General features: G+C 54.3%; 51 protein-coding genes (2 of these 51 running past the window's edge). 20 read left to right on the top strand and 31 right to left on the bottom strand.

Annotated features, from left to right (window positions below):
* The 3 genes from CRO33_RS12645 to hpt all read right to left on the bottom strand — a co-directional run.
* Positions 1-201 carry the 5' portion of an ABC transporter permease gene (locus tag CRO33_RS12645; protein ID WP_034829563.1) on the bottom strand. It extends 570 nt beyond the left edge of the window, so only the first 201 of its 771 coding nucleotides appear in the window; the start codon lies at positions 199-201; its stop codon lies beyond the left edge, outside the window.
* Entirely contained in the window at positions 198-1,121 is a 924-nt protein-coding gene (locus tag CRO33_RS12640) for an ABC transporter ATP-binding protein (RefSeq protein WP_097118370.1), read from the bottom strand. The genes CRO33_RS12645 and CRO33_RS12640 overlap by 4 nt, the downstream gene beginning before the upstream one ends.
* A 245-nt stretch (positions 1,122-1,366) precedes the next feature.
* Positions 1,367-1,903, bottom strand: a complete 537-nt coding sequence (gene hpt, locus CRO33_RS12635; RefSeq protein ID WP_039331277.1) for a hypoxanthine phosphoribosyltransferase — start codon at positions 1,901-1,903, stop codon at positions 1,367-1,369.
* 166 nt (positions 1,904-2,069) lie between these two features.
* Here hpt and CRO33_RS12630 point away from each other — a divergent pair, with 166 nt between their 5' ends.
* Positions 2,070-3,359: a cystathionine gamma-synthase family protein gene (locus CRO33_RS12630; protein ID WP_097118369.1), complete on the top strand. Its 1,290-nt coding sequence runs from the start codon at positions 2,070-2,072 to the stop codon at positions 3,357-3,359.
* A gap of 252 nt (positions 3,360-3,611) precedes the next feature.
* Here the strand turns inward: CRO33_RS12630 and cueO are convergent, their stop codons facing one another.
* Positions 3,612-5,234 carry a multicopper oxidase CueO gene (gene cueO, locus CRO33_RS12625; protein ID WP_097118368.1) on the bottom strand — a complete coding sequence of 541 codons (1,623 nt, stop codon included), beginning with the start codon at positions 5,232-5,234 and terminating at the stop codon, positions 3,612-3,614.
* 177 nt (positions 5,235-5,411) lie between these two features.
* Here cueO and CRO33_RS12620 point away from each other — a divergent pair, with 177 nt between their 5' ends.
* The 3 genes from CRO33_RS12620 (at position 5,412) to speD (ending at position 7,546) form a co-directional block, all read left to right on the top strand.
* On the top strand, positions 5,412-5,759 hold the full coding sequence (locus tag CRO33_RS12620) for a YacC family pilotin-like protein (protein WP_097118367.1): 348 nt from the start codon (positions 5,412-5,414) through the stop codon (positions 5,757-5,759).
* Positions 5,760-5,867: 108 nt separating this feature from the next.
* Positions 5,868-6,731 carry a polyamine aminopropyltransferase gene (gene speE, locus CRO33_RS12615; protein WP_097118366.1) on the top strand — a complete coding sequence of 288 codons (864 nt, stop codon included), beginning with the start codon at positions 5,868-5,870 and terminating at the stop codon, positions 6,729-6,731.
* A 5-nt stretch (positions 6,732-6,736) separates the two neighbouring features.
* The gene (gene speD, locus CRO33_RS12610) at positions 6,737-7,546 is read left to right on the top strand and encodes an adenosylmethionine decarboxylase (protein WP_097118365.1); all 810 of its coding nucleotides are present in this window, start codon (positions 6,737-6,739) and stop codon (positions 7,544-7,546) included.
* A gap of 118 nt (positions 7,547-7,664) precedes the next feature.
* Here the strand turns inward: speD and CRO33_RS12605 are convergent, their stop codons facing one another.
* The 3 genes from CRO33_RS12605 to dtnK are packed head-to-tail and all read right to left on the bottom strand — an operon-like array spanning position 7,665 to position 10,677.
* On the bottom strand, positions 7,665-8,426 hold the full coding sequence (locus CRO33_RS12605) for a DeoR/GlpR family DNA-binding transcription regulator (RefSeq protein ID WP_034829581.1): 762 nt from the start codon (positions 8,424-8,426) through the stop codon (positions 7,665-7,667).
* A 6-nt stretch (positions 8,427-8,432) separates the two neighbouring features.
* Positions 8,433-9,413: a D-threonate 4-phosphate dehydrogenase gene (locus CRO33_RS12600; protein ID WP_034829583.1), complete on the bottom strand. Its 981-nt coding sequence runs from the start codon at positions 9,411-9,413 to the stop codon at positions 8,433-8,435.
* Positions 9,406-10,677 carry a D-threonate kinase gene (gene dtnK, locus CRO33_RS12595; protein ID WP_097118364.1) on the bottom strand — a complete coding sequence of 424 codons (1,272 nt, stop codon included), beginning with the start codon at positions 10,675-10,677 and terminating at the stop codon, positions 9,406-9,408. Before dtnK ends, CRO33_RS12600 begins: the two co-directional genes overlap by 8 nt.
* Positions 10,678-10,866: 189 nt before the next feature.
* Between dtnK and CRO33_RS12590 the strand changes: the two genes are divergently transcribed.
* The 4 genes from CRO33_RS12590 (at position 10,867) to CRO33_RS12575 (ending at position 15,395) form a co-directional block, all read left to right on the top strand.
* Positions 10,867-12,015 (top strand): iron-containing alcohol dehydrogenase, encoded by a 1,149-nt coding sequence (locus tag CRO33_RS12590; protein WP_097118363.1) that lies wholly within the window; start codon positions 10,867-10,869, stop codon positions 12,013-12,015.
* Positions 12,016-12,032: 17 nt separating this feature from the next.
* Positions 12,033-12,917 carry a dihydrodipicolinate synthase family protein gene (locus CRO33_RS12585; RefSeq protein ID WP_097118362.1) on the top strand — a complete coding sequence of 295 codons (885 nt, stop codon included), beginning with the start codon at positions 12,033-12,035 and terminating at the stop codon, positions 12,915-12,917.
* Between the two features lie 54 nt (positions 12,918-12,971).
* Entirely contained in the window at positions 12,972-13,925 is a 954-nt protein-coding gene (locus CRO33_RS12580; RefSeq protein WP_097118361.1) for a phosphoglycerate dehydrogenase, read from the top strand.
* Positions 13,926-14,075: 150 nt separating this feature from the next.
* On the top strand, positions 14,076-15,395 hold the full coding sequence (locus CRO33_RS12575; protein ID WP_034829595.1) for an MFS transporter: 1,320 nt from the start codon (positions 14,076-14,078) through the stop codon (positions 15,393-15,395).
* 169 nt (positions 15,396-15,564) lie between these two features.
* On the opposite strand, the gene yacL is transcribed toward CRO33_RS12575, so the two are convergent.
* The 3 genes from yacL to CRO33_RS12560 form a co-directional block, all read right to left on the bottom strand.
* On the bottom strand, positions 15,565-15,927 hold the full coding sequence (gene yacL / locus CRO33_RS12570) for a protein YacL (protein WP_097118360.1): 363 nt from the start codon (positions 15,925-15,927) through the stop codon (positions 15,565-15,567).
* Between the two features lie 173 nt (positions 15,928-16,100).
* Positions 16,101-18,698 (bottom strand): bifunctional aconitate hydratase 2/2-methylisocitrate dehydratase, encoded by a 2,598-nt coding sequence (gene acnB, locus CRO33_RS12565; protein WP_097118359.1) that lies wholly within the window; start codon positions 18,696-18,698, stop codon positions 16,101-16,103.
* Between the two features lie 237 nt (positions 18,699-18,935).
* On the bottom strand, positions 18,936-19,931 hold the full coding sequence (locus CRO33_RS12560) for an aldo/keto reductase (RefSeq protein ID WP_097118358.1): 996 nt from the start codon (positions 19,929-19,931) through the stop codon (positions 18,936-18,938).
* A gap of 98 nt (positions 19,932-20,029) precedes the next feature.
* Between CRO33_RS12560 and CRO33_RS12555 the strand changes: the two genes are divergently transcribed.
* Both CRO33_RS12555 and CRO33_RS12550 read left to right on the top strand, forming a co-directional pair.
* A complete protein-coding gene (locus CRO33_RS12555) occupies positions 20,030-20,929 on the top strand; it encodes a LysR family transcriptional regulator (RefSeq protein WP_097118357.1) in 900 nt (299 codons plus the stop codon).
* 280 nt (positions 20,930-21,209) lie between these two features.
* Positions 21,210-21,356, top strand: a complete 147-nt coding sequence (locus CRO33_RS12550; protein WP_097118356.1) for a Hok/Gef family protein — start codon at positions 21,210-21,212, stop codon at positions 21,354-21,356.
* Between the two features lie 144 nt (positions 21,357-21,500).
* Here CRO33_RS12550 and lpdA read toward each other — a convergent pair whose 3' ends face one another.
* The 4 genes from lpdA to pdhR form a co-directional block, all read right to left on the bottom strand.
* Positions 21,501-22,925, bottom strand: a complete 1,425-nt coding sequence (lpdA, locus tag CRO33_RS12545; protein WP_034829692.1) for a dihydrolipoyl dehydrogenase — start codon at positions 22,923-22,925, stop codon at positions 21,501-21,503.
* Between the two features lie 174 nt (positions 22,926-23,099).
* Entirely contained in the window at positions 23,100-24,989 is a 1,890-nt protein-coding gene (gene aceF, locus CRO33_RS12540; RefSeq protein WP_097118355.1) for a pyruvate dehydrogenase complex dihydrolipoyllysine-residue acetyltransferase, read from the bottom strand.
* A 14-nt stretch (positions 24,990-25,003) separates the two neighbouring features.
* A complete protein-coding gene (gene aceE / locus CRO33_RS12535; RefSeq protein ID WP_097118354.1) occupies positions 25,004-27,670 on the bottom strand; it encodes a pyruvate dehydrogenase (acetyl-transferring), homodimeric type in 2,667 nt (888 codons plus the stop codon).
* Between the two features lie 128 nt (positions 27,671-27,798).
* The gene (pdhR, locus tag CRO33_RS12530) at positions 27,799-28,563 is read right to left on the bottom strand and encodes a pyruvate dehydrogenase complex transcriptional repressor PdhR (protein WP_034829622.1); all 765 of its coding nucleotides are present in this window, start codon (positions 28,561-28,563) and stop codon (positions 27,799-27,801) included.
* 513 nt (positions 28,564-29,076) lie between these two features.
* Here pdhR and aroP point away from each other — a divergent pair.
* The 3 genes from aroP (at position 29,077) to CRO33_RS12515 (ending at position 32,951) form a co-directional block, all read left to right on the top strand.
* Positions 29,077-30,432, top strand: a complete 1,356-nt coding sequence (aroP, locus tag CRO33_RS12525) for an aromatic amino acid transporter AroP (protein ID WP_097118353.1) — start codon at positions 29,077-29,079, stop codon at positions 30,430-30,432.
* A gap of 162 nt (positions 30,433-30,594) precedes the next feature.
* Positions 30,595-32,001: a glycoside-pentoside-hexuronide (GPH):cation symporter gene (locus CRO33_RS12520; protein WP_097118352.1), complete on the top strand. Its 1,407-nt coding sequence runs from the start codon at positions 30,595-30,597 to the stop codon at positions 31,999-32,001.
* The gene (locus tag CRO33_RS12515) at positions 31,998-32,951 is read left to right on the top strand and encodes a glycoside hydrolase family 43 protein (protein ID WP_097118351.1); all 954 of its coding nucleotides are present in this window, start codon (positions 31,998-32,000) and stop codon (positions 32,949-32,951) included. Before CRO33_RS12520 ends, CRO33_RS12515 begins: the two co-directional genes overlap by 4 nt.
* Here the strand turns inward: CRO33_RS12515 and ampE are convergent.
* Both ampE and ampD read right to left on the bottom strand, forming a co-directional pair.
* On the bottom strand, positions 32,933-33,787 hold the full coding sequence (gene ampE, locus CRO33_RS12510; RefSeq protein WP_034829634.1) for a beta-lactamase regulator AmpE: 855 nt from the start codon (positions 33,785-33,787) through the stop codon (positions 32,933-32,935). The two genes, CRO33_RS12515 and ampE, sit on opposite strands and share 19 nt — an antisense overlap.
* A gap of 16 nt (positions 33,788-33,803) precedes the next feature.
* Positions 33,804-34,355, bottom strand: coding sequence for a 1,6-anhydro-N-acetylmuramyl-L-alanine amidase AmpD (gene ampD, locus CRO33_RS12505; RefSeq protein ID WP_045816802.1), 552 nt, complete (start codon positions 34,353-34,355; stop codon positions 33,804-33,806).
* A gap of 181 nt (positions 34,356-34,536) precedes the next feature.
* On the opposite strand from ampD, the gene nadC reads away from it, so the two are divergent.
* The 4 genes from nadC (at position 34,537) to hofC (ending at position 38,634) form a co-directional block, all read left to right on the top strand.
* Complete coding sequence (gene nadC / locus CRO33_RS12500; protein ID WP_097118350.1) at positions 34,537-35,433, top strand: carboxylating nicotinate-nucleotide diphosphorylase; 897 nt, start codon at positions 34,537-34,539, stop codon at positions 35,431-35,433.
* 177 nt (positions 35,434-35,610) lie between these two features.
* Positions 35,611-36,054, top strand: a complete 444-nt coding sequence (ppdD, locus tag CRO33_RS12495; protein WP_097118349.1) for a prepilin peptidase-dependent pilin — start codon at positions 35,611-35,613, stop codon at positions 36,052-36,054.
* Positions 36,054-37,442: a type II secretion system protein GspE gene (gene gspE, locus CRO33_RS12490; protein ID WP_097118348.1), complete on the top strand. Its 1,389-nt coding sequence runs from the start codon at positions 36,054-36,056 to the stop codon at positions 37,440-37,442. Before ppdD ends, gspE begins: the two co-directional genes overlap by 1 nt.
* Positions 37,435-38,634 carry a protein transport protein HofC gene (hofC, locus tag CRO33_RS12485; RefSeq protein WP_097118347.1) on the top strand — a complete coding sequence of 400 codons (1,200 nt, stop codon included), beginning with the start codon at positions 37,435-37,437 and terminating at the stop codon, positions 38,632-38,634. The genes gspE and hofC overlap by 8 nt, the downstream gene beginning before the upstream one ends.
* A gap of 152 nt (positions 38,635-38,786) precedes the next feature.
* Here the strand turns inward: hofC and CRO33_RS12475 are convergent, their stop codons facing one another.
* On the bottom strand, positions 38,787-39,827 hold the full coding sequence (locus CRO33_RS12475; RefSeq protein WP_097118346.1) for a GMP reductase: 1,041 nt from the start codon (positions 39,825-39,827) through the stop codon (positions 38,787-38,789).
* Positions 39,828-40,046: 219 nt separating this feature from the next.
* Between CRO33_RS12475 and coaE the strand changes: the two genes are divergently transcribed.
* Genes coaE through yacG form a run of 3 tightly spaced genes read left to right on the top strand, consistent with a single transcriptional unit; the run spans position 40,047 to position 41,608 of the window.
* Entirely contained in the window at positions 40,047-40,655 is a 609-nt protein-coding gene (gene coaE / locus CRO33_RS12470) for a dephospho-CoA kinase (RefSeq protein WP_058960895.1), read from the top strand.
* 4 nt (positions 40,656-40,659) lie between these two features.
* Positions 40,660-41,403 carry a cell division protein ZapD gene (gene zapD / locus CRO33_RS12465; RefSeq protein WP_097118345.1) on the top strand — a complete coding sequence of 248 codons (744 nt, stop codon included), beginning with the start codon at positions 40,660-40,662 and terminating at the stop codon, positions 41,401-41,403.
* A gap of 7 nt (positions 41,404-41,410) precedes the next feature.
* The gene (gene yacG, locus CRO33_RS12460) at positions 41,411-41,608 is read left to right on the top strand and encodes a DNA gyrase inhibitor YacG (protein ID WP_097118344.1); all 198 of its coding nucleotides are present in this window, start codon (positions 41,411-41,413) and stop codon (positions 41,606-41,608) included.
* Positions 41,609-41,637: 29 nt separating this feature from the next.
* Here yacG and mutT read toward each other — a convergent pair whose 3' ends face one another.
* The 14 genes from mutT to murF all read right to left on the bottom strand — a co-directional run.
* Entirely contained in the window at positions 41,638-42,033 is a 396-nt protein-coding gene (mutT, locus tag CRO33_RS12455) for an 8-oxo-dGTP diphosphatase MutT (RefSeq protein ID WP_097118343.1), read from the bottom strand.
* A 111-nt stretch (positions 42,034-42,144) separates the two neighbouring features.
* Positions 42,145-44,850 carry a preprotein translocase subunit SecA gene (secA, locus tag CRO33_RS12450; protein ID WP_097118342.1) on the bottom strand — a complete coding sequence of 902 codons (2,706 nt, stop codon included), beginning with the start codon at positions 44,848-44,850 and terminating at the stop codon, positions 42,145-42,147.
* Positions 44,851-44,925: 75 nt separating this feature from the next.
* Positions 44,926-45,426, bottom strand: coding sequence for a secA translation cis-regulator SecM (gene secM / locus CRO33_RS12445; protein WP_176505769.1), 501 nt, complete (start codon positions 45,424-45,426; stop codon positions 44,926-44,928).
* 268 nt (positions 45,427-45,694) lie between these two features.
* Positions 45,695-46,612, bottom strand: coding sequence for a UDP-3-O-acyl-N-acetylglucosamine deacetylase (lpxC, locus tag CRO33_RS12440; protein ID WP_034829665.1), 918 nt, complete (start codon positions 46,610-46,612; stop codon positions 45,695-45,697).
* Positions 46,613-46,713: 101 nt separating this feature from the next.
* Positions 46,714-47,868 (bottom strand): cell division protein FtsZ, encoded by a 1,155-nt coding sequence (ftsZ, locus tag CRO33_RS12435; RefSeq protein WP_034829667.1) that lies wholly within the window; start codon positions 47,866-47,868, stop codon positions 46,714-46,716.
* 71 nt (positions 47,869-47,939) lie between these two features.
* Entirely contained in the window at positions 47,940-49,196 is a 1,257-nt protein-coding gene (ftsA, locus tag CRO33_RS12430; protein ID WP_013507861.1) for a cell division protein FtsA, read from the bottom strand.
* Positions 49,193-50,032, bottom strand: coding sequence for a cell division protein FtsQ (gene ftsQ / locus CRO33_RS12425; protein ID WP_045816937.1), 840 nt, complete (start codon positions 50,030-50,032; stop codon positions 49,193-49,195). The genes ftsA and ftsQ overlap by 4 nt, the downstream gene beginning before the upstream one ends.
* Position 50,033: 1 nt before the next feature.
* Positions 50,034-50,954: a D-alanine--D-alanine ligase gene (locus tag CRO33_RS12420; protein WP_097118340.1), complete on the bottom strand. Its 921-nt coding sequence runs from the start codon at positions 50,952-50,954 to the stop codon at positions 50,034-50,036.
* Positions 50,947-52,422, bottom strand: coding sequence for a UDP-N-acetylmuramate--L-alanine ligase (gene murC, locus CRO33_RS12415; protein WP_097118339.1), 1,476 nt, complete (start codon positions 52,420-52,422; stop codon positions 50,947-50,949). The genes CRO33_RS12420 and murC overlap by 8 nt, the downstream gene beginning before the upstream one ends.
* Before the next feature lie 69 nt (positions 52,423-52,491).
* Positions 52,492-53,550 (bottom strand): undecaprenyldiphospho-muramoylpentapeptide beta-N-acetylglucosaminyltransferase, encoded by a 1,059-nt coding sequence (gene murG / locus CRO33_RS12410; protein ID WP_034829676.1) that lies wholly within the window; start codon positions 53,548-53,550, stop codon positions 52,492-52,494.
* Positions 53,547-54,761 carry a cell division protein FtsW gene (ftsW, locus tag CRO33_RS12405; RefSeq protein ID WP_034829677.1) on the bottom strand — a complete coding sequence of 405 codons (1,215 nt, stop codon included), beginning with the start codon at positions 54,759-54,761 and terminating at the stop codon, positions 53,547-53,549. Before ftsW ends, murG begins: the two co-directional genes overlap by 4 nt.
* Positions 54,761-56,077, bottom strand: coding sequence for a UDP-N-acetylmuramoyl-L-alanine--D-glutamate ligase (murD, locus tag CRO33_RS12400; protein ID WP_097118338.1), 1,317 nt, complete (start codon positions 56,075-56,077; stop codon positions 54,761-54,763). The genes ftsW and murD overlap by 1 nt, the downstream gene beginning before the upstream one ends.
* A gap of 2 nt (positions 56,078-56,079) precedes the next feature.
* Positions 56,080-57,162 (bottom strand): phospho-N-acetylmuramoyl-pentapeptide-transferase, encoded by a 1,083-nt coding sequence (gene mraY, locus CRO33_RS12395; RefSeq protein WP_034829683.1) that lies wholly within the window; start codon positions 57,160-57,162, stop codon positions 56,080-56,082.
* Positions 57,156-57,671: the 3' end of a UDP-N-acetylmuramoyl-tripeptide--D-alanyl-D-alanine ligase gene (gene murF / locus CRO33_RS12390; protein WP_097118337.1), read on the bottom strand. It continues 846 nt past the right edge of the window; the window shows 516 of its 1,362 coding nt (coding positions 847-1,362); the start codon falls outside the window, past its right edge — the gene reads right to left on this strand; it ends in the stop codon at positions 57,156-57,158. Before murF ends, mraY begins: the two co-directional genes overlap by 7 nt.

The following is a 57,671-nucleotide window of genomic DNA, read 5'->3' as shown; positions in this document are numbered from 1 at the left end:
GATCAGACCCGGCACGATGAACTGCATATAGCTGAAGCCATGCATATCGCCGATGCGTGAACCAATCAGATTACCGAAGATGATGAAATAGAGCGTCATGGTGATCACCGGTGGCACCAGCGTCTGAATCCAGATGCGGGCAAAACGGTTGATCTCCTTGGCCCAGATACTCTTGAGCGCCACCCAGTATAAATGTGTCATGCTTTCACTCCTTTACCCTGGGTCAGGCTGACGAACAGCTCTTCAAGGCGGTTCGCTTTGTTACGCATACTCAGCACCTGCACACCCTGCGCACTCAGCTGGCTGAACACGCTGTTGAGCCCCTGCTCACGCATCACTTCCACTTCCAGCGTAGAGGTATCCACCAGGCGATACTGGAAGCCTTCCAGCTGCGGCAGCGGACTACGCGGCGCCAGATCGAGGATGAAGGTTTCCGATTGCAGCTTTGACAGCAGGCCTTTCATCGAGGTGTTTTCCACCAGCTCACCGCTCTGAATAATGCCGATATTGCGGCACAGCATTTCTGCTTCTTCCAGGTAGTGCGTGGTGAGAATAATGGTGGTGCCTTTGATGTTGAGATCTTTCAGGAAGGTCCACATTGAACGACGCAGTTCGATATCGACACCTGCGGTCGGTTCATCCAGAATCAGCAGTTTTGGCTCGTGCATCAGCGCACGTGCGATCATCAAACGGCGTTTCATCCCGCCCGACAGCATGCGTGCACGCTCGTTGCGTTTGCCCCACAGATCGAGTTGGTTAAGGTATTTTTCCGCGCGCTTGTTAGCTTCAGAACGCTCCACGCCGTAGTAACCCGCCTGATTCACCACAATCTGCATCACGGTTTCAAACGGGTTAAAGTTGAACTCCTGCGGAACCAGACCCAGCTGGCGTTTCGCATTGACCACGTCTTTTTCCAGGTCATAGCCAAACACCCGCACGCTGCCGCCGGATTTATTCACCAGCGAACTGATGATGCCGATAGTGGTCGATTTACCCGCGCCGTTTGGCCCGAGCAGTGCGTAAAAATCGCCTGCCTCAACGTTGAGATCAAGCTTCTTCAGCGCCTGAACGCCGCCGGGATAGGTTTTGGTGAGCCCGGAAAGTTCCAGTGCATAAGTCATTGCGAATCCATACCCTGTTGTAGTGACATCAAAGCCCTATGAAATGATAGTGCGCTCACGCCGAGCATGCGGGGTTATTCAGAGATAACGAGTGAAAAATCAAAGATGAAGCGCTGAGCGATAACCCGCGACACTTTACCACTCTGCATGCGGTAGGGGAACGCAAGCGCAGCCCGTCAGTCATTGACTCGCGGGCTGCGCATCTTATCGCAGGCTGGCGGGATTAGCCTTGGAAGATTGTGCGGTTATTCACCGGTCGGGATAACTTTGCCAATATACGGCAGATGACGATAGCGCTGCGCGTAGTCGATACCAAAGCCGACCACGAACTCGTCAGGAATGGTGAAACCAACGTATTCCACGGTCACTTCCACTTCGCGACGCTCTGGTTTATCCAGCAGCGTGCAGATGGCCAGTGACTTTGGCTCGCGCAGGCGCAGGATCTCGCGCACTTTGCTCAGCGTGTTGCCAGAATCGATGATGTCTTCCACGATCAGCACGTCTTTGCCGCGAATGTCCTCATCCAGATCTTTCAGGATTTTCACGTCGCGGGTCGATGACATGCCGCTGCCGTAGCTGGAGGCGGTCATAAAGTCGACTTCATGCGGGACATCGATGGCACGGCAGAGATCGGCCATAAACATAAAGGAGCCACGCAGCAGACCCACCAACACCATTTCGCTGCCGCTGCTACGGTAGTGTTCGCTAATCTGCTTGCCCAGTTCGGCAATACGGGTTGCAATCTCCTGCTCAGAGATCATCACGTCGACGGTGTGTTTCATTGCATTCGCCTGGTTAAGGTTTTCAGAAAGCCACGAAGTCTATCATAGTCGAACCAACCTCTAACGCCGCGCACAGAACGCAAACGATACCGTGGCAAAATTTATTGCGCTGGCCTTAACTACAGAAAACCCACCCGCACTCTCACCGGTATTCTCTGGAGATCCTATGGCCGCTTCATCCAGTAAAAAAACACAGATTGGCACCCACGATCTGCATCCGGAAACGCAGATGCTTAATTACGGTTACGATCCGCGGCTATCGGAGGGCGCAGTCAAACCTCCTGTATTCCTGACTTCGACCTTTGTGTTCAACAGCGCCGAAGAGGGACAGGACTTTTTTGATTTCGTTGCCGGACGTAAGCAGCCACCGGAGGGCAAGAGCGGTGGGCTGGTATACTCACGCTTTAACCATCCCAATAGCGAGATTGTGGAAGATCGGTTGGCCATCTATGAACAGGCAGAAAGTGCCGCGCTGTTCTCCTCCGGAATGTCGGCCATTGCCACCACGCTGCTGGCGTTTGCGCGGCCAGGTGAAGTGATTTTGCATTCGCAGCCGCTGTACGGCGGCACTGAAACGTTGCTAAGCAAAACGCTGCACGATTTAGAGATTAAAGCCGTCGGCTTCAGCGATGGCACCGATGAAGACAAAGTGTATGAAGCAGCCAAACTGGCGTGGCAGCGCGGTCGTGTGGCGCTGATTCTGATTGAGACGCCGGCCAACCCGACCAACAGCCTGGTGGATATTCAGCTGATGAAGCAGGTAGCAGATGTCATCACCCAGCAGCAAGGTTCGCGCCCGATTCTCGCCTGCGATAACACCTTGCTTGGCCCGCTGTTTCAACGCCCTTTGCAGCACGGTGCAGACTTGTCGCTCTACTCGCTCACCAAATATGTCGGCGGCCATTCGGATCTGATTGCCGGTGCGGTGCTGGGCAGCAAAGCGCTGGTGAGCAAGGTGCGATCGCTGCGCAGCGCCATCGGCACCCAACTTGATCCGCACTCCAGCTGGATGATTGGACGATCGCTGGAAACGCTGTCGTTGAGGATGGAGAAAGCCGCCAGCAATGCAGAAAAAGTCGCCGCGTTTTTGCGTGATAACCCGCAGGTAGAAAAATTGCACTGGCTGCCCTATCTCGATGCGGACACCTCTGCGGGTGAAACCTTCCAGCGACAATGCAGCGGCGCAGGTTCCACCTTCTCGTTCGATATCAAAGGCGGCCAGCCAGCAGCATTTCGTTTTCTCAATGCCCTTGCGTTGTTTAAACTGGCCGTGAGCCTGGGCGGTACCGAATCACTCGCCAGCCATCCGGGCAGCACCACCCATTCCGGCGTGCCGCAGGAAGTACGCCAGCGTATTGGCATTACCGATGCCACGGTACGTTTGTCGATTGGTATCGAGCATGCTGATGATTTGATTGAGGATATCCGGCTGGCACTGGAATCGGCTCAGGCATAATCACTTGCCTCGCACGCTCAGAGAGGAGTTAGCGGCGTTGACCAGGCATCGAGCAGCAGGATAAGGCTGTCCGATGTCCACGCTCGTGTGCTGCCGTAAACCAGGCCACTTGTGCCCTGCCCCTGTAACAGGAAATCAGGCCATTGGCGCCCTGATACTGCTGCTGAGCAGTAAAATGCCACGCTTATGCCTTGGTGTTGCTAAACAACCCGCAGCGAAGACGTTTTGGCTTCGCTGCGGTGAGGCAGTCACTTAGCCGACAGTGAAGCCTAGCATCATGCCGGTATCTTCATGCTCCAGCAGATGGCAATGCGCCATGTAGGCGTTATCGGCATTGGCAACGTAGTTAAACCGCACCAGCACCTCACTGCGCCAGCCGTTCACGCTGACCATGTCTTTCCAGCCCGCGCGATGCGGCGCTGGCGGCTTGCCGTTTTCTGACAGGATGCGGAACTGAGTGCCATGAATGTGGAACGGATGCAGCATGGCATCGCCCTCACCGGAAATGGTCCATTTTTCCAGCTTGCCGAGTTCAGCATTGAACATCGGCTTGGTCATGTTAAACGCCTGACCGTTGATTTTATTGCCGTTGTGGAAATCGTAAGCCGCTGTTTTTGCGTGATCCATCGGCATACTGCCATGGTCCATCTTCATGGCACCGCCGCTCATGTCCATGTTGCCATGATCCATCTGCATGGTCCCACCCTTCGAGTCCATGTTGCCATGATCCATTTTCATCCCGGCCATGGCTTGATGACCGTAACGATCCATCAGCGCCTGCATGCCTTGTTGATCCAGTTGCGGATCCATCATCAGTTGCAGCCAGCGGCTTTGCACGCCTTCCACTGATGGTAGCGGCGGCAGATCCACCAGCTTATCCGGCATAGAACCACTTGCCATCACGCGCAGTGGCAGAATTTGCACCAGCGGCAAGGGTTGATCAAAGGGTGCCAGCGTCATGCCCATCTGCGTCACCGGCAGCGTCACCATGTCGAAGGTTTTGCCGTCTGAAGTATCAATCATCACTTCGAAACGCTCGCCAGGCAGCAGCGGCAGGCTATCCACTTTTACCGGCTCGGCCAGCAAACCGCCATCGCTGGCAATCACGTACATTGGGCGCTTATCACTGGTGGCGATATCCAGCGAACGGGCATTGCAGCCGTTCAACAGACGCAAGCGCAGCCAGCCGCGTGGCACCGCTTGCTGCGGATACTGCACGCCGTTGGTTAACATCATGTCACCAAACCAGCCCACCGCCGCGCGCATGATGTCGAGTTGGTAATCGATTTTTGCGCCGTCTTTGGTCAGCTGTTTATCCTGGAAAATCAGCGGCACGTCATCTTCGCCCCACTGCATCGGCAGACGCAATTTACCGGAATCTTCGTCCTCTAACAGCACCAGTCCCGCCAGCCCCTGCGCCACCTGATAGCCGGTTTTGCCATGCTGATGCGGATGGAACCAACAGGTGGCAGCCGGTTGATCGGGCGTAAAGGTCACCTGACGTGAGGCACCGGGCGCAATCAGTGCTTGCGGTCCACCATCAACATCGCCAGGAATTTCCAGACCGTGCCAGTGCAATGTCGTTGCTTCCGCCAGCCGATTATGAATATTCACCGTAACGGCTTTCTCGCGCGGCAACCGCAGCGCCGGGCCGAGCAGACTGCCGTTATAGCCCCACGTCGGGACGGATTTGCCGTTCCATTGGCTGGTGCCACTCATCGCGGTGAGCGTGTACGCTCCGCGTGCATCGGGCTGCAAAATAGAGGGGATCGGTAGCAGCGGGCGCGTCGCCGCCATTAACGAACGGCTCCACAAAGGCAGCGCACCTGCCGCGCTGAGTGCGGCGGTCAACTTTAGAAAATGACGACGTTGCATATTCTTATCCTTGTCGTGAATAAGGGCACAGCGTAAACCTTTACCCTGCGGGAGGGTCAAGCTCCTTAACAGAATGCGCCGATAAAAACCGTGGGAATGCCCCATTTGGGCAAATTTAGCGGAATCCCTGCAATAACTGTGCTAACGTCAATAAATTGTCCCTTGTTGAGAATGATTATGACGAAAAGCATCAAGATCCTGCTGCTGGCGGGACTCCTTGGCTTCTCCTCCACCAGTTTTGCCCTGAGCGAATCCGAAGCTGAAGATCTGGCCGATCTGACCGCGGTGTTTGTTTACCTGAAGAACGATTGTGGCTATCAGGATCTGCCCGATGCGCAAATTCGCAAAGCGCTGGTGTTTTTTGCCCAGCAGAACCGCTGGGATCTGGGCAATTACAGCAACTACAACATGAAGTCGCTCGGCGAAGAGAGTTACAAAGATTTGAGCGGTATCGCCATTACCAATGACAAGAAGTGTAAGTCGCTGGCGCGTGACTCGCTGAGTCTGCTCGCTTACGTCAAATAGCCCGCCATCCCGCTCTGCTGCTGAAGATTTGACCGTGCAACCACGGTCATATTTCGCTATGCTTTTTCCCCTAATTTCATGGCGATGACATTCGAGGAGAGCCCCATCATGGCCCAGAATGAAATGTGGTATGAGACGCTTCATGCCGGATTTGGACAGTATTTCACGGTAGATAAACTGCTTTATCGCGACAAAACGGCGCATCAGGATCTGGTGATCTTTGAAAATGCCGCTTTTGGTCGTGTCATGGCGCTGGACGGTGTGGTGCAAACCACCGAGCGCGATGAGTTCATCTACCACGAAATGATGACCCACGTGCCAATCCTGGCGCACGGCAAGGCGAAACGCGTGCTGATCATTGGCGGTGGCGATGGCGCCATGCTGCGCGAGGTCTTACGTCACCAAACGATTGAACAGATCACTATGGTTGAGATCGATGCCGGCGTGGTGAGTTTTTGCAAGACGTATCTGCCCAATCACAGCGCCGGTGCCTATGACGATCCACGGCTGAATTTGGTGATTGATGATGGTGTGAATTTCGTCACCCAGACGCAAGAGAAGTTCGACGTCATTATTTCCGATTGCACCGATCCCATCGGTCCCGGTGAAAGTCTGTTTACCTCTGAATTCTATGCCGGCTGTAAACAGGCGCTAAATCCCGGCGGAATCTTTGTGGCACAGAACGGCGTCTGTTTCCTGCAGCAGGACGAAGCGATCAACAGCCATCGTAAACTTGGCCATTACTTCTCCGACGTCAGCTTTTATCAGGCGGCGATCCCCACCTATTACGGCGGCATCATGACATTTGCCTGGGCAAGCGACAACGAGATGCTACGCCAGTGGGATGCAGTCACCCTGCAATCACGCTTTGACGACGCGGGCCTACGCTGCCGCTACTACAATCCCGCGATTCATGTCGGTAGCTTTGCCTTACCGCAATATCTGCTGAATGCCTTGTCGTGTGAGGAGTGACGAAATTGCAAAAGCTGAAACTACACGGCTTCAATAATCTGACGAAGAGCCTGAGTTTTTGTATTTACGATATTTGCTACGCCAACAGCGAAGCGGAGCGTGATGGCTACATCGCCTATATTGATGAGCAGTATAATGCGAATCGCCTCACCGAAATCCTGACTGAGACCTGCTCAATCATTGGTGCCAACGTGCTGAACATCGCGCGACAAGATTATGAACCGCAGGGTGCCAGCGTCACCATTCTGGTCAGCGAAGAGCCGATCAATCCGCAGGATATCGATAAATCTGAGCATCCGGGTCCGCTGCCCAATTCGGTGGTGGCGCATCTGGATAAGAGCCATATTTGCGTGCACACCTATCCAGAAAGCCATCCTGAGGGGGGATTGTGCACCTTCCGCGCTGATATCGAAGTCTCCACCTGTGGGGTGATTTCGCCGCTTAAGGCGCTGAATTACCTGATTCACCAACTGGAATCGGACATCGTTACCATTGATTATCGCGTGCGTGGTTTTACCCGTGATGTGAATGGCTTAAAGCACTTTATCGATCACGAGATCAATTCGATTCAGAACTTTATGTCCGAGGATATGAAGTCGATGTACGACATGGTGGATGTGAACGTCTATCAGGAAAATATCTTTCACACCAAGATGTTACTGAAGGAATTTGACCTGAAATATTACCTGTTCAATACCAGGCCTGAAGAACTCAACCCGCAGGAGCACAAGCGCATCACCAATCTGCTGTGGAAAGAGATGCGTGAAATCTACTACGGCCGCAATATTCCGGCGACGGGATTGAAGCTATCGTAGTGGGCTGCGGTTAACGGGTGCGCATCAATGGGCACCTACGCAAGCAAATGTCGGTGCAGGGCTAGCATTGGGTTAACCCTGTTGCTGAAGGGTCGCCTTTGATGGCGACCTTGTTACATCAGGCTGTCAGCTGCAAACCAATGCCACGCTCACGCAACGCGCGACAAACTGCGTCGTCGAGACGCGCATCCGTCACCACATCGGTCAAACTATCAATCGGTGCGGCGCAGTATAGCGACCAGGAACCGTACTTACTGCTGTCAGCCAGCAGGATGCGGCGGCGCGCATTCGCCAGCAGATCCATCTTCAGACCGGCTTTATCTTCCGTCGGCGTCGTAATCCCGCGTTCGATACTCCACGAGTTACAGCTAACGAACGCGATATCCGGATTGATGCTGCGCAGCAGGCGTCGGCCATGCTCCCCAATACAAGACTGACTGGAGTCATCAATACGGCCACCAATAATGGTGGTTTCAATCTGCTTGAATTCAGACAGGAACAGCGCGATATGCAGGTCGGCGGTGATCACTCGCAGTTGCAGATGCGTGAGCTGGCGCGCCAGTTCCAGCATGGTGGTACCGGCATCCAGCACCACGGAGTCGCCCGACTGCACATAGCTGGCGGCAAACTGCGCGATGGCCTGCTTCTCGGCCAGATTACGCTGCATTTTTTCCAGCGTGGTCGGCTGCGCAGGAATAAAACGATTGAGCGTCACTCCGCCATGGCTGCGGCTAATGACGCCTTCCTTGTCGAGCTTGATCAGATCGCGGCGGATCGTCGCCGGTGAAGCCGAGATCGCACTCACCAGCTGTTCTACAGTGACCAGATTATGACTTTTCAGATAGTCCATAATCTGGTCGAGACGGCTTTGTCCCTTCATATTTCCCTATGCTAGCTGCATCGCGAGTTTAATGGATATCGCCATGCTCGCAGAGTTCGCTTTACCTGTCCAGGCGATATCAAACGCCGTGCCGTGGTCCGCAGAAGTACGGATAAACGGCAGGCCAGCGGTGATATTGACGCCATCATAAAAGCCTAACAATTTCAGAGGGATGTGCCCCTGGTCGTGATACATCGCCACCACCATATCGTACTGACCTTGCTGACACTGCAGGAACACGGTATCCGGCGGGCACGGGCCATAAACATCAATGCCCTGCTCTTTCATCACTTTGATTGCCGGTGCTACGGTGGTGATCTCTTCGTCACCAAACAGGCCATTTTCGCCCGCATGCGGATTCACCCCAGCTACGGCAATGCGCGGCTTGTCGAAACCGACGCGGCGCAGGAAGGTATCCGCCATGCCGATCACCGTCTGGATGCGATCGCCATTCAGGGTGTCGAGGAACTTACGCAGCGCGATATGCGTCGTGACGTGAATCACCTTCAGATGATCGGTGTACAGCACCATGGCGTAGTTTTTGGTGTTAGTCAGTTGCGCCAGCAGTTCGGTGTGTCCCGGATAAATATGCCCTGCTGAGTGCAGTGCTTCTTTATTGAGTGGAGCTGTCGCGATTGCGTGCACTTCCCCGGCCAGTGCCAGTTCGGTGGCGCGTTTCACACAACGCCAGGCCAAATCACCGGCTTCTTTCTGCACCACACCCGGTTTTAATGCCTCTGGATTGGCCAGCGGTTCATCGATCACGTTGATGATGCCCGGTGCGAAATGCGCGTCTTTGACGTTATCCAGTACGCGTAATTCTGCCTGCGGCGTAATGTTCAATCCCATCACCCGACGCAGCGTGCTGGCACAGCCGACCACCACTGCCGGGATCCCCGCCAGGTCACCTTCCGCTAACGCTTTAATGATGATCTCCGGGCTGATGCCCGCCGGATCGCCCATGGTCACCGCAATAATTTTATTCACTCGACTTCTCCTCAATGAAACGGATGGCTTCTACCAGGGTGTTTTCGTCACCAAAGCCACCCGCTTTGGTCATCACCGGCAGGTGTAATTCGCTATTTAGCAGAACCCCGTGCGGCACACAGCCCGCCACCAGGCCCTGAATCTGAAAACCACTGGCGCCGAGCGCTTGTGCGACGGCAATTGCCACGTCGCCGCCCGAAAGATACAACCCGGCAGGCAAGGCCTGGCGGCAAACGTTGTGGGTCAATTGGGCGAGAAAGTGGCAGATGCGTTCTCCCAGCTCCTGGCGTGACACCTGATGTTGCTGACACAGCTGTTCAATCTCATGGCGTTGCTCTGCATGCTGTGTGGTGCGCACCACGCAATGTGCGCCGTCGCGTAAAGCCTGTTGCATCGCCTGCTGCCACTCGACAGCCTGCGGCCACGCGGGCTGAGCAAACAACTGACGGATATCAATATCGATAATGCGAATGTCACGTTGGGTCGCGAGGCGGGCGATTTGCTGCTGCGCGATGGCGCTCATCGAACCCACCACGGCCAGCACCGGCCTGGCCGGACGCGTCGCCAGATATTCGCCCAATGCATCACCTAATCCGGAAGCGCCTGCGAGTAAGGGTCGTGCGGGTAAACTCGCCGCCGCCGCCACAATCAGCGCAATATCAGCATCCTGCTCGGCATCCAGCACCACTAAGCCCTTCCTACTGGTAAGCACCTGTGCCAGCTTGCCACTGCGCACCGTCGCCAGGTCCAGAGTTTCACCGGTCAGATCGCTTTGCATGTGCAGGCGGGTTAACACATGGCTACTGGTCACCGGGGTTTTCGGGTCGCTGGCAAATTCGGTGTCCGTCAGACGCTGCTGGTTGATCCAGACTTCACCTTCACGCGTGGTACGGCCCAATTTAGGCACAGCGGGCACCACCAGCGCTAAGGTTTTTCCGCTGGCGTGCAATGCGGCCTCAATCTCTGCGCCCGGATTGCCGCGCAGCGTGGAATCAATCTTTTTAAACAGCCAGCCATCCTGGGCAATCGCCTGATGCTGCTGTAATGCTAGCGTTGTACGATGCGCTGCTTCTGCTGCACTGACTGCACGGCTGTCGGTGCTGATGACCAGCACATCGGCGCTGCTGGCATCGTGGGCAGTACTGCTATCAAACAGCACATGCACCTTTGCGCCTGCTCGCGCCAGTCCGCTACCGGCGTCGTTGGCACCGGTAAAATCATCCGCGATCACTAAGACGGGTGTTTTCCATGGCTGTGAAGTCATTCTCTTTCCTCTGCCGGCAGTTCGCCGTGTTGAGATTGATTATATTCAATCACGATTGATTATATGTGAGCAAGATCAAATTATTTGAAATCAATTTGTCCTATAAATTTAGGCACTGTAGTGACAGAACCCGCACTGAATGAGCAAAGTTAATCATTTAGTACGAAAAAACCGCGATAAGGGTATGAAATGAATATCAACAGCACCGTGATCAGTGGCTTCCAGGCGCTTAATGACCTCAGCTATTTACTGCAGAGTAAAGACAAAGCGCTTCTGGTCACCGACAAGAATATCGAAGGCATTCCAGCGGTTCAGTCGCTGATCGCGCAGCTGAAACAGCAGATCAGCAGTTTGAGCATCGTCAACAGCGTGCCGCCGGAGCCAAGCCAGCACGATGTCGCCGCCATTGTTGCCGCACTACCTTCTACCGACGTCGATCTGGTGATCGGCGTGGGCGGCGGCAGCGTGCTGGATGTCGCCAAACTGCTGTCGATTCTGTGCGTTGATGGCGCGCCAACATTGGATGCCCTGCTGGCCGGAGAGAAACCGCTGGCCCGCACCACGTCACTGTTGATCCCGACTACCGCCGGTACCGGCTCCGAAGCCACGCCAAACGCAATCCTGGCGATCCCAGAGAAAGAGACCAAAGTCGGCATCATCACTCCGGTGATGCTGCCCGATTATGTCGCACTGGTGCCTGAACTGACCACCAGCATGCCGCCACATATCGCCTCTTCGACCGGTATTGATGCACTCTGTCATCTGATCGAGTGCTTTACCGCCACCGTGTCCAATCCGGTGAGTGATAACTATGCGCTGATCGGCATGAAAAAGCTGTTTGCCAGCCTGGAGACCACGATTGCCGAACCGGGCAATCTGGAAGCGCGCCTGAATATGTTGTGGGCTTCTTATTACGGTGGCGCATCGATTGCCCACGCCGGTACCCATCTGGTGCATGCGATGTCCTATCCGCTGGGCGGCAAATATCATCTGCCGCACGGCGTGGCGAACGCCATTCTGCTGGCACCGTGCATGCGCTTTGTACGCCCCGCCGCCGTGAGCAAATTCGCGCAGGCCTACGATCTGCTGCCGGACGCAGATGCCTCACTGGATGAAGAAGCCAAATCGCATGCGCTGGTGGAGTACTTTGCCGCGCTGGTGAAACGTCTCAAACTGCCTGCCAGTCTGGAAGAACTGGGTATCGGCCCGGATCACCTGCCGTATCTGGTTGAAGCCGCGCTCGACGTGCAGCGACTGATGAAGAATGTACCGATGAAAGTGAGCGCCGATGACGTACGAAACGTCTACCTGACACTCTTTCCGGCTTTGAATCACTAAGGATTAATGAGGGCATCATGAGTAAGAAAATTCAGGGCGTATTAACCGCTATCGTCACCACCTTTGACAGTGAAGGTGCGTTTAATCCCGCGGCTCAGCGCCTGCAGGTACAACGTCAGCTCAGCGCGGGTAACGGCATCTTCTGCGGCGGTACCAACGGTGAGTTCTTTGTGCTCAACGAGCAGGAGAAGTTAGCGGTTACCGAAACCTGCGTCGATGAAGTGAACGGCGCTGCCCCGGTTGTGGCGCACATCGGTGAGATCTCTACCCGTGAAACCATCCGCCTCGGCAAACAAGTCGCCAAACTGGGCGTGGATGCGGTTTCGGTGATCACTCCGTATTTCGTGCCGCTGAAGCAGGAAGAGTTGATTGCCCACTACCGCGCGGTGGCAGATGCAATTGAAGTACCGCTGTATCTGTACAACATCCCTGCACGCACCGGCAACACTTTACAGCCGGAAACCGTGCGTGCGCTGGCTTCACATCCCAACATTATCGGCATCAAAGACAGTGCGGGCAGCTATGAGAGCCTGAGCGGTTTCCTGAAGGCCGCTGAAGGCGTGGAAAACTTCAACGTGCTGACCGGCCCAGACTCGCTGATCCACCGTGGCTTTGTTGAAGGTTGTACTGCCTGTATTTCGGGTCTCGCCAACGTGGCGCCGAAAAAGATCAACGCTATCTGGGCACGTTTCCATGCGGGCGATATTGAAGGCTCACGCCAGGCACAAGAGAACATCACGGGCCTGCGCACCGATCTCTACAGCGTTGGTTTCCCACCGGCCACCGTGAAGAAAGCTGTTTCACTGCTGGGTTCAGATGTGGGTAACAGCCGTTATGCGGTGAGCTTCTCTGCCGAAGAAGAGCAGAAGATCCGCCAGATCGTGAATCAGTACCTGCAGTAAAGACCGATTGGGCAGCGGTTGCTGCCCGTTCCAACACCAGGATTGGGAAACGCTATGAAAGTTATCTGTACTTCACCGTCTTTCGCCAAATACGACGCTGCGCCCATTGATGCGCTGGAACAGCAGGGTTTTGAGCTGATCACCCTGCCCGCCGATGCACCGCTTAGCGCGCTGGAGCCGCATCTGGCCGAGACCGTGGCGATGATCGTTGCCTTTACCGATGTGAATGAAGCACTGCTGGCAAAAGCACCTCAGCTGAAGATCGTGTGTAAGCATGGCGTGGGCGTCGACAACATCAATCTGGATGCCACCCGCGCACGCGGCATTTACGTCACCAATGTGCCGGATGCCAATAAACATGCCGTGGCTGACTTCGCGTTCGCGTTGATTCTGAATAGCGCACGCCAGATTACCCAGGCTGCAATTGAAACCCGTGCCGGTAACTGGCCGCGCATCTTTGCCACCGATGTGTATGGCAAAACGCTGGGCATTATCGGCCTCGGGAATATCGGTAAACAGGTTGCGCTGCGTGCCAAAGGCTTCAACATGCGCGTGATTGCTTTCGACTTTTATCCGGATGAAAAATTTGCCGCCGAGCATGGCATCGAATTCGTCAGCCTCGATCAGCTGACCGAAAGCAGCGATTTCATCACCTTGCACAAGCCGCTCACCGATAAAACCCAGAATCTGTTCGATGCTGCGCGCATCAAGCGCATGAAGAAGAGTGCATTCCTGATCAATGCCTCACGCGGTAGCATCGTCAATGAGCAAGATCTGTATCAGGCACTGCTGGACAACGTCATCGCTGGCGCGGCCGCCGATGTGTTTGAGCAGGAACCGCTGGCGGAACATCCGCTGTTCACCCTCAGCAACTTTATCCCGACTTCGCATATCGCGGGTTACACCGACGGTGCCATCAGTGCCATTGGTGAACGTTGCGTCGCGCAGATTGTGCAGTGCATCAAACAGGGCGAGCGCCCGACAAATGTTATGAACGGGCTGGATTAATTTTCTCAAAACCCTACTTAATCCAAATTTTAATCCCCAGTCATTGGTGCTGACGCCAGCGACAAGGTCATCTGTCCCCCGAATGTGGGGTGGATGATTGCAGTCAACGCCGCGACAGCGCGAAAGACACCGGGAAGGTGAAAAAATATTATGAACAACACCTCTCGCTCTACCCGCATTCGCTGGTGGATTGCTGGCCTGATGTGGCTGGCGATCGCCATTAACTATATTGACCGTACCGTACTCTCTGCGGCTGCCCCGCATTTGATCAAAGAGCTCGACATTAATCCCGAGATGATGGGCTTTATCATGGCAGCGTTCTTCTGGTCATACGCGCTGTTGCAGATCCCGGCAGGCTGGTTTGCCGACCGCTTCGGTCAGAAAAAAGGTCTCGGTATTGCGGTGGCCTGGTGGTCAATTGCTACCATGGCGATGGGCCTGGCAACCGGCTTTAAATCTCTACTGGCGCTGCGTTTAGCGCTGGGTGTCGGTGAGGCCGCAGCCTATCCGAGCAACGCCGGGATAACCGCGCGCTGGTTCCCGGATCGCGAACGTGCCACCGTTTCAGGCCTGTTCGACAGCGCCTCGAAGTTTGGTGGGGCCGTGGCCATGCCGTTGATCGTATTTATGATCGCCATGTTCGACTGGCGCATCACTTTCCTGGTGATTGGTTCACTCGGTGTGTTCTGGGTAATTGCGTGGTACTTCATCTATGCGGAAAACCCGGAAGATCACAAATCGATCAGTCAGGATGAAGTGCGCTTTATCCGTAATGGCCAGGCGCAGAAACACGGCGACAAAAGCGTACGTCCGATGAAGTGGTACAAACTGCTGCGCTACCGCAATATCTGGGCAATGTGCATTGGCTTCTTCACCATTAACTACACCTCATACTTCTTTATTACCTGGCTGCCGACTTATCTGGTGAAAGATAAAGGCATGGATTTCCTCAAGATGGGGATGGTGGCTGCGCTGCCGCTGATTTGCGGCATGGTGATTGAAGTGCTGGCCGGTTGGGCATCGGATCGCATGGTGCACAAAAAAGTGCTGTCACTGACCGCCACGCGCAAGCTGTTCCTGACTATTGGTCTGATGATGGCACTGTGTATCGGCTTCGCCCCGTTCACTGACTCGGTATTTATGACCGTGCTGTTGCTGTGTATCGCCAAATCGGGCACCACCGTTGCGGCTTCTCAGGTGTGGGCACTGCCTGGCGATGTGGCACCGCAGAACAGCGTGTCGATCGTGGCTGGCCTGCAAAACACCGTATCCAACATGGGCGGTGCGGTGGGGCCGATTATTACTGGTGCCATCGTCGGGGCGACAGGCCACTTCACCTGGGCACTGGTGTTCTCTGCTGTATTAGTGGTTATCGGTATTCTTAACTACCTGTTCCTGATGGGCAAAGTCGAACCCATCGTGGATGAGGAACAGGCGCATCATCCACACTCCGTGGTAAGCGGCGCGTAAGTGCCAAACTCGCCGCATCGTCCTGATGCGGCGTTTCCCCTACAGAAAATAAAAAACAATTGGAGGCGACATGTCGCTGAATTCAAGGGGATCATCTGCCGCCATTGAGTCAGGGAAAGCCAGAGTCTAAATAAAACTACGCCACGACAATGCAGGCGAAATTTTGCGGTTATCTGCCCGCAAGAAACTGCCGATACGCCGCGATCACTGCGAGGAAATCTTCCACGCCGCAAAATGACAGACTCTCTTCGTCGTAATACGTCATGCCCTCTTCCATGCCATCATCTTCCAGCGCCAGCTGGTTGGCTCGGATCATCACCTCTTCTTCATCCAGCCAGATGGTGTATTCATGCCCGACACGCTGCCACTGATTAATCGTTCCTTTGACTTCCCGCGCCGCCGCTTCCACTTCATCCAGCAGGCCGGGATGCTCTCTGACCTCTTCATTGAACCAGTGCCCCACTGCTTCGTGGTCCATCGACATACGCACTTTGACCTGTCCGGTCAAATCACGCAGAAATTCATACTCCATGGGTTTGCCTCGTGTAGCTAATGGCGCGACGTGCAGCACCGGTTAGGTGCATTTTGTGCGTAGCGCGCTGAATAAAGTGGGATCGCGCTCGCATTATGCCTGGACATGCCCAAGGAAAACAGCGCATAAAAAAGGGGACGATTCACATCGTCCCCTTTCATCCTTCGCGCCGATTAAACAGCGGTCTGGAAGATCACACCGTCAGCTTTATCAGTGTACTGACCTAACTGGTCAAAGTTGAGATAGCGGTAGGTATCTTCCGCGGTCTTATCAACCTGAACCATGAACTGCTGGTACTCATCTGGCGTAGGCAATTTGCCCAGCAGGGATGCCACCGCAGCCAACTCAGCCGAAGCCAGGAACACGTTCGCGCCGGTACCGAGGCGGTTCGGGAAGTTACGGGTTGAGGTGGAAACCACCGTCGCACCGTCTTTCACACGCGCCTGGTTACCCATGCAGAGTGAGCAACCTGGAATTTCGATACGCGCACCGCTCTTACCGAAGACGCTGTAATAGCCCTCTTCCGTCAGCTGAGCGGCATCCATCTTAGTAGGCGGCGCCACCCACAGACGGGTTGGCAGTTGGCCTTTGTGCGCATCCAGCAGTTTACCCGCTGCACGGAAGTGACCGATGTTGGTCATACAAGAACCGATGAACACTTCATCGATCTTCTCGCCCTGCACATCAGACAACCAGCGCGCATCATCTGGATCGTTTGGCGCACACAGGATTGGCTCTTTGATTTCGGCCAGATCGATATCGATCACTGCCGCATATTCTGCATCCGCATCGCCTTCCAGCAGTTGCGGATCCGCCAGCCATTTCTGCATGCCTTCTACACGGCGCTCCAGCGTACGACGATCGCCGTAACCTTCAGAGATCATCCACTTCAGCAGCACGATGTTTGAGTTCAGATACTCAATGATCGGCTCTTTATCCAGCTTGATGGTACAGCCCGCTGCAGAACGCTCAGCTGACGCATCGGTCAGTTCAAATGCCTGCTCCACTTTCAGTTTCGGCAGACCTTCGATTTCCAGCACGCGGCCAGAGAAGATGTTTTTCTTCCCTTTCTTCTCAACAGTCAGCAGACCCGCTTTGATGGCGTACAGTGGGATGGCGTGAACCAGATCGCGCAGGGTAATGCCCGGCTGCATTTCGCCTTTGAAGCGCACCAGTACCGACTCAGGCATATCCAGTGGCATCACGCCGGTCGCAGCAGCAAATGCCACCAGACCAGAACCCGCCGGGAAGGAGATACCGATAGGGAAACGGGTGTGTGAATCGCCGCCGGTACCCACGGTATCTGGCAGCAGCATACGGTTCAGCCAGCTGTGGATAACCCCGTCACCCGGACGCAGTGAGACACCGCCACGGTTCATAATGAAGTCAGGCAGGGTGTGGTGCGTGGTTACGTCAACCGGCTTAGGATAGGCTGCGGTATGACAGAATGACTGCATGACTAAATCGGATGAGAAGCCCAGGCACGCCAGGTCTTTCAGTTCATCACGGGTCATTGGACCGGTGGTGTCCTGAGAACCTACAGAGGTCATTTTAGGTTCACAGTAGGCACCCGGACGGATACCTTCAACGCCACAGGCACGGCCAACCATTTTCTGCGCCAGTGAATAACCACGGGTGCTCTCTGCAACGTCTTTGGCTTTCACAAACACATCGCTGTGCGGCAGACCCAGAGACTCACGTGCTTTAGTGGTCAGGCCACGACCAATGATCAGTGGAATACGGCCACCGGCACGCACTTCATCCAGCAGCACTTCGGTTTTCAGCTCGAAGGTCGCCAGCAGTTCGTCGGTTTCATGATTGCGCACTTCACCCTTGTACGGGTAAACGTCAATCACATCGCCCATGTTCAGACGGTCAACGTCCACTTCGATCGGCAGTGCGCCCGCATCTTCCATAGTGTTGAAGAAGATCGGTGCGATTTTACCGCCGAGGCACAGACCGCCGCCTTTTTTGTTTGGCACGTACGGAATGTCATCGCCCATGAACCACAACACCGAGTTGGTGGCAGATTTACGGGAAGAACCGGTACCCACCACGTCACCGACGTAGGTCAGCGGGAAGCCTTTTTTCTGCAATTCTTCGATCTGTTTGATCGGCCCAATGTTGCCGGCATCGTCGGGTTCGATACCATCACGTGGGTTTTTCAACATCGCCAGTGCGTGTAGTGGAATATCCGGGCGAGACCATGCATCCGGTGCCGGAGAGAGGTCATCGGTGTTGGTTTCGCCGGTCACTTTAAACACGGTGGTGGTGATTTTTTCAGCCAGCTTAGGACGCTTCAGGAACCACTCAGCATCGGCCCAGGACTGGATAATTTTCTTCGCGTGGGGGTTACCCGCTTTCGCTTTCTCTTCGACATCATAGAAGTTGTCGAACATCAGCAGCGTGTGAGACAGCGCTTCAGCGGCAATCGGTGCCAGCGCTTCTTCGTCGAGCGCCTCAATCAGCGCATGGATGTTATAACCGCCCTGCATGGTGCCCAGCAGTTCAACTGCCTTTTCGCGAGTAACCAGAGGAGAGAGGGCTTCGCCCTTCGTGACAGCTGCCAGGAAACCAGCTTTTACATAAGCCGCTTCATCAACACCTGGGGGTACACGGTTGACCAATAGATCGGTCAGGAATTCTTCTTCACCCGCTGGCGGGTTTTTCAGCAGTTCAACCAGCGCGGCCATTTGGGAAGCATCTAACGGCTTAGGTACGATTCCCTGGGCAGCACGCTCGGCAACGTGCTTACGGTATTCTTCTAGCACGACGTTCTCCTCGCTCTCATTGTATAGCTTTCCGGTACACCCCTTGAGCTGTCAAACAGTAGGGTGAGGTGCCCGGTTCCGCGTCGGCCAGCATAGCAGCATTTCGGCTGATTGTTAATCTGTTTACAAAAAAGCAACATCCGCGCGTTATTTAGCAGATTTACCTGGATTTTGAGCGGGGTCACACAAAATGGCAGGCCACCTGAGCCTGCCATTTTGTGATTGAAGGGCTAAAAATTAGCGATCGACCAGGGTGAATTCGCTTTCGTTGTAGCGCTCACCCTGAATATTTTGTGGATTGAATAGCGTATCCAGGGCCTTAATATCGGCTGAATGAAGTGTGAGAGCGGCCGCAGCACAGTTCTGTTCCAGATTGGCGATTTTACTGGCACCAGGGATCGGCACGATATCCTCACCTTTCGCCAGCACCCACGCCAGCGCCAGTTGTGCTGCTGTCGCATCATAACCTGCAGCCATCTCTGAAAGCTGATTCACTAACTTCTGGTTATGCGCCTGTGCGTCCTGTTGGAAACGCGGAAGATAGCGACGAAAATCATCTTCCGCCAGCGTGGTCGCCGCCGGGAATTTACCGGTGAGGAAGCCGCGGCCTAACGGACTGTAAGGGACAAATCCGATATTCAGCTCACGGCAGGTGGCGAGAATTTCTTGCTCCGGATCGCGCGTCCACAGAGAGTATTCGCTCTGCAGGGCCGAAATCGGATGCACCGCCTGCGCGCGGCGTAACGTGGCGGATGAGACTTCGGATAAACCGAGATACTTCACCTTCCCTTCACGCACCAGATCCGCCATCACGCCTACCACCTCCTCAATCGGCACGGCTGGATCGAGACGATGCTGATACAGTAATTCAATGGCTTCGACACCCAGGCGCTGAAGTGAGCCTTCCACGGCGCGGCGGATATGCGCCGGTTCGCTATTGGCACCGGTAATGCGCTCCCAGCCCTCCCCATGATCGGTAATGCGGAAACCAAACTTGGTCGCCACTTTGATATCGCTACGGCCTTTGATCGCTTTCGCCAGTAACATCTCATTGGTGAAAGGACCATACACTTCAGCGGTATCGAGGAAATTGACGCCGAGTTCAAATGCACGCGCCAGCGTATTCAACGCTTGCTTTTCATCATTCTGACCATAGGCAAAGTTCATGCCCATGCAGCCCAATCCTAACGCTGAAACCTGTAATCCCTGACTGCCTAATTGACGCTGTTGCATTGATTTATCCTCTTCGCTTACGGTGTTAATGTTATAAACCTCAGCAATCGCAGCAACAATTGCGCGATTTTCGTTGATTTAGTGAGTGGAATTCAGCAATGAACAACTACCGTGCATCAATGCAGGAACTGGAGATGTTTGCCGCTATCGCGCAGCATCTGAGTTTTCGCAAAGCCGCTGAGGAGCGAAATGTCACGCCCTCGAGCCTGAGCCACGCCATGCGCAACTTTGAGGAGCGGTTGGGAGTGCGTCTGCTGCACCGCACCACGCGGAAAGTGGCGCTGACCGAAGCCGGCGAGCGATTCTTGCTGCGTATCCAGCCTGCGCTGGCCGATCTTTCACAGGCGGTGGATGAACTGAATGACTGGCGTCGCGATCCTCGTGGCGTGTTGCGCATCAGCATGCCGCGTTCGGCGGAGGCGCTGTTTTTCCAATCCGTCATTTTACCGTTCGTGCAACGCTTCCCGGAGATTACGCTGGAGATCGACAGCAATGACGCGTTGGTAGATATCGTTGAGAGTGGTTTTGATGCAGGCGTACGCTATGGCGATGTGCTGGCGCAGGATATGATCGCAGTGCCCTTTGGCAAGCCGATGCGCGCACTGGCGGTGGCCAGCCCGGCTTTTCTTGCTCAACATGGCGTTCCGCAGTTCCCGGCGGAGTTATTGCAGTTTCCCTGTATTGAGCGGCGCTTTCCGAGCGGACGTCGCTATCGTTGGGAATTTTGGCAAGACGGGCGCAAGCAGGAAGTGGCGGTAAAAGGCTCACTGGTGCTGGACAATAATGAGCGCATTCTGCAAGCGGCATGTGCCGGATTAGGTATCGCCTTTTTACATCAGGACGCGGTCAACGCTGCTTTGGCGGAGAGAGAATTAGTTGAAATACTTACTGAGTATACGCAGATTGAAGAAGGATTCTGGCTTTATTACCCCAGCAGGAAATACCTTTCCGCACCGCTCAGGCATTTTATTAATTGGATTAAAGATATCAACAATTAATTACATGAACACTTAACACCTTTAATTAAAGACTAACGATAAAACTGGGAAATTTAATTAAAATTAAAGATAAATCAGACGTGAAATAAGAAACAAAACGCGTAGACTGCCTGCGGGCGCTTGAGGCAATCTGCCTCAAGCAATATCAATTGAGGTGGATTGTGGAGTGAGAAACTCATGCGGTCAATTTTCATCAACCGCACGAGCAGGCAACTACCCAAAACACCTAAGCAATGTTAGGGTAGTTGCTTGCTCGTGCTAATGCAAGGAGTAAGTGATTATGAAGTTATCATTCAGCAAGCTGATTATCGGCGGGCTCATGCTATTAGTATTGTGCCTGGTGAATCGCAATACACTCTGTGAATTACGATTCAAGGTATTCACTGCTGAATTATCTGCGGTAATGGCTTACGAAGTCAGGCCGTAACACTTCAATAGCAGGGGTTCGCCCCTGCTATTTCCGGCAGGGCTTATGCGTTAGCTCCAGCGCCTTATTTATCGATTCAATTTAATAGAACCCGTAATAAAAAACGGCTCCATTAAGGAGCCGTTTCTTTATTTAGCAAAAAAATTATTTCTTTTTCGCTTTCGCGTTTGGCAGGTCCGTGATACTACCTTCAAACACTTCTGCCGCCAGACCAACTGACTCATGCAAGGTTGGGTGCGCGTGAATGGTCAGTGCGATGTCTTCTGCATCACAGCCCATTTCGATCGCCAGACCGATTTCACCCAGCAGCTCGCCGCCGTTGGTGCCGACAATCGCGCCACCGATCACACGGTGAGTCTCTTTGTCGAAGATCAGTTTGGTCATACCGTCTGCACAATCAGAAGCGATTGCACGGCCAGAAGCAGCCCACGGGAAGGTGGAGACTTCGTAGCTGATGCCTTTCTCTTTAGCTTCTTTCTCGGTCAGACCTACCCAGGCAACTTCTGGCTCGGTATAGGCGATAGAAGGGATCACTTTCGGGTCGAAGTAGTGCTTCAGACCAGAAATCACTTCTGCCGCGACGTGGCCTTCGTGCACACCTTTGTGCGCCAGCATTGGCTGACCAACGATGTCGCCGATAGCAAAGATGTGTGGCACGTTGGTACGCAGCTGTTTGTCGACGCGGATGAACCCACGATCGTCCACTTCCACGCCCGCTTTACCCGCATCCAGGCCTTTACCGTTTGGCACACGGCCAATCGCCACCAGCACTGCGTCATAACGCTGTGCTTCAGCCGGGGCTTTTTTGCCTTCCATTGACACGTAGATACCATCGTCTTTCGCTTCAACAGCGGTCACTTTGGTTTCCAGCATCAGGTTGAATTTTTTGCTGATACGTTTGGTGAAGACCTTCACCACGTCTTTATCGGCAGCAGGGATAACCTGGTCGAACATCTCAACCACGTCGATCTCTGAACCCAGCGCGTTATACACGGTGGCCATTTCCAGACCGATGATGCCGCCGCCCATAACCAGCAGACGCTTAGGCACTTCTTTCAGTTCCAGCGCATCTGTTGAATCCCACACGCGTGGATCGTTGTGTGGGATGAATGGCAGCTCAATCGGGCGCGAGCCTGCAGCGATAATCGCGTTGTCGAAGTTGATGGTGGTTGCGCCACCCTCACCTTCCACCACCAGGGTGTTAGCACCGGTGAATTTACCCAGACCGGTTACCACTTTCACTTTACGGCCTTTCGCCATGCCGGCCAGACCGCCAGTCAGTTGGGTGATAACTTTTTCTTTCCAGGTACGGATCTTGTTGATGTCAGTTTGCGGCTGGCCAAACACGATACCGTGCTCTTCCAGTGCTTTGGCTTCTTCGATCACTTTCGCAACATGAAGCAGCGCTTTTGACGGGATACAGCCTACGTTCAGACAAACACCACCGAGGGTGCTGTAACGCTCAACGATTACGGTTTCCAGACCTAAATCAGCGCAACGGAAGGCTGCAGAGTAACCTGCAGGACCTGCCCCAAGTACCACGACTTGAGTTTTAATCTCTGTACTCATCATGACCTCTTATTAGATTGCCGGCGGTCAAAAGCGAGCCCGTCCCAGGCTCCGCATGCCCTTTATCCACCGGGACATTTCACCGCAAGAGTTTACAGAATTGTTAATAAACTGCCAACCGCGGCAACATTGAATGCTTACAACAAGGCCGGCATTTGCCGGCCTTGATTAACTTCACATCACCAGACGGCGAATGTCGGACAGTGTGTTGTTGATGATGGTGATAAAGCGCGCACCATCAGCACCGTCGATCACGCGGTGGTCGAAGGAGAGAGAGATTGGCATCATCAGACGCGGTTCAAACTCTTTACCGTTCCACACCGGTTCCATCGCAGACTTAGACACACCGAGGATCGCCACTTCTGGCGCATTCACGATAGGTGCGAAGTGCGTGGTGCCCAGGCCACCAAGGCTGGAGATGGTGAAACAACCGCCCTGCATATCGCCAGCGGTCAGCTTGCCATCACGCGCTTTCTTAGAAATCGCCATCAGCTCACGCGACAGTTCAGTGATGCCTTTCTTGTTCACATCTTTGAACACTGGAACCACCAGACCGTTTGGCGTATCAACCGCCACACCGATGTTGATGTATTTCTTCAGCGTCAGTCGTTGTGCATCTTCAGACAGTGAACTGTTGAAACGCGGCATCTGCTCCAGCGCAGCGGCAACGGCTTTCATGATGAACACCACAGGGGTGAACTTCACATCCAGCTTACGTTTTTCCGCTTCGGCGTTCTGCTGTTTACGGAACGCTTCCAGATCGGTGATATCAGTCTTGTCAAAGTGCGTAACGTGCGGGATAACCACCCAGTTACGGCTCAGGTTCGCACCCGAGATCTTCTGGATACGACCCAGTTCCACTTCTTCCACTTCACCGAACTTGCTGAAGTCCACTTTCGGCCAAGGCAGCAGACCCGGCAGGCTTCTGCCACTTGCCGCGGCAGCCGGAGCCGCTTCTGCGCGTTTCACTGCATCTTTCACGTAAGACTGTACGTCTTCTTTCAGGATGCGACCTTTACGGCCGGTGCCTTTGACTTTCGCCAGATTGACACCGAACTCGCGCGCCAGGCGACGAATCACCGGGGTAGCGTGGACGTAAGCGTCGTTTTCAGCAAACTCACCTTTCGCGTCAGCTTTCGCCGCAGGTGCTGCAGCAGGTTTAGCTGCCGCTGGAGCCGGAGCCGCTTCCTGTTTCGCCGCAGGTGCCGCAGCAGCAGGCGCAGCGCCTTCTACTTCGAACACCATGATCAGTGAACCGGTGCTGACTTTATCGCCGGTAGAGACTTTCAGCTCTTTCACCGTACCGGCGAATGGCGCAGGCACTTCCATTGACGCTTTATCGCCTTCAACCACAATCAGTGACTGCTCAGCGGTGACTTTGTCACCCACTTTCACCAGCACTTCGGTGACTTCAACTTCATCGCCGCCGATGTCAGGCACGTTGACGTCTTTCGCGCCACCTGCAGCAGCAGGGGCTGCAGCCGGAGCCGCTTCCTGCTTCGCCGCTGGGGCCGCAGCCGGTGCAGCACCTTCTGCTTCGAAGATCATGATCAGCGAGCCAGTATTCACTTTATCGCCGGTGGCGATTTTGATCTCTTTCACCACGCCCGCGAACGGTGCTGGCACTTCCATTGAAGCTTTGTCGCCTTCAACAGTAAGCAGAGATTGTTCAGCTTCAACTTTATCGCCCACTTTCACCAGAATCTCAGTGACTTCAACTTCATCACCGCCGATGTCTGGCACGTTGACCTCTTTGCTGACGGCCGCAGCCGCCGGAGCAGGAGCCGCTTCCGCTTTTTTCTCTTCTGCCGCTGGTGCAGCAGCCGCTGCGCCTTCTGCTTCAAAGATCATGATCAGCGAACCGGTATTCACTTTGTCACCGGTAGAGATTTTAATCTCTTTCACTACGCCAGCCTGTGGCGAAGGCACTTCCATCGAGGCTTTATCGCCTTCCACGGTGATCAGCGACTGTTCAGCTTCAACTTTGTCGCCCACCTTCACCAGGATTTCGGTGACTTCAACTTCGTCTGACCCGATATCCGGTACGTTAATTTCGATAGCCATTACTCTCTTACCTCTTAAGCCAGACGCGGGTTAACTTTATCGGCATCGATGCTGAATTTGGTGATCGCTTCTGCCACCACTTTCTTATCGATTTCGCCGCGTTTAGCCAGCTCACCCAGCGCAGCAACCACAACATACGATGCATCCACTTCGAAGTGGTGACGCAGGTTTTCGCGGCTGTCTGAACGACCAAAGCCATCGGTACCCAGTACGCGATAATCGCTTGAAGGAACGTAGCTGCGAACCTGTTCTGCGAACAGCTTCATGTAGTCGGTTGAGGCAACAGCTGGCGCTTCGTTCATCACCTGAGCGATGTACGGGACGCGTGGGGCTTCGGTTGGATGCAGCATGTTCCAGCGCTCACAATCCTGGCCATCACGAGCCAGTTCGGTGAACGAGGTGACGCTGTAGACATCAGAACCGATGCCATAGTCTTTCGCCAGGATCTGTGCCGCTTCACGCACGTGACGCAGGATAGAACCTGAACCCAGCAGCTGTACTTTGCCTTTGCTACCGTCTAAGGTTTCCAGCTTGTAGATACCTTTACGGATACCCTCTTCCGCACCCTGCGGCATCGCAGGCATGTGGTAGTTTTCGTTCAGCGTGGTGATGTAGTAGTAGATGTTTTCCTGCGCTTCGCCGTACATACGTACCAGGCCATCTTGCATGATGACCGCCACTTCGTACGCGTAAGACGGATCGTAAGAGATACAGTTCGGGATAGTCAGCGACTGAATGTGGCTGTGACCATCTTCATGCTGCAGACCTTCACCGTTCAGCGTCGTACGACCTGAGGTACCGCCGACCAGGAAGCCGCGCGCCTGTTGGTCGCCCGCCAGCCACATCAGATCGCCGATACGCTGGAAACCGAACATCGAGTAATAGATGTAGAACGGAATCATCGGCAGGTTGTTGGTGCTGTAAGAGGTCGCCGCCGCCAGCCAGGATGAACCTGCGCCCAGCTCGTTGATCCCTTCCTGCAGAATCTGGCCTTTCTCGTCTTCTTTATAGTAAGCAACCTGCTCACGGTCCTGCGGGGTGTACTGCTGGCCGTTCGGGCTGTAAATACCGATCTGACGGAACAGACCTTCCATACCGAAGGTACGCGCTTCATCCGCAAGGATTGGCACCAGACGATCTTTGATCGACTTGTTCTTCAGCATCACGTTCAGTGCACGCACAAACGCGATAGTGGTCGAGATCTCTTTGTTCTGTTCTTCCAGCAGCGGTTTGAACTCTTCCAGCGTTGGCATTTCCAGCTTCTCGCTGAACTCTGCCTGACGGGTTGGCAGGTAGCCACCCAGCTTCTCACGCTGACCGTGCAGATAGTTGTACTCGTCAGAACCTTTCTCGAAGGTCACGTACGGCAGGTTTTCGATCTGATCGTCTGCTACCGGCACGTTGAAGCGATCACGGATATAGCGAACGCCATCCATGTTCATCTTCTTCACCTGGTGCGCGATGTTTTTACCTTCCGCCGTGTCACCCATACCATAACCTTTGATGGTATGTGCCAGGATCAGGGTCGGCTGACCTTTGGTGTCCTGTGCTTTTTTCAGTGCTGCGTAGATTTTCTTCGGATCATGGCCACCACGGTTCAGGGCGAAGATCTCTTCGTCTGACCAGTCTTTCACCAGTGCAGCGGTCTCCGGGTATTTACCGAAGAAGTGCTCACGCACGTAGGCGCCATCACGGGATTTGAAGGTCTGGTAGTCACCATCAACGGTTTCGTTCATCAGCTGGATCAGTTTGCCGCTGGTGTCCTGCTTCAGCAGTTCATCCCAACGTGCGCCCCAGATCACTTTAATCACGTTCCAGCCAGCACCGGCAAAGATGCCTTCCAGCTCATTGATGATTTTGCCATTACCGGTAACCGGACCATCAAGGCGCTGCAGGTTACAGTTAATGATGAACACCAGGTTGTCCAGCTTCTCACGGGTGGCGATGGTGATCGCACCTTTAGATTCTGGCTCATCCATCTCGCCATCACCGAGGAAGGCGTAAACGGTCTGGTTAGACGTGTCTTTCAGGCCACGGTGTTCCAGATATTTCAGGAACTTCGCCTGATAGATCGCGTTCAATGGACCGAGGCCCATAGAAACGGTTGGGAACTGCCAGAAATCAGGCATCAGTTTCGGGTGCGGGTAAGAAGACAGACCTTTACCGTGCACTTCCTGACGGAAGTTATTCATCTGTTCTTCAGTCAGACGGCCTTCAAGGAAAGCACGTGAGTAGATGCCTGGAGAAATATGGCCCTGGAAGTAAACCAGATCGCCGCCGTCTTTATCACTGCGCGCACGGAAGAAGTGGTTGAAGCACACTTCATAAATGGTGGCAGAAGACTGGAAAGATGAGAGGTGACCACCCAGCTCCAGATCTTTCTTCGATGCACGCAGGACCGACATAATGGCGTTCCAGCGAATTGCGGAACGGATACGACGTTCAAGAGAGGTGTTGCCCGGATAGTCCGGTTCATCTTCAACAGCAATAGAGTTGATGTAGTTACTGATAGCCGACGCACCGCCAGCCACTTTCACGCCACCTTTGCGTGCTGCGTTCAATACCTGATCAAGCAGATACTGCGCGCGCTCAACACCTTCTTCACGGATGACCGATTCGATCGCCTGTAGCCAGTCACGAGTTTCGATCGGATCCACGTCATTCTGTAAACGTTCTGACATGGGGTGTGTTCCTTATCTGTGTCTAATACGTTGAATTATCAGGAGCCTGTCTGCTTGTGCTTTGCTTCTGGTTCACAGCACAAGTAAGACAGGCCCGTCGTTTATGTCCGCACGTTCGTTGCCGTGCGTTATTCCTTACGTTGCTGTAAACGACGCAGGGAGCGTTCACGACGGCTCTGCTCCCGACTTCTATCCAGCAAGATTTCCTCAATAAACGCCAGGTGACGATGGGATGCCTCGCGTGCTTGTTCTGGCTCACGAGCCACAATCGCCTCAAAAATACTGGCGCGGTGACCGCTCACTTTCGCCAGCATTTCCCGGCGAGCGTAAAGCAATTCGAAATTCTGACGGACGTTTTGTTCCAGCATAGGGCCCATGGAACGCAGCAAATGTAAAAGCACCACATTATGGGCGGCTTCTGTGACAGCGATCTGATACTTCATCACTGCATCTGCTTCAGCATCCAGATCGCCGCTGTCCTGCGCCTGTTGGATGTGAACATGGCAGTCGCGAATACGCTGCAAGTCTTCATCCGTGCCACGTAGCGCCGCATAATAGGCAGCAACACCTTCCAGCGCGTGACGGGTTTCCAGCAGGTCAAACTGGGATTCTGGATGTTCGGCAAGCAGGCTGACTAAGGGATCGCTCATGCTTTGCCAGAGATTTGTTTGCACGAAGGTACCACCGCCCTGACGGCGTAGCAGCAGGCCTTTGGCTTCCAGGCTCTGAATCGCTTCGCGCAGGGATGGACGTGAGACATCAAACTGTTTCGCCAGTTCGCGCTCGGGGAGAAGCTTTTCACCTGGCTGGAGCGTCCCTTCCATAATGAGAGACTCCAACTGTTGCTCGATCGCATCGGAGAGCTTGGGTTGGCGAATTTTACTGTAAGCCATCTTCCCTTCTTATTGTGAAAACGTCCGGAGTAAATTGGTAATACCAATTGAAAAATGGTGCCCGTAAAGTAACAAAGTATTCACCTTGTGTCTATATGGCAGGCATCACACTTCCGGGGGATATCGCTGTTACAGCGCGCTAACTTACCGTGATAAAGGCATATATTTGCTCCGTAAGTGAATTGTTAACAGATTTCACTTTTACCAAACCTTACACTGAGTTAGCCCTAAGCCTTACAGGCAACCATAAGGGAAAGCTATTCGTGTTTATTGATTTTTCATGTCAGAAATAGCGCGAGCGACACCCAGTGGATAGTGCTGCTTTTTCAGCCATCTCTCAGCACAAAAAGCAAAAGCAGGTGCAAAGCGGCGCGCTTATCACTATTCTGGTCGCCATGGTAGTTTCAGCATGCACACAGCACGCCAAATACCGTAAAGAAAAGAATACATTGCGTAAAACAGCCTTACAGTGCGCGCACTGCAGGTGCACAATAACAACATCACGAGGTTTGTATGGAACAACAGCATGGCGAATCGCTGCACCGCGGCCTGAAAAATCGCCATATTCAGCTGATTGCGCTGGGCGGTGCCGTGGGTACTGGCCTGTTTCTGGGTAGCGCATCAGTAATTAAATCGGCCGGTCCGGCCGTGATTCTCGGTTATGCGATTGCAGGATTTATTGCCTTTCTGATTATGCGCCAGTTAGGTGAAATGGTCGTGGAAGAGCCGGTTGCCGGCAGCTTCAGCCACTTCGCCTATAAGTACTGGGGCAACTTTGCCGGTTTCGCCTCTGGCTGGAACTACTGGGTGCTGTATGTCTTGGTTGCCATGGCTGAACTGAGTGCCGTCGGTAAATACATCCAATTCTGGTATCCCGAATTCCCGACCTGGGCCAGTGCGGCGATCTTCTTCGTCGTCATCAACGCCATTAACCTGACCAACGTAAAAGTGTTTGGGGAAATGGAATTCTGGTTCGCGATCATCAAAGTCGTCGCGGTTATCGGCATGATCCTGTTCGGCGGCTGGCTGCTGTTCAGCGGCAACGCCGGTCCGCAGGCCAGCGTCACTAACCTGTGGAGCCAGGGTGGATTCCTGCCACACGGTATGACCGGCCTGGTGATGATGATGGCGATCATTATGTTCTCGTTTGGTGGTCTTGAGCTGGTGGGTATCACGGCGGCTGAGGCTGACAATCCGCAAGAGAGCATCCCGAAAGCCACTAACCAGGTACTGTGGCGTATCCTGATTTTCTATATTGGTTCACTGGCAGTGTTACTGTCATTGCTGCCATGGACGCGCGTCACCGAAGAGACCAGCCCGTTTGTGTTGATCTTCCACGAATTGGGTGATGCCTTTGTCGCCAACGCGTTGAATGTGGTGATCCTGACGGCGGCGCTGTCGGTCTACAACAGCTGCGTGTATTGCAACAGCCGTATGCTGTTCGGCTTAGCGCAGCAGGGTAATGCACCTAAAGCGCTGCTCAATGTTGATAAACGCGGCGTGCCAGTGGCAACCATTTTGGTCTCTGCAGTAGCCACAGCGCTGTGCGTCCTGATCAACTACCTGATGCCGGGCGAAGCCTTTGGCCTGCTGATGTCACTGGTGGTCTCTGCGCTGGTGATCAACTGGGCGATGATCAGCCTCGCGCACATGAAATTCCGTAAGAAGAAAGACCAGCAGGGTGTGACCACGCGCTTTAAAGCCGTGCTCTATCCGTTTGGTAACTGGCTCTGCCTTGCGTTCATGGCGGCCGTACTGGTCATCATGGCGATGACGCCGGGTATGGCGATTTCTGTGTGGCTGATTCCTGTCTGGATCATTATCCTGGCAGTGGGTTACACCATCAAAAATAAAGTGCAAGAAGCCTAATGTATGCTCTTGCCCGGCGCGTCAGCGCCGGGCAACATTCCTGATCTGCCTCACACTTTTCTGCGCCCACCTGTTTTGTCCATCTACGTGACCAATTGTTCCCCAGCAGGTTACTGATTTAACGCTGATAATTTCGTCTCACCTTTTCGCGGGAGACGAACAATGGAAGGCGCAGCGCTCTCATTCAGAGAGAAACTGGGATATGGCATGGGCGATGCCGGATGTAATATGATCGGCGGTGCGATCATGCTTTTCCTTAACTATTTCTACACCGATGTGTTTGGCCTCGCACCCGCGCTGGTCGGTACACTGCTACTTTCTGTTCGCGTGCTGGATGCCGTCACCGATCCCATTATGGGCGCCATCGCCGATCGTACCCAAAGCCGCTGGGGGCGTTTTCGCCCGTGGCTACTGTGGGTTTCCGTCCCCTATGTGCTGTTCAGCGTGCTGATGTTCACCACGCCAGACTGGAGCTATGACAACAAAGTTATCTGGGCCTTTGTCACCTACTTCTTGATGTCGCTCACCTACACCGCCATCAATATTCCTTACTGCTCGTTGGGCGGTGTGATCACCAACGATCCCGGTGAACGCGTCTCCTGCCAATCTTACCGCTTTGTGATGGTGGGCGTGGCGACACTGATCCTGTCGCTCTCTCTGCTGCCGATGGCCGAGTGGTTTGGCGGTGACAACAAAGCACGCGGATACCAAATGGCGATGAGCGTGCTGGCACTGATTGGCCTGGCGATGTTCCTGTTCTGTTTTGCCACGGTTCGCGAACGTATCCGTCCAGCCGCGCCCAGTAATGATGATTTGAAGAAAGATCTGCGTGACGTCTGGAAGAACGATCAATGGGTGCGCATTCTCCTGCTCACCTTCTGCAATGTTTGTCCTGGCTTTATCCGCATGGCCGCCACCATGTATTACGTTACCTGGGTAATGGGGCAATCCACGCATTTTGCCACGCTGTTTATTAGCCTGGGTGTGATTGGCATGATGTTCGGCAGTACGCTGGCAAAAATCCTCACCGACCGCTGGTGCAAGTTGAAGGTGTTTTTCTGGACCAATATCGCGCTGGCACTCTTCTCGTGCGGTTTCTATTGGATTGATCCTCATGCGACTGTGGCGGTTGTCGTCGCCTACTTCCTGCTGAATATCCTGCATCAAATCCCGTCACCGCTGCATTGGTCGCTGATGGCGGATGTCGATGATTATGGTGAATGGAAAACGGGAAAACGCATCACCGGCATGAGCTTCTCCGGTAACCTGTTCTTCCTCAAAGTGGGTCTGGCGGTGGCCGGTGCGATGGTTGGTTTCCTGCTGTCTATTTATGGCTATGACGCGGGTGCAAAGCAGCAGGCTCCCAACGCCATCAACGGCATCATGCTGCTGTTTACCATGATTCCCGGTGTTGGCTATCTGATCACCGCCGGTGTAGTGCGCTTGCTGAAGGTGGATCGCAAACTCATGCGCATCATTCAGGATGATCTTGCGCTACGCCGTGCCAATGCACGTGAATTATCCCCTGCCTCCCTGACTGTCACCCCGCAACCTGGAGAGATCAAATGAGCTGGCCAAATCCCTTTATTACCCAACGCGCCGATCCATTTATCCTGCGTCATGGCGAAGGCTACTACTTCGTGGCATCGGTGCCGGAATATGATCGACTCGAAATCCGCTACGCTGACACACTGAATGGACTGATTGAGACGGAGGCGATTACGGTGTGGCGCAAGCCTGATACCGGGCCGTATAGTGCGTTAATTTGGGCGCCGGAACTGCACCATATCAATGGACAATGGGTGATTTACTTTGCTGCTGCGCCAACACGCGACATCAAAGATGGCCTGTTTCAGCATCGCATGTATGCGCTGGTGTGTGATGACAGCAATCCGCTTTCCGGCCACTGGCAACCTGTTCGCCGAGTGTTTACCCCAATCGACTCTTTCTCGCTTGATGCGACGCATTTCGTGCATCAGGGCAAAAACTGGTATCTGTGGGCACAGAAGGATCCCGCTATTCCGGGTAATTCCAATCTCTATCTCGCGGAATTGCTTAATCCCTGGACGCTGAAAAGCGCACCGGTGATGCTCAGCCGGCCGGAGTATGAGTGGGAGTGCGCAGGCTTTAGCGTCAATGAGGGCCCAGCAGTTATTCATCACGGCGATCGGCTGTTTGTCACCTATTCCGCCAGCGCAACTGATGAGAATTACTGCCTGGGAATGCTCAGCATCGACATGATGGCCGATCCGCTCGACAGCACTGCCTGGCAGAAATCTGCGCGTCCAGTCTTCACCACCAGCTGGGAAAATCAGCAGTATGGGCCGGGGCATAACAGCTTTACGCGGGACGAAAACGGCAGGGACGTGCTGGTGTATCACGCGCGGAATTACACCGAAATTGAAGGCGATCCATTATGGGATCCGAATCGCCATACGCGCCTGAAGTACATTGAATGGCGCGAAGACGGCACACCAGATTTCGGTGTACCGCCTGCCGATCACACCAGCGTGCCGTAAATGGTCAGCAACGCGACCACAACCACCAGCACTAACGATATCCGCTTCGCCAGCGCCACGGCCACCCGTGGCGTTTCCACTTTATCCATATGCGGATCGCGCGCCAGCGAGAATTGCGCCAGACTGGTCAGCACCTGATATTGCGAACGATGCCGATCGCTTAGCGAGGCAAACCACGCAGGCAATGCCCGCTCACCGTGGCCTAACAGCGCATAAGCCACACCTGCCAGTCGCACCGGGATCCAGTCCAGCACGTGCAGTATGCTGTCTACACCTGACTGCGCGCGCTCCAGTGGAGAATGGTGTTTTGCCAGCCAACTTTGCCAGGCACGCAAGAAGGCATAACCCACCAGCAGCACCGGTCCGTAAGGGCCACCGACCACAAACCAGAACAGTGGCGCGAGGTAAAAGCGGAAGTTAATCCAAATCAGTGCATTTTGTAGCTCACGTAAAAACTCACGCTCACTGCACTCAACGGGTACACCATGAATCAGTGTCAGTTCCGCTGCCATGGCCTGATGCGCCGCTTCATCATCGTGGCTGGCGGCTTTCAGGTAGCGATGATAGTGTAGACGCACCGAACCTGCGCCGATACACAGCAAGCCCACCACAATCCAGAATGCCAGTTGTGCCACGCCAAACAGAATGCCTTTCAGACTCCACACCAACAGCCAGACGATCAGCATCGCGATGAGGGTCATCACCAACGTGCGCAGCAGTGAAAATCGCTGGCGTCCGCGAAACAGCGGCTCCAGACGATGATCCAGCTGCCAATGCTCACCCAATTTAAACAGGCGTTCCCAACCTAACACTAATAACAAGCTAAACAACGTCATACCTGCTCCTGCTGTTTCAGGGATTCTCCTGCCTGATAGACTCTTTATAGCGTATCCAGTCAAATGCGGGGCCAGGATCGGTTTTGCGCTGTGGCGCGATATCGCTGTGTCCGGTAATGCGTTCCAGCGTCAGCGGATAGTGCTTAAGCAACAAGGCCGTGACCTTTTTTAAGGTCTTATACTGCGCGTCGGTATAAGGCAACGTATCCGTGCCTTCCAGCTCAATGCCCATCGAGAAATCATTACAGTTTTCTCGCCCGGCAAATTGCGACACACCGGCATGCCATGCACGCTGATCAAACGAAACATACTGCACCAACTCACCATCACGACGAATCAGGCAGTGCGCCGCCACGCGCAGCTGCGCGATATCGGCAAAATAGGGGTGAGCATCCGGCGGCAAGGTCCCGGTAAACAGTTGATCAATCCACGGGCCACCAAATTCACCCGGCGGCAAACTGATATTATGAATAATCAGCAACGAGGGAATTTCATTTTCCGGTCGTTGGTTAAAGTGCGGCGAGGGCACTTTGCGCGCGCTGGTAATCCAGCCATCTTCCAGTTTCATGTTCTAAATCCCAGGCTAAATCAGGCTGAGAATAACATGTTTCCCCTTTTCGGCTTGTGACTTAATGTGAATGGCGAACAGTGTTAAGGATACTAAACATTTCAGCTATCACGACTGGCAATAGGCTATAAATCAGGCTAAGGTGAGCGCAGTTAAATCCGATTAATGGAGTGGCATAAGCATGGCATCGCGTCGTTACGATCCCGATCATCGTCGTCAGGAACTGATTAAGCGTATTGAGCAGGACATCCCCGAAGCCGTTGCGCGCGCACTTCGGGAGGATTTAGGTGGTGAGGTGGATGCTGACCGTGACATCACCGCCCTGCTCTTACCGGAAGATAAACAGGCCGAAGCACAGATCATCACGCGTGAAGCCGGTGTTTTTTGTGGTAAACGCTGGGTGCAGGAAGTGTTTTTCCAGCTTGGCAATAAAGTCACGATTGTCTGGCATGTTGAAGAGGGTCAAAATGTCGCAGCTGACCAGTTGCTATTCGAGTTAAAAGGTCCGGCCCGGCTGCTGTTAACCGCTGAACGAACTGCATTAAATTTCGTCCAAACGCTTTCCGGGGTGGCCACAGAAGTCAGTCATTATGTCGAGTTGCTCGTTGGCAGCGAAACTCAATTGCTGGATACACGCAAAACCTTGCCAGGTCTGCGTACAGCGCTGAAATATGCCGTATTGTGTGGCGGCGGCAGTAACCATCGGCTGGGTCTTTCCGATGCCTTCCTGATTAAAGAAAACCATATTATTGCCAGCGGTTCGGTACGCAATGCCGTTGAGAAAGCGCTGTGGCTGGCTCCCGATGTACCGGTTGAAGTAGAGGTAGAGAGCCTGCAGGAACTGCAGGATGCGATTGATGCCGGTGCCGACATTATCATGCTAGATAACTTTAGCTTCGAGATGATGCATGAAGCCGTCCTTCTCACCGACAAACGTGCCCTGCTGGAAGTCTCCGGTAACGTCACGGAAGCCACGCTGCCGCAAATTGCCAAAACCGGCGTCGACTTCGTGTCCGTGGGGGCATTGACCAAGCACTTGCGCGCCATGGATCTCTCCATGCGCTTTCGCGACAACTAAATCCTCCCTCTTACCGCCGCAATTGCGCGGCGGTTTGTGAGTCGCCTTCCTGTTTATTGATACTTCTTCTGCAAACGCGGCGATTCATTACATCCTGCCTTCCAGCGTTAAACCGTCTCACTATCGCTTTCAGACGCCGTTTTCTACCTTAGCCGCTCCACAACAAGGAGCTGAATAATGGATAGACAACAAGGTTTTACCCTCATCGAATTGATGATAGTGATTGGCATTGTGGCCATTCTTAGTGCTATTGGCCTGCCCAGCTACCAAAATTATCTACAACGCGCCGCGCTGACTGACATGCTGCAAACCATGGTGCCTTATAAAACCGCCGTGGAACTCTGCGCGATTGAACGTGGCGGCCCCACTCAGTGCCAGGCGGGTGCAGGCGGCATTCCTGCTGCCAAAGGTTCACGCTATGTGGCCTCGCTAACCGTCGTGAATGGCGCCATCACCTTAACGGGTCAGGAGAGTCTTACCGGGTTGAGTGTAGAAATGACACCTATCTGGAACACCACGGAAGGCACGCTGGACTGGCAACGCAGTTGCACCAGCACCAATGCCAGTCTGCGCGACAGCTGTCTTGAACAGTTCCGCTTCACCGATAAGGACACTCACTGATGGCACAGCCCAATACCCCGATCCAGACCTTATGCGCACGTTACCAGGCGGTGATGCTTCAGCATGACGCCACATCACTGCGCGTCGCAGTAGCCGAGACGCCCGATCCGCTGCTGCTGGAAGCCCTGCAATTCGCCAGTCAGTGCAAAGTGGAAGTCGAGTGCTGGCCAGCGGCACGACTGGAGCAACTCCTGCACACCCCTGATGACTCGGCGACGTTGCACGAACCGGCCGCTACCGAAACAGCGATTAATGCCGTTGAACAGATTTTGCGCCAGGCGGTCCAACGCCGTGCTTCTGACGTGCATTTTGAACCTCAGCAGCAGGGGTTACGCGTCCGATTACGTATTGATGGCGTCTTGCACAAACTGTCACATTTGCCAGATGCACCTACGGCTGCGGTGCTTGCCAGACTGAAAATCCTCGGCGGGCTGGATATCGCCGAGCGTCGCTTGCCACAAGATGGGCAATTCACACTGAACCTTGACGATCAACAGGCCGCATTTCGCCTTTCTACTTTACCCATTAGTCACGGTGAGAAAGCCGTGGTGAGACTGCTGCAAAGTGAAAACAGCGCGATCGCATTGGATAAACTCGGCATGCCGGTTACCCAACTCCGGTTACTGAAGCACGCGCTGGCTAAACCTCAGGGACTGATACTGGTCACCGGGCCTACCGGCAGCGGTAAAACCTTTACCCTCTACAGCGGATTAAGCGCTCTGAATGTGCCGGATAAAAATGTCTGCAGTGTAGAGGATCCCGTTGAAATTCCATTAGAGGGCATTAACCAGACGCAAATCCAACCGCGGAGCGGGCTCGATTTTAACCGTGTACTGCGGGCTCTGCTGCGACAGGATCCGGATGTGATTATGGTGGGCGAAATCCGCGATGCCGAAACGGCCAGCATTGCCGTTAAAGCGGCGCAGACCGGACATCTGGTGCTATCAACATTGCACACCAATTCGACGGCAGAAACGCTCACGCGTCTGCGACAGATGGATATTCCCGGTTACCTGCTCGGCCCGGCATTACAGTTAGTCATCGCGCAGCGTCTGGTACGACGGCTCTGCGAGCACTGCCGCCAGCCAGCGCAGGCCATTGCACATCTGCCACACGAAATCTGGCCAGGCACCTTACAAACATGGCGCGCCCCAGGCTGTGACCACTGCTTCTCGGGCTATTACGGACGCCTGGCGTTATTTGAGGTGCTGCCGATGAGTAACAAGTTACAGAACGCGATTTCTGCCGATATGCCGCTGGAGCACATCATCTCACTGGCCAATGAAGGCGGGATGAAAACCCTGCTCGCCGCCGGGTTGGAGGCTGTGAGTCGCGGTGACACCTCCTTTGAAGAAGTTCAGCGGGTTGTGGGATTGGAGGATGGCTAATCTCTACCATTATCGCTGGCAGGCGCTGGACACGCTGGGCGCGTTACGGCAAGGAACCGCATTAGTTGCCAGTCAGGAAGAGCTCCTGCAGCAACTCTCAGATCGCGGTATGATGCCGGTTAGCTGGCAGCGTGGGCAATGCTGGCGCACGCGTGACTGGAAGTGGCAGCACAAAATTGACCTTGTTCGCCAGTTGGCGACCTTGCTCAAGGCAGGATTGCCGCTGGCGGAGAGTCTGACGTTGCTGGCTGAGGGGCACCCGCATGCTGGCTGGCGCGAACTGCTTAATGAATTGCAACGTCGGGTAATGGCCGGAGAGGCATTTTCATCTGCACTCCGCGCCTGGCCGCAGATCTTCCCCGCGCTGTTTCCGGCATTAATGGAAGTGGGTGAACTCACCGGTCAGCTTGATGAATGCTGTCGCCAGCTGGCGTTACAGCAAAGCAAGCAACAGCACTTGAGACAGAAAGTGGTTAAAGCTCTGCGCTATCCATTGTTTATCTTGCTGGTGGCGCTGGCGGTGAGTGCGGGCATGTTGCTGTTTGTGCTGCCCGAATTTGTCTCCGTGTATGCCAGTTTTGATGCCCCCCTTCCCGCCTTCACCGCCGCCGTGATGAGTCTGTCAGCGTTTTTACAACAGGCAGCGCTCCCCCTGGCGATAACGATAATGTGCTTATTGTTCGGCGCAAGGTGGGTTTACCGTGGTTCTGTGCTCTGGCAAATTCGTGTTCATCGCTGGCTATTGCGTCTGCCGTTGCTTTCAACACTCTGGCGCGGTGGTCAGCTCAGCCAGATTTACGCCATCCTGCAATTAACGCAGCAGGCTGGACTCACGTTATTACAAAGTCTGCAAGCCGTTGAGGTCACGCTGGGATCGCCACTGTGGCGTGAGGCGATTATCGCGTTACAGCGGCATATCGCTGGCGGCTTACCACTGCATCAGGCGATGCAGCATCATCTGCTTTTCACCGCGCTCTGTGCACAACTGATCCGTGTCGGTGAGGAAGCGGGGGCGCTGGATGTCATGCTGGCACGATTAGCGGAGTGGCATGAAGCACAAACGCTGATGCGGGCTGATGCACTGGCGGCTTCGCTCGAACCCTTGATGATGATCGTGATCGGTGGAATTGTCGGCACGTTAGTGATTGCCATGTATCTGCCGGTATTTGGCTTAGGGGATGCGATTCGTTGACAGATGCGCACGGTGCGCATCTGTCTGCAACCTTCAACCTTCAACCTTCAACCTTCAACCTTCAACCTTCAACCTTCAACCTTCAACCACCAATAATCGACCATCAGCCATCAGCCATCAGCCATCAGCCATCAGCCATCAGCCATCAGCCATCAGCGCGTGAATACCCGATTTTCCTGTTCCGCCACACGAATAAACGTGGTGCGCTTTGTCAGTTCTTTAAGGCGTGCTGCACCCACGTAAGTGCAGGCCGAACGCAGGCCGCCGAGGATATCCTTCACGGTGTCCTCCACCGGGCCGCGCAGCGGCAGGCGAACGGTTTTCCCTTCCGCAGCACGATACTGGGCGACCCCACCGACATGGCGTTTCATCGCGGATTCTGAGCTCATACCATAGAACAACATAAACTGCTCGCCCTGCTCTTCGACAACGTTCCCCTCGCACTCATCGTGCGCCGCCAGCATGCCGCCGAGCATGACAAAATCTGCCCCACCACCGAAAGCTTTCGCGATATCCCCCGGCACTGAACAACCGCCATCGCTGACAATCTGGCCGCCAAGGCCGTGCGCCGCATCGGCACACTCAATCACCGCAGACAGTTGCGGGTAACCGACGCCGGTTTTTACACGCGTGGTGCAGACCGAACCGGGGCCAATGCCGACTTTGACGATATCCGCGCCAGAGAGGATCAACTCCTCGACCATTTCACCGGTGACCACATTTCCCGCGCAAATGGTTTTGCCAGGGAAACTTTCACGCACTCGCTGCAGGAACTCAACAAAGTGCTCGGAGTAACCGTTGGCAACATCAATGCAGATGAAATTAAGCTGAGGCGATAAAGCGAGAACAGCGGCGAGCTTAACGAAATCGGCTTCGGAGGTACCGGATGAAACCATCACATGCCCAAGCACTGCAGCCGGCACGCGCTGGATAAATGCCTGCCAGGCTTCCACGCTGTAATGTTTATGCACTGCCGTCAGGACATTGAAGCCCGCCAGTGCTTCGGCCATGGTGAATGTGCCCACGGTGTCCATATTGGCGGCAATCACCGGAACGCCGGTCCAGTTCAGACCTGAATGCTTGAAAGTGTAGGTGCGTTCGAGTTCAACCTCAGAACGGCTTTTCAGGGTGGAGCGTTTGGGGCGGATCAAAACATCTTTAAAGCCCAGTTTTAAATCTTCTTCAATACGCATAGCTGAGTGTCCTGGTTAGTGACGACGAACCGCAGTTCGGGTAGCGCTCACGGCTCCAGTGTCGTTATCATACGCGCCATTCGTTCCGCGACAAGACTGCGAATTTCACTTTATTTAAGCTACAATCCCTTAAATTTAGCTGAGAAAATTGATTGTGATCATGCTCTCATCTTATTGCGGCTGATGGTCGCCCAATGAAGACAATTTTAAGAGAACGCTATGCCTTTTACCGTTGCGCTCACCGGAGGAATTGGCAGTGGTAAAAGCACCATTGCCAACGCTTTCACCGCGCTAGGCGTTGATATTATTGATGCTGATGTGATTGCGCGAGAAGTGGTTGAACCTGGTTCACCCGCCCTGCAGGCGATCGTTAAACGCCATGGTGAGTCAATATTGACCGCCGAAGGAGCGTTGTATCGGGCACGGCTGCGCGAGATTATTTTTCAGCAGCCGAAAGAAAAAAACTGGCTAAATCAGCTGCTTCATCCTCTTATTAATGCCCGTACACAGCAGCTAAAATTATTGGCAACGTCACCCTATGTGTTATGGGTGGTGCCGCTATTGGTTGAAAACGGGTTACAGCATCAGGCTGACCGGGTTCTGGTGGTTGATGTGGATGAAGCTACGCAGTTGCGGCGCACTCAGCAGCGTGATGGCATCACACTTAGCCAGGCAAAAAATATTCTTGCCGCACAGGCCAGCCGCGAGCAGCGTCTGGCCTGTGCGGATGACATCATCGATAACAGTGGTACGCCCGAGCAGGCGTTGCCGCGCGTTGCTGAACTTCACCAGCGTTATTTACGCCTGGCAGCAACCGGACAGGATTAACATCATGAGTACAGTCGTTCTGTTTGAACACCCGCTGAATGAGAAGATGCGCACCTGGCTGCGCGTGGAGTCATTACTTAACCAACTGCATGAAACGGTGCCCGTGGTGAATTCCGTCTCTGCATTAGGGGTATTTCGCATCATTGGTGATCTGTTAGATATCTTTGAGCGCGGTGATATGCGTACCGAGTTATTGAAAGAGCTGGAGCGCCAGCAGCAGAAACTTCGCGCCTGGCTTGATGTGCCAGGTGTGGACGAGCACACCGTCAGTAGCCTGCGTGACCGATTGAAACAGCAATCCAGCGAGCTGAATGCGGCACCGCGTATGGGCCAGCAATTGCGCGAAGATCGGTTGATTGGATTGGTACGCCAGCGATTGAGCATTCCTGGTGGCTGCTGCAGTTTTGATTTGCCGAGCCTGCATATCTGGCTGCACCAGCAGCAGTCACAGCGTGATTTGCAGGTTAACGGCTGGCTGGCGTCACTGGTTCCTCTGCGCAATAGTCTGACCATGATCCTTGATCTGGTGCGTCAGTCAGGCGTATTTCGCCATCAAACCAGCCTGAACGGTTTTTATCAGGATAATGCCGAAGGTTCGGATTTGTTGCGCCTCCAGCTCACCCTCGAAGATGCGCTGTACCCGCAGGTTTCAGGCCATAAAAGCCGTTATGCCATTCGATTCCTGCCACTGGACAGCGAGCGTGGTGAAGTGCCAGCCCGATTGAATTTTGAATTAGCGTGTTGTTGAGGTTGTTATGCAGGAAGAGTTGATTACCGTACCTTGTCCCAACTGCGGTAAAGATGTGATGTGGGATGAGCTGAGTCCTTGGCGCCCGTTTTGCAGCAAGCGCTGCCAGCTGATTGATTTGGGCGAATGGGCCGCCGAAGAGAAGCGCATTCCCAGCGATAGCGATCTGACCGACAGCGATGACTGGAGCGAAGAACAGCATTAATAAGAGATAAGGGGCTTACGCCCCTTTGCTTAAATTTCGTCAGCGACCAGGCGAGCGATAAGTTCGTGGTTGGCAGGAGGAAATTCTTCCGCGACTAAATCACGCTGTTCCACCCAACGCTGTGGCTGCCCTTCACGGCCGTACGGCTCACCGTTCCAACCTTCCACCAGGAAGAAGTGCAATGTGACGCGCAGATCGTCATAGCTATGATTGGCCAAACCAATCGCCTTCGCGGCTGTCACCTCAATGCCGGTCTCTTCCATCAATTCGCGTTTTAACGCTTGTTCAGCGGTTTCATCCTGTTCAATTTTTCCGCCAGGAAACTCCCATTTATTCGCCATGTAGGAGCTCGCCGCACGCTGGGCAAGGAAGATCTGACGGCTGGCATTGCGAATGATGCCCACTGCGACTTGCAGGTGTTTCATAAGCTGAATTCCGCTTTTAATAAATGAGCGCTGATAGTAATGCAGTCGTCAGGCAATGTTAACTCTGTGGCGACGGCCAAAAGAAAAAGGAGCCCGAAGGCTCCTCGTTTATCAGGCCAGGCGGCCATGACACTGTTTGTATTTCTTACCGGAACCGCATGGGCACAAATCGTTGCGTCCTACTTTGCGCTCCCCACCCTGTGCAGCCAGGGCCGCAGCTGCTGCGGTTTCGTCATCAACATGGCTCAGCTGTTGTTGCTGTGCCAGACGCTCAGCCTCTTCACGGCGTTGCTGTTCCATCGCCTCGACTTCTTCCGGCATGCGCACCTGCACTTTGCTCAGGGTGCTGATCACTTCATACTTCAGTGACTCCAGCATGGCGGCGAACATCGAGAAGGACTCGCGCTTGTATTCCTGCTTCGGATCTTTCTGCGCATAGCCACGCAGATGGATGCCCTGACGCAGATAATCCATCGCCGCCAGATGCTCTTTCCACAGTGAATCCAGCGTTTGCAGCATCACGCCTTTTTCGAAGTTACGCATCATTTCAGCGCCAACCACTTCTTCTTTCGACGCGTAGTTTTCATGCGCACGGCTCATGATACGTTCACGCAGCGTTTCTTCATGCAGATCCGGCTCTTTATCCAGCCATTCTGCAATCGGCAGATCCAGATCGAAATCGTTGCGCAGACGCTCTTCAAGGCCCGGAATATCCCACATTTCTTCCAGCGACTGCGGTGGAATGTAGGTGTCGATAGTGGCCTTGAACACATCTTCACGGATGCTGTTGATGGTTTCAGACACATCAGACACGTCCAGCAGTTCATTACGCTGACTGTAGATAGCGCGACGCTGATCGTTGGCCACATCATCGTATTCCAGCAGCTGCTTACGGATGTCGAAGTTACGGCTTTCCACTTTACGCTGTGCATTGGCGATGGCTTTGGTGACCCACGGATGCTCAATCGCTTCGCCTGGCTTCATGCCCAGTTTACGCATCATGTTAGACACACGATCCGAAGCAAAGATACGCATCAACGCATCTTCCATTGACAGGTAGAAGCGTGATGAACCCGCATCACCCTGACGACCGGCACGACCGCGCAGCTGGTTATCGATACGACGTGATTCGTGACGCTCAGTACCGATAATGTGCAGACCGCCCGATGCCAGAACTGCATCATGGCGCAGTTTCCAGGCTTCTTTGATGGCCTGAATCTGCGCTTCTGAAGGTTCATCCAGCGCTGCCACTTCGGCCTGCCAGCTGCCGCCCAACACGATATCGGTACCACGACCTGCCATGTTGGTTGCGATGGTGACTGCAGCTGGTTGACCTGCCTGTGCCACGATATCCGCTTCGCTGGCGTGGAATTTGGCGTTCAGTACGCTGTGTTTGATACCCGCGCGCGTCAGTTCGTTAGAGACCACCTCTGATTTCTCAATCGAAATGGTTCCGACCAGCACCGGCTGGCCTTTCGCAGTGCAAGTACGAATGTCTTCGATGATCGCGTCGATCTTCTCTTTCTCGGTCATATAGACCAGGTCAGCCATATCTTTACGCACCATCGGACGGTTAGTTGGCACCACGATGGTATCGAGTTTATAGATCGAGCTGAATTCAAATGCTTCGGTATCAGCAGTACCGGTCATACCGGCCAGTTTTTCGTAAATACGGAAGTAGTTCTGGAAGGTGATGGAAGCCAGCGTTTGGTTCTCGTTCTGGATTTCCACGCCTTCTTTGGCTTCAACAGCCTGGTGCAAACCATCAGACCAGCGACGTCCCTGCATGGTACGGCCAGTGTGCTCATCAACGATGATCACTTCGCCATCTTTTACGATGTAATCGACATCGCGGGTAAACAGCGCATGCGCACGCAGTGCAGCCGTCACGTGGTGCATCAGCATGATGTTGGTTGGCGAGTAAAGTGACTCACCTTCTTCCATAATGCCCTGGCTCACCAGCAGCTCTTCAACTTTTACCAGACCACGCTCGCTCATGTGAGCCTGACGTGCTTTCTCATCGACCCAGAAGTCGCCTTCACCCTGGAAGGTTTCTGAGTCTTCCTTCTCCTGGCGTACCAGGTGAGGAATGATTTTATTCACTTTGGTGTACAGCTCGGAGCTGTCTTCAGCAGGACCGGAGATGATTAACGGCGTACGCGCTTCATCGATCAGGATGGAATCCACCTCATCCACCAACGCGTAGTGCAGTTTACGCTGTACACGCTCTTCCGGGCTGAATGCCATGTTGTCGCGCAGGTAGTCGAAGCCGTATTCGTTGTTAGTACCGTAGGTGATATCCGCAGCATAGGCAGCGCGTTTCGCCACCGCGGGCATGTTTGGCAGGTTGATACCGATAGACAGACCCAGGAACTCGAACAGTGCACGGTTGTTTTCGGCATCACGCTGAGCCAGGTAATCGTTCACCGTGACCACGTGCACGCCTTTACCGCTCAATGCGTTCAGGTAAGCCGGTAGTGTTGCCGTCAGGGTTTTACCTTCACCGGTACGCATCTCGGCGATGCAACGCTCATTCAGCACCATGCCGCCAATCAGCTGTACATCGAAGTGGCGCATACCAAACACACGTTTACTGGCTTCACGCACCGTGGCAAAGGCTTCAGGAATCAGGCTTTCAAGGCTTTCACCTTTCTTCAGGCGTTCACGGAACAGGTCGGTCTTGGCTTTCAGTTCGTCATCCGAGAGCTTGACGAAATCCGGCTCCATCTTATTGATGACATCGACGATTTTGCGCATGCGGCGCAGAGTACGATCGTTGCTGCTGCCGAATACTTTGGTTAACAATTTGATTAACATGGTAAATTTTTCTCAATTCAGCCGCATTCATGCGGGCTGGAAAATCTAAAACAGGATGTGGAAAATCGTTAGCTGTTAAGCAATGGCAGGCCCGGCGCGGATGCCATGAATAGCAGCCTGCCAGTCAGCAGAAGTGTGAATTTGAGGTTCGCGATGACGCAGCGTTTCCTGCGGCTCTAATGCAATAGCGGGTTGAGCTGGCGATGTGAGTAGCGCCTGCAGCGAATCGATTAACGCCAGCTTTTGTGCCGCCAGCGGGGCAGTATGACTCTCTTCCGCTTCTGCTGGTGGCGTCATGCTAAATGAGAGGTGGCGAATGACCGTGCGAATGGCATGCTGATGCCAGTAATCGACATTGAAATTAGGTCGACGCGCACTTTCCTGCAGACGGATTAAATGATCGAAATGAACAACATTGCCGACAAACAGGCTGCTGATGGGCGAGTCTGTCGCCGTGGACTCCGCACTTTGCGCACAGGCAGGCAAGCCCAAACTGGCCGCCACCATCCCTAACAAGAGATGAGGCCAGAAGTAGCGTCTGCCTAATTGTCGCCAGCGTGAGAAAATCCCGATCACAACCTGTCCACAGTTAAATAAAGTAATGAAGCCGTTGCGGTTATCCGCGAACCTGCTCATATGAGCGCCAGATAATAGCACTTATGTGGGGCCAGGACACCAGTGATTAAAGGGCTTACGGGGGATTTCACGTTTATTTGTACAGGCTTTCGCCAGTGATAGCAGAGAATTGAGAGCGGTCTTGCAGGAATAAAAAACAGGCAATAAAAAACGGCAGCTTCCACTGACCGGAGAGGGTGTCAGGGAAACTGCCGTTTTTATGACTGACTTACGCCAGAACTAAATTTGGAGCTTTGAATGCCAGTGGCAGTTCAGCTTCGTCTTCGAAGGTTGCCCATTCCCAGGCTTCCTGCTTCGCCAGAACCGCTTGCAGCAACTTGTTGTTCAGCGCATGGCCCGATTTGAACGCAGAGAATGCGCCAATCACGTTGTGGCCACACATAAACAGGTCGCCAATCGCGTCCAACATTTTGTGACGAACGAACTCATCTTCAAAGCGCAGACCGTCTTCGTTGAGTACGCGGAAATCATCAAGACCAATCGCACAATCTAAGCTACCGCCCAGGCACAGGCCTTTAGACTGCAGATATTCGATTTCACGCATAAAACCAAAGGTGCGCGCACGACTGATTTGGCGAACAAACGCCTCAGCCGAGAAGTTTAACTGGTAACGCTGCGAGCTTGAGTCAATTGCCGGATGTTTGAAGTCGATAGTAAAGTCGAGTGAGAAACCGTTATAAGGTTTGATCTCGGCCCACTTATCACCATCTTCAACACGCACCGTCTGCTTAACGCGTACGAATTTCTTCGCACTATTCAGCTCTTCGACGCCTGCATCCATCAGCAAGTAGACAAAAGGCGCGGCACTGCCATCCATAATTGGGATTTCGGGCGCATCGACTTCAACAATAATGTTGTCGATACCCAAGCCAGCCAATGCAGCATTCAGGTGCTCAACCGTCGATATACGCACGCCTTCATCATTCACCAGGCAGGTACTCAGCATGGTGTCGCGCACGTATTTTGCATCAGCCGGGAAATCAACCGGTGGATTCAAGTCAGTGCGACGATAGATGACCCCGGTATTAGCCGACGCAGGGCGTAAGGTCAGCGTGACTTTCTTGCCGGTATGTAAACCGACACCTGTCGCCTGAACAATACGTTTTAATGTCCTTTGTTTGATCATCGCATTATCTCGCAATATTACCCATCCGACCGCTAGTATAAATTACCAGCGGGCGAATACTTTAGCACAAAGAGCGGAGAATCCCAATTCTCAGGATATTCTTAGTCTGCCTGCTTACGCAGGAAGGCTGGAATATCAAGATAATCTGGCTCTTTATTGGACGATGCTGGCTGGTCGTTGACCACTTTCGCTGCCGGCTTCTGCTCCTGCGGCAACGGCGCCATACCGTGCTGCTGGTAGCGATGATCCATCACTGGCTGAGAAGCCGGTTTGTTGGTCACCAGCGTAATTTCTGGACGCTTGTCCATGCCAATACCGGTTGCAACGACGGTCACGCGCAGTTCGTCGTTCATCTCTGGGTCCAGAGAAGTACCGATGACCACGGTCGCGTTGTCAGAGGCGAAGGCGCGGATAGTGTTACCCACGGTTTCGAACTCATCCAGACGCAGGTCGAAGCCCGCCGTGATGTTGACCAGCACGCCGCGCGCACCAGACAGATCGATATCTTCCAGCAGTGGGCTGGAGATCGCCATTTCGGCTGCTTCTTCGGCACGGTCTTCACCGCACGCCACGCCGGAGCCCATCATGGCGTAACCCATTTCTGACATCACGGTACGCACGTCCGCGAAGTCAACGTTCATCAAGCCTGGGCGAGTAATCAGCTCGGCGATACCCTGCACCGCACCTTTCAGTACGTCGTTGGCTGCACCAAAGGCATCCAGCAGAGAGATACCGCGACCCAGCACTTTTAACAGCTTGTCGTTCGGGATGGTGATCAGTGAATCAACATGCTTAGACAGCTCAGCGATACCCTGTTCAGCAAAAGCCATACGCTTTTTGCCTTCGAAATTGAAGGGCTTGGTCACCACCGCAACGGTCAGGATACCCAAATCTTTTGCTACTTCTGCCACGACTGGCGCTGCACCGGTACCGGTACCGCCGCCCATGCCTGCAGCGATAAACACCATGTCTGCCCCTTCCAGCGCAGAACGCAGTGCTTCACGATCTTCCTCAGCTGAGGTACGACCCACCTCCGGGTTTGCACCAGCACCGAGACCCTTGGTGATACCGGTCCCGATCTGGATCGTCTGGCCAACCGCTGTCTTACGCAACGCTTGCGCGTCGGTGTTTACAGCGAAGAATTCTACACCTTCGATACGCTCGCGTACCATGTGCTCTACGGCGTTGCCACCGCCGCCGCCGACGCCGATGACTTTAATCACCGCGTCATTGGTTAATTCCATAGGTTCAAACATGATTTCTCTCCGTTATGTGCCTGTCGCCTGGAGATCATAAACATTGCCTGCATGATCTCCTTTTTCAAAAATTAAAACTCTTTCTTCAGCCAGCTATTGATACGTTTAAACCAGTTGCCCACTGAAGCACGTTTTTCCGTTTCTGCATCACCGTTCATGTGTGACTCTTTGCCGTAATGCAGCAGACCGACTGCAGTTGAGTAATACGGCTCCTGCGCATAATCCGTCAGGCCGGTGATGTTAAGTGGCTGACCAATACGCACCTGCGTATGAAATACACGCTGGGCGCAAGCGGCCAAACCTTCAATCTGTGCTGCGCCACCGGTCAGCACGATGCCTGCTGCCAGGTGGTGTTTCACGCCCTGCTGGCGCAGTTGCTCCTGCAGTTGCAGAATCTCGTCATTCACCAGATTCAGCAATTCGGTGTAACGCGGCTCAATCACTTCTGCCAGCGTTTGGCGTTGCAGACTGCGCGGTGGACGTCCACCGACGCTCGGCACTTCGACGTTTTCATCTTTGCCAACAATCGAACCCAACGCACAACCATGGCGTACTTTGATCGCTTCCGCATCGGTTGGCGGTGTGCCGAAGGCATAGGCGATATCACTGGTCACCACATTCCCTGCATAAGGGATCACTTTGGTGTGACGCAGTGCGCCGCCGGTGTAAACCGCGATATCCATTGTACCGCCACCGATGTCAACAACACAGACGCCCAGCTCACGTTCATCTTCAGTCAGAACCGAGAAACTGGATGCCAGTCCGGCAAAAATCAGTTGGTCAACTTTCAGGCCGCAACGTTCAACGGCTTTAACAATATTTTTCGCCATATCATTGTGGCAGGTGATCAAGTGCACTTTCGCCTGCATACGCACGCCGGAAAGTCCCACCGGATTCTTGATGCCTTCCTGATAATCAATGGCATATTCCTGAGGAATAACATGCAGGATACGATGTTCATCGCGTACGCGTACGGATTTCGCCGTGTGTACCACGTTCTCTACATCATCCTGAGTCACTTCCTCTTCCGAAATCGGAACCATCCCGATTTCGTTCTGACAACTGATATGTTTGCCCGATAAAGCAAGGTAAACCGACGAAATCTGGCAATCAGCCATCAGTTCAGCCTGGTCGATGGCGCGTTGAACGCATTTCACCACCGACTCAAGGTCATTTACGCCGCCTTTATCCATACCGCGAGACGGGCAGCTGCCCACCCCAATAATGTTGACCATACCATCAGGCAGAATTTCCCCAACCAGGGCGGCAACCTTTGCGGTGCCGATTTCAAGTCCTACTACCAGTTTTCTGTCCGTTGCCTTGATCATTGTGGTTTAGCCTGTGCCTGGTTTTGTTGCTGATTACTGTCCTGTGGCTCCAGCGGGGCCGCTGCCCAGCCTACTGCGGCACCGGAGTCGTAGCGCAAATCAACATAGGTAATGCGCTTGTTCTGACTCTGGCCCTGCTGCAGCAGCTCCGGATAGAGCTCAATAAAACGGTTCAGACGCTTCATGGTGTCGCTGCGTCCCAGTTCGATGCGCACATCGTCGCTGGTCACTAACTGCCACGAGCGCCGCGCCGTCATCGACGCGACCTTCAGGGTAAACTTGCCGGCTTTGAGCACATCACTCATGGTGTGATAGCCCGCCAACACCTCTGTTTCACTGCCTTCCGGGCCATATAACATCGGCAATGTTTCTTTACCGATATGACTGGCCGGGACGCTGAAGGAGACGCCATCGGCGTCTACCATGTGTGAGTCATTCCAGCGTGCCACCGGAACATACTCCACCAGGTTAATCTTCAGCTCATCAGGCCACTGCTTACGCACACTGACCTGTTTAATCCAGGGTAAACGCTCAATCTGTTGCTGGATGATGTCCACGTTTTGCGACATAAACGTGCCAGGTGCACCGAGCGACAAAATGGCCTGGCGAATGTCATCATGCGTGGTGTAATGCGTTTCCCCGGTCACCACCAGCTTCGACAGCGGTAAACGCGACGCATCATTCATCCACTTCAGCACCACCAGCCCACCGGCAGCCATGATGCCCAACACAATCAGCAGGAATACGACGCCAAACAGTCGGGCACCGTTGCTACGCCCGGTGCGCGCACGCTCCTGGGGTTCGCGATTTCGTACACGTATCGCCGCCTGAGACATATCAGTCAGCCAGTTCCAGAATACGCGCCACCAGCTGCGGGAAACTGTATCCTGCCTGCTTCGCGGCCATCGGCACCAGACTGTGGCTGGTCATGCCCGGTGAGGTATTCACTTCCAGCAACTGGAATTTCCCCTCGCCATCTGTCATTACATCGACGCGTCCCCAGCCGCTGCAACCCAGTGCACGCCAGGCTGCCCATACCAGCGTCTTCAATTCTGCTTCCTGATCTGCACTCAAACCACTTGGACAGAAGTATTCAGTATCGTCAGAAATGTATTTAGCTTCATAGTCATAGAACTCGCTGGCGGTTTTAATTCTGATTGAAGGCAGAATTTCATCACCCAGGATGCCAACGGTATATTCCGCACCACTCAGGAATGCCTCAACTAGCACGTCATTATCGTGGCGAAACGCTTCATCCAGCGCTGCAGGCAAGGCTTCTAACGTGTTCACACGGCTGATGCCGACACTAGAACCTTCACAGCTTGGCTTCACAAACAGCGGCAGCCCGAGCGCATCAATGGCAGCCTGCGTTTGTGCATCTAAACCCTGCTCCTGCTGCTGACGCGTTAACCAGACGAATTTGCCTGAAGGCAGTCCCCTGCCCTGCCACAGCAATTTGCTGCGCAGTTTATCCATGGTGATCGCCGAAGCCATCACGCCGCTGCCGGTATAGGGCAACTGGAGGAACTCCAGCACCGCCTGCAGCGTGCCATCTTCACCGCCGCGACCGTGCAGAGCGATAAAGGTTTTATCAAAGCCCTGCGCTTTGAGGTCCAGCACTGACACATCACGGGTATCCACGCCGTGTGCATCAATGCCCATCTCACGCAGACCAGCTAACACCGCACTGCCCGACATCAGCGACACTTCACGCTCTGCCGAGGTTCCGCCCATCAGGACGGCAACTTTCTCAGCCATGACGGGCCTCCGTTTTTGCTGCTGGCTGCAATTCACTTTCAGCCAACTTGCGGGCGATTTTGCCGATATTGCCGGCGCCCTGAACGATCACCAAATCATCGCCTGACAGCAGTGGCGCCAGCGCTTCCGGCAACGCATCGTGCTCAGAGACCAGAATCGGGTCAACCTTGCCACGATTGCGAATCGCGCGGCACAGTGAACGGCTATCTGCGCCTGGAATCGGCGCTTCACCGGCCGGATAAACATCCAGCATCAGCAATACATCGACCTGTGACAGCACGTTAGCGAAGTCATCGAACAGATCACGAGTTCGCGTGTAACGATGCGGCTGGAATACCATCACCAGTTTTTTCTCTGGCCAGCCGGCACGCGCGGCTTTAATGGTGACATCCACTTCCGTTGGGTGATGACCGTAATCATCCACCAGCATTGCGGTGCCTGGATTGCCATTGACCGCTGCGGTATCAAATTCGCCCAGCACATCAAAGCGGCGCCCGGTGCCCTGGAAGCTCTCCAGTGCCGCCAGAATCGCGTTATCTTCAATGCCTTCTTCTGTCGCCACTGCAACCGCAGCAGCAGCATTTAAGGCATTGTGACGGCCCGGCGCATTCAGGGTCACTTTCAGCACCGGTTTGTCCTGACGAATCAGGGTAAAGTGCCCCTGCGCGCCGCGTTGTTCATAGTTTTCGATGCGCACATCGGCGTCATCACTGAAACCGTAAGTGGTGACCTGACGGCCTACGCGTGGGATCAAATCGCGGATCACCACATCATCTACGCACATCACCGCACGTCCGTAGAACGGTAGGTTATGCAGGAAGTTGATGAACGTCTGCTTCAGGTTCTCGAAATCGCCCTGATAGGTGTCCATATGATCCGCTTCGATGTTGGTGACAATCGCCACCATCGGCTGCAGATGCAGGAACGACGCGTCACTCTCATCGGCTTCCGCAATCAGGTAACGGCTGGTGCCCAAACGCGCATGTGTGCCCGCTGCTTTCACCAGGCCGCCATTGACGAAAGTTGGGTCTAAGCCACCTTCGGCATAAATACTGGTAACCATCGCTGTGGTGGTGGTTTTGCCGTGCGTACCGGCAACCGCGATGCCATGACGGAAGCGCATCAGCTCAGCCAGCATCTCTGCACGGCGAATCACCGGGATACGCTGCTCGCGTGCCGCGACCAGCTCCGGATTGTCCTGAGCCACCGCAGTCGACACCACCACCACGCTCGCATCCGTCACGTTTTCCGGGCGATGGTTGAAATAAATGGTCGCACCCAATGAGGCCAGATGCTGGGTCACCGGGTTAGGCGCCAGATCCGACCCGCTGATGTGATAACCTTCGTTCGCCAACACCTCGGCAATACCGCCCATGCCAGCACCACCGATGCCGACAAAGTGAATGTGCCGGACGCGACGCATCTCGGGCACAATGGAACGCAGTTTTGCCAATTGTTGTGTATTCATCTGTCTCAATTACCTGTTGATCTCATTTGTACCTGCATTCAGGTACAGCCGGTCAAACCGACCTATTAATTACTTCGCGACGCGTGCCACTTCCTGCGCAACCCGATCGGTTGCATCAGGAATCGCTACCTGACGGGCTTTCTCAGCCATCGCCAGCAGCGTGGCGCGATCCCAATGGCGCAACGTGTCCGCTACTGCAGTCGCGGTAAATTGCGGCTGCTCGAAAATTTTGGCTGCGCCCGCTTGCTCCAGCGGCAACGCATTCCAGTACTGCTGACGATCTTTGTGCTGAAACGGCACGAAGATCGCCGGTAAACCTGCGGCGGCCACTTCGCTCACCGTCAATGCGCCCGAACGACACACCACTACATCCGCCCAGGCATAGGCTTCCGCCATATCATCGATAAACTCGGTGACCTTGTGCTGCGGCTGTCCGGCATCGCGATACGCCTGTTGCACCGTCTCCAGCGCGCCTTTGCCGCTTTGATGCCAAATCGTGATGGCATCACCCAGTTCTGCGGCCACCTGCGGCACCGTCTGATTCAGAATGCGTGCGCCCTGGCTTCCGCCGACCACCAGCACACGAATCGCACCGCTGCGTCCACTCAGGCGATCAGCAGGCAGCGGCAGGGCCAACACATCGGTACGCACGGGATTGCCAACCACATCGGCTTTCGGGAATGCACCCGGAAACGCCTGCATCACTTTGGTGGCAATTTTCGCCAGCCACTTGTTGGTCAGCCCGGCAATGCCGTTCTGCTCATGCAGCACCACAGGAATACCGCAACTCCACGCGGCTAATCCACCTGGACCGGAAACGTATCCGCCCATGCCGAGCACCACGTCCGGCTGCCAGCGCTTCATGATGCGACGCGCCTGGCGCCATGCATTGAAGATGCGTACCGGTGCCAGTAACTGCGCCTTAACACCTTTGCCGCGCAAACCGCTAATACGGATAAATTCAATTTCGATGCCATGTTTCGGCACCAAATCCGCTTCCATTCGGTCAGCGGTTCCGAGCCAGCGCACCTGCCAGCCCTGTTCGATCAGATGGTGTGCCACCGCCAGACCCGGGAACACATGTCCGCCGGTTCCGCCGGCCATCACCATCAGCCGCTTGCTACTCATCGAGCACCTCGGGTAAACGCCTGCGCTTTTGCCAGACGCGTTTCATAATCAATGCGCAATAAAAACACGATGGCGGTCGACATGATGATCAGACTTGAGCCACCGTAACTGATCAGCGGCAATGTCAGACCTTTGGTCGGCAGCATACCTGCGGCCGCACCGACGTTAACCAGCGCCTGGAAGCTAAACCACACGCCAATTGAGCAAGCGAGGAAGCCAGAAAAGCGCTGATCGATCTCCAGAGCACGGCGACCAATCGACATCGCGCGAAAAGCGACGAAGAATACCATTAACAGCGCCAAAACCACACCGACATAACCCAACTCTTCACCAATGATGGAGAAGATAAAGTCGGTGTGTGCCTCCGGCAGATACTCGAGTTTTTGCACCGAGTTGCCGAGGCCCTGGCCCCAGAATTCACCACGACCGAAGGCCATCAGCGACTGGGTCAGCTGGTAGCCGCTGCCAAACGGATCTTCCCATGGGTTCCAGAAAGAAGTCACACGGCGCATACGATAGGGTTCAGCGATAATCAGCAGCACCACGGCAAAAATACCGGAGCCGATGATCGCCAGGAACTGCCACATTTTGGCACCCGCGAGGAACAGCATCGCTAGCGTCGTCACAAACAGCACAACTACAGTTCCGAGATCCGGTTGCGCCAGCAGTAACACGGCCAACACCACCATCACGCCCATCGGCTTACAAAAGCCCCAGAAGTTGTTGCGCACCTCTTCCACTTTGCGCACCAGATAGCTGGCGAGATAGCAAAACAGGGAAAGCTTGGACAATTCGGCCGGCTGAATACGCAGTGGGCCGAGGGCAATCCAGCGCGATGCACCGTTAACCGAACTACCCACCACCAGGACGATCAGCAGCATTGCCACAGACGCCATCAGCATCACGTTGCTGTAGCGCTGCCAGAAATCCATTGGCACGCGCAATGTCACCAGCGCCATGCCTACCGCCAGGGCAATATAGAAAGCGTCGCGTTTAGCGAAGTAGAACGGGTCTTCGTTAAGACGCTGGCCGACCGGCATCGACGCTGAAGTCACCATCACAAAGCCGATAATCGCCAAACCAAAGGTCAGCCACAGCAGCGTGCGATCATACAGCACCACTGGCGCATCATCATTTTCACGGCCGCCCATCACCCAATCGCGTAAACGCACGGAGAGGAAGCTGGCAATACCGGCACCTGGAATGCGCATCAGCTCAACTCCTTCGCCAGTTGCGCGAAAATATCGCCGCGCTGTTCAAAATTGCGGAACTGATCGAGGCTGGCGCAGGCCGGTGACAGCAGCACCATGTCGCCCGCCTTCGCCTGAGGGGCAATCTGCTTCATGGCCTGCTGCATCGTCTCTGTGCGCGTGGCGATCTCCGGGCGCAACGCCGCGAGCGCATCGCCGTCACGACCAAAGCAATAGATGCGCACGTTGTCGCCCTGCAAAAAGCGCGTCAGTGCACTGAAGTCAGCGGATTTGCCATCACCGCCCATCAACAGCCACAAGGTGCCTTTCACCTGCAAACCATTGAGTGCCGCTTCAGTACTGCCGACATTGGTGGCTTTGGAGTCATTAATCCAGCGCACGCCATTGGCTTCATGCACCAGCTGGAAACGGTGCGCCAGGCCAGTGAAAGTCGTTAACGCTTTCAGACTGGAAGCGCGCGGGATATTCACCGCATCTGCCAGTGCCAGGGCCGCCAGGGCATTGGTGTAGTTATGCTGCCCCACCAACGTCATTTCGTCTGTGTTTAATACCCTTTCACCCTGCGCCCGCAGCCAGGTGTTGCCCTGCTGCTGGGTCAGGTGATAATCACCGAGATTAATGCCAAAACTGACACAACGTGCATCAACACCGCGAACGGGCATGGTCATACCATCATCGGCATTGACCACACAGACGCGGGCGTTTTCATAAATGCGCAATTTCGCCGCACGATACTGCTGCATGCCCAACGGATAGCGATCCATATGATCTTCCGTTACGTTGAGAATGGTGGCAGCCGCTGCTTGCAGACTGTAGGTGGTTTCTAACTGGAAGCTTGAAAGTTCCAGCACATACAACTGTGCCGGAGATTTCAGCAGGGTTAGCGCCGGTAAACCGATGTTGCCACCCACGCCAACCTGCCAACCTGCTGCACGGGCCATTTCACCCACCAGCGTGGTGACGGTGCTTTTACCGTTCGAGCCGGTGATCGCGACAATCGGAGCCTGAGCTTCACGGCAAAACAGTTCGATATCACCGACGATTTCGATACCGGCATCCGCGGCTTCACTTAATGCAGGATGTGCCAGCGCGATACCTGGGCTGGCAATAATTAAATCCGATGCCAGCAGCCAGTCGCTGTTGATACCGCCCACATAGCGTTCAACCGCCTCAGGCAACTTGTCGAGGCCAGGCGGAGACACACGGGTATCCATCACGCGAGGCGTCACGCCCTGAGCGAGGAAGAAATCAACACAGGACAGGCCAGTAATGCCTAATCCGATGATGACGACTTTTCTGCCCCGATAGTCAGCCATGATTAACGTACCTTCAGCGTTGCCAGGCCAATCAGCACCAGCATCAGTGAAATAATCCAAAAGCGCACGATGACACGCGGCTCCGGCCAGCCCTTCAATTCATAGTGGTGGTGAATCGGCGCCATGCGGAAAATGCGTTGGCCGCGCAGCTTGAACGATCCCACCTGCAGAATCACCGACAGCGTTTCAACCACAAACACGCCGCCCATGATCACCAGCAAAAACTCCTGACGCAGCAGCACGGCGATGGTGCCTAACGCGCCGCCCAGTGCCAGTGAACCCACATCGCCCATGAAGACCTGAGCCGGGTAGGTGTTGAACCACAGGAAGCCGAGACCGGCACCGACAATCGCGGTACAGACAATCACCAGCTCACCCGCGTGGCGTAGATACGGGATGTGCAGATATTCCGCAAACTTCACGTTACCGGTCGCCCAGGCGACCAAAGCGAAGCCTGCCGCCACAAAAACGGTGGGCATAATCGCCAGGCCATCCAGACCATCGGTCAGGTTGACCGCATTACCGGTGCCGACAATCACAAAGTAAGCCAGCAGCACATAGAACAATCCCAGCTGCGGCATGATGTCTTTAAAGAACGGCACCACCAACTGAGTGGCCGGTGTGCCTTTGCCCGCAGCGTAAAGCGCAAAAGCCACGCCAAGGGAAATCACCGACATCCAGAAGTATTTCCAGCGGGCAATCAGGCCTTTGGTGTCTTTGCGTACCACTTTGCGATAGTCATCGACGAAACCGATAATGCCGAAACCAATCAGCACCGCCAGCACGCACCACACATAAGGATTGGATGGATACGCCCACATCAACACCGAGACGGTGATGGAGGTGAGGATCATGATGCCGCCCATGGTTGGCGTACCGCGCTTACTGAAGTGCGATTCCGGACCGTCGTTACGCACCACCTGGCCAATTTGCAGTTTCTGCAGCCAGGCGATCAGGCGCGGGCCCATCCAGAGTGATAGGAACAGAGCGGTCAGCAGGCTGACAATGGCGCGAAACGTCAAATACGAGAAGACGTTAAAGCCGGAATAAAGTGCGACCAAATGTTCGGCCAGCCAGACTAGCATGTTCCTTTCTCCTGTAAGCTCTCGACGACCTGCTCCATGGCGGCGCTACGTGAGCCTTTAACCAAAATAGTGATGTCCTGATGTTGGGACAGCAATGCGCGTAAACGTACAGTCAGCTCGGCTTTTGTAGCGAAATGCTCGCCTTTACCGCTGCTTTCACCGATCAACCGACCCAAAGTGCCGGTACTCAGAACACAATCAATACCTGCTGCCCTGGCGGCTTCACCCACCTGCTGATGGCAAGCTTCCGCTTCATCGCCCAGTTCGGCCATATCACCGACGACCATCACTCGGAACCCTGGCATATCGCCCAGTACCTGTGCGGCCGCCGTCATCGAACCGACGTTGGCGTTATAGCTGTCATCCAGCAGCAGTTGATTGTCTGCCAGACGAATCGGGAACAGACGCCCCGGTACGGGCTGCAGTGTTTTCAAACCGGTTTGGATCGCGCTTAGCGGGGCATCAACGGACAGTGCCAGCGCAGCAGCAGCAAGCGCGTTCGCGATGTT

The organism is Pantoea sp. GL120224-02 (genome assembly GCF_900215395.1).
Classification (GTDB): domain Bacteria; phylum Pseudomonadota; class Gammaproteobacteria; order Enterobacterales; family Enterobacteriaceae; genus Pantoea; species Pantoea communis.
This window is presented reverse-complemented; position numbering and strand designations above follow the sequence as displayed.

Coding starts and splice junctions, on each gene's coding strand:
- mutT (WP_097118343.1), bottom strand. CDS start 42,033: ATGAAACACCTGCAAGTCGCAGTGGGCATCATTCGCAATGCCAGCCGT.
- ftsA (WP_013507861.1), bottom strand. CDS start 49,196: ATGATCAAGGCAACGGACAGAAAACTGGTAGTAGGACTTGAAATCGGC.
- ppdD (WP_097118349.1), top strand. CDS start 35,611: ATGGATAGACAACAAGGTTTTACCCTCATCGAATTGATGATAGTGATT.
- CRO33_RS12590 (WP_097118363.1), top strand. CDS start 10,867: ATGAATATCAACAGCACCGTGATCAGTGGCTTCCAGGCGCTTAATGAC.
- yacG (WP_097118344.1), top strand. CDS start 41,411: ATGCAGGAAGAGTTGATTACCGTACCTTGTCCCAACTGCGGTAAAGAT.
- ftsZ (WP_034829667.1), bottom strand. CDS start 47,868: ATGTTTGAACCTATGGAATTAACCAATGACGCGGTGATTAAAGTCATC.
- CRO33_RS12555 (WP_097118357.1), top strand. CDS start 20,030: ATGAACAACTACCGTGCATCAATGCAGGAACTGGAGATGTTTGCCGCT.
- cueO (WP_097118368.1), bottom strand. CDS start 5,234: ATGCAACGTCGTCATTTTCTAAAGTTGACCGCCGCACTCAGCGCGGCA.
- pdhR (WP_034829622.1), bottom strand. CDS start 28,563: ATGGCTTACAGTAAAATTCGCCAACCCAAGCTCTCCGATGCGATCGAG.
- CRO33_RS12475 (WP_097118346.1), bottom strand. CDS start 39,827: ATGCGTATTGAAGAAGATTTAAAACTGGGCTTTAAAGATGTTTTGATC.
- murG (WP_034829676.1), bottom strand. CDS start 53,550: ATGAGTAGCAAGCGGCTGATGGTGATGGCCGGCGGAACCGGCGGACAT.
- aceF (WP_097118355.1), bottom strand. CDS start 24,989: ATGGCTATCGAAATTAACGTACCGGATATCGGGTCAGACGAAGTTGAA.
- CRO33_RS12420 (WP_097118340.1), bottom strand. CDS start 50,954: ATGGCTGAGAAAGTTGCCGTCCTGATGGGCGGAACCTCGGCAGAGCGT.
- murD (WP_097118338.1), bottom strand. CDS start 56,077: ATGGCTGACTATCGGGGCAGAAAAGTCGTCATCATCGGATTAGGCATT.
- CRO33_RS12515 (WP_097118351.1), top strand. CDS start 31,998: ATGAGCTGGCCAAATCCCTTTATTACCCAACGCGCCGATCCATTTATC.
- ampD (WP_045816802.1), bottom strand. CDS start 34,355: ATGAAACTGGAAGATGGCTGGATTACCAGCGCGCGCAAAGTGCCCTCG.
- murC (WP_097118339.1), bottom strand. CDS start 52,422: ATGAATACACAACAATTGGCAAAACTGCGTTCCATTGTGCCCGAGATG.
- CRO33_RS12620 (WP_097118367.1), top strand. CDS start 5,412: ATGACGAAAAGCATCAAGATCCTGCTGCTGGCGGGACTCCTTGGCTTC.
- lpxC (WP_034829665.1), bottom strand. CDS start 46,612: ATGATCAAACAAAGGACATTAAAACGTATTGTTCAGGCGACAGGTGTC.
- CRO33_RS12550 (WP_097118356.1), top strand. CDS start 21,210: ATGAAGTTATCATTCAGCAAGCTGATTATCGGCGGGCTCATGCTATTA.
- CRO33_RS12640 (WP_097118370.1), bottom strand. CDS start 1,121: ATGACTTATGCACTGGAACTTTCCGGGCTCACCAAAACCTATCCCGGC.
- CRO33_RS12580 (WP_097118361.1), top strand. CDS start 12,972: ATGAAAGTTATCTGTACTTCACCGTCTTTCGCCAAATACGACGCTGCG.
- gspE (WP_097118348.1), top strand. CDS start 36,054: ATGGCACAGCCCAATACCCCGATCCAGACCTTATGCGCACGTTACCAG.
- aroP (WP_097118353.1), top strand. CDS start 29,077: ATGGAACAACAGCATGGCGAATCGCTGCACCGCGGCCTGAAAAATCGC.
- CRO33_RS12575 (WP_034829595.1), top strand. CDS start 14,076: ATGAACAACACCTCTCGCTCTACCCGCATTCGCTGGTGGATTGCTGGC.
- zapD (WP_097118345.1), top strand. CDS start 40,660: ATGAGTACAGTCGTTCTGTTTGAACACCCGCTGAATGAGAAGATGCGC.
- speE (WP_097118366.1), top strand. CDS start 5,868: ATGGCCCAGAATGAAATGTGGTATGAGACGCTTCATGCCGGATTTGGA.
- nadC (WP_097118350.1), top strand. CDS start 34,537: ATGGCATCGCGTCGTTACGATCCCGATCATCGTCGTCAGGAACTGATT.
- dtnK (WP_097118364.1), bottom strand. CDS start 10,677: ATGACTTCACAGCCATGGAAAACACCCGTCTTAGTGATCGCGGATGAT.
- CRO33_RS12605 (WP_034829581.1), bottom strand. CDS start 8,426: ATGAAGGGACAAAGCCGTCTCGACCAGATTATGGACTATCTGAAAAGT.
- ampE (WP_034829634.1), bottom strand. CDS start 33,787: ATGACGTTGTTTAGCTTGTTATTAGTGTTAGGTTGGGAACGCCTGTTT.
- yacL (WP_097118360.1), bottom strand. CDS start 15,927: ATGGAGTATGAATTTCTGCGTGATTTGACCGGACAGGTCAAAGTGCGT.
- secA (WP_097118342.1), bottom strand. CDS start 44,850: ATGTTAATCAAATTGTTAACCAAAGTATTCGGCAGCAGCAACGATCGT.
- aceE (WP_097118354.1), bottom strand. CDS start 27,670: ATGTCAGAACGTTTACAGAATGACGTGGATCCGATCGAAACTCGTGAC.
- hofC (WP_097118347.1), top strand. CDS start 37,435: ATGGCTAATCTCTACCATTATCGCTGGCAGGCGCTGGACACGCTGGGC.
- lpdA (WP_034829692.1), bottom strand. CDS start 22,925: ATGAGTACAGAGATTAAAACTCAAGTCGTGGTACTTGGGGCAGGTCCT.
- coaE (WP_058960895.1), top strand. CDS start 40,047: ATGCCTTTTACCGTTGCGCTCACCGGAGGAATTGGCAGTGGTAAAAGC.
- CRO33_RS12520 (WP_097118352.1), top strand. CDS start 30,595: ATGGAAGGCGCAGCGCTCTCATTCAGAGAGAAACTGGGATATGGCATG.
- ftsW (WP_034829677.1), bottom strand. CDS start 54,761: ATGCGCATTCCAGGTGCCGGTATTGCCAGCTTCCTCTCCGTGCGTTTA.
- mraY (WP_034829683.1), bottom strand. CDS start 57,162: ATGCTAGTCTGGCTGGCCGAACATTTGGTCGCACTTTATTCCGGCTTT.
- CRO33_RS12585 (WP_097118362.1), top strand. CDS start 12,033: ATGAGTAAGAAAATTCAGGGCGTATTAACCGCTATCGTCACCACCTTT.
- CRO33_RS12630 (WP_097118369.1), top strand. CDS start 2,070: ATGGCCGCTTCATCCAGTAAAAAAACACAGATTGGCACCCACGATCTG.
- hpt (WP_039331277.1), bottom strand. CDS start 1,903: ATGAAACACACCGTCGACGTGATGATCTCTGAGCAGGAGATTGCAACC.
- CRO33_RS12560 (WP_097118358.1), bottom strand. CDS start 19,931: ATGCAACAGCGTCAATTAGGCAGTCAGGGATTACAGGTTTCAGCGTTA.
- ftsQ (WP_045816937.1), bottom strand. CDS start 50,032: ATGTCTCAGGCGGCGATACGTGTACGAAATCGCGAACCCCAGGAGCGT.